The sequence below is a fragment of the Halobacteriovorax sp. YZS-3-1 genome, from assembly GCF_047084945.1.
Taxonomy (GTDB): Bacteria; Bdellovibrionota; Bacteriovoracia; order Bacteriovoracales; family Bacteriovoracaceae; genus Halobacteriovorax_A; species Halobacteriovorax_A vibrionivorans.
Genome location: NZ_JBKIYI010000001.1, coordinates 1,326,461 through 1,384,131 on the forward strand (window position 1 = coordinate 1,326,461; position 57,671 = coordinate 1,384,131).

General features: G+C 37.4%; 49 protein-coding genes (1 of these 49 cut by a window edge). 22 read left to right on the forward strand and 27 right to left on the reverse strand.

The genetic code is table 11. From position 1 onward, the window contains the following. From ACMAZI_RS06425 to ACMAZI_RS06450, 6 genes are all read right to left on the reverse strand, one after another. Positions 1-559, reverse strand: the 5' portion of a protein-coding gene (locus tag ACMAZI_RS06425) for an endonuclease/exonuclease/phosphatase family protein (RefSeq protein WP_412473532.1). The gene continues 356 nt to the left of window position 1, outside the view; only the first 559 of its 915 coding nucleotides appear in the window; its start codon is at positions 557-559; its stop codon lies off the left edge, out of view. After that, positions 560-1,357, reverse strand: a complete 798-nt coding sequence (locus ACMAZI_RS06430; protein WP_412473531.1) for a hypothetical protein — start codon at positions 1,355-1,357, stop codon at positions 560-562. Positions 1,358-1,431: 74 nt separating this feature from the next. After that, positions 1,432-2,496: a hypothetical protein gene (locus ACMAZI_RS06435; RefSeq protein WP_412473530.1), complete on the reverse strand. Its 1,065-nt coding sequence runs from the start codon at positions 2,494-2,496 to the stop codon at positions 1,432-1,434. Between the two features lie 136 nt (positions 2,497-2,632). Next, a complete protein-coding gene (locus ACMAZI_RS06440) occupies positions 2,633-7,726 on the reverse strand; it encodes a hypothetical protein (RefSeq protein ID WP_412473529.1) in 5,094 nt (1,697 codons plus the stop codon). 182 nt (positions 7,727-7,908) lie between these two features. Next, the gene (locus ACMAZI_RS06445) at positions 7,909-10,089 is read right to left on the reverse strand and encodes a hypothetical protein (RefSeq protein ID WP_412473528.1); all 2,181 of its coding nucleotides are present in this window, start codon (positions 10,087-10,089) and stop codon (positions 7,909-7,911) included. Positions 10,090-10,185: 96 nt separating this feature from the next. Next, on the reverse strand, positions 10,186-11,271 hold the full coding sequence (locus ACMAZI_RS06450) for a tRNA dihydrouridine synthase (RefSeq protein WP_120405067.1): 1,086 nt from the start codon (positions 11,269-11,271) through the stop codon (positions 10,186-10,188). A gap of 94 nt (positions 11,272-11,365) precedes the next feature. Here ACMAZI_RS06450 and ACMAZI_RS06455 point away from each other — a divergent pair, with 94 nt between their 5' ends. After that, the gene (locus ACMAZI_RS06455) at positions 11,366-12,007 is read left to right on the forward strand and encodes an HAD family hydrolase (RefSeq protein ID WP_158536917.1); all 642 of its coding nucleotides are present in this window, start codon (positions 11,366-11,368) and stop codon (positions 12,005-12,007) included. A 9-nt stretch (positions 12,008-12,016) separates the two neighbouring features. Further along, on the forward strand, positions 12,017-13,453 hold the full coding sequence (gene ffh, locus ACMAZI_RS06460) for a signal recognition particle protein (RefSeq protein ID WP_120405066.1): 1,437 nt from the start codon (positions 12,017-12,019) through the stop codon (positions 13,451-13,453). 374 nt (positions 13,454-13,827) lie between these two features. Here the strand turns inward: ffh and ACMAZI_RS06465 are convergent, their stop codons facing one another. The 3 genes from ACMAZI_RS06465 to ACMAZI_RS06475 form a co-directional block, all read right to left on the reverse strand. Then, complete coding sequence (locus ACMAZI_RS06465; protein WP_412473527.1) at positions 13,828-14,295, reverse strand: hypothetical protein; 468 nt, start codon at positions 14,293-14,295, stop codon at positions 13,828-13,830. 271 nt (positions 14,296-14,566) lie between these two features. Continuing rightward, entirely contained in the window at positions 14,567-15,385 is an 819-nt protein-coding gene (locus ACMAZI_RS06470) for a hypothetical protein (RefSeq protein WP_412473526.1), read from the reverse strand. A gap of 183 nt (positions 15,386-15,568) precedes the next feature. Continuing rightward, positions 15,569-16,111 (reverse strand): YceI family protein, encoded by a 543-nt coding sequence (locus ACMAZI_RS06475; protein ID WP_115363472.1) that lies wholly within the window; start codon positions 16,109-16,111, stop codon positions 15,569-15,571. A gap of 34 nt (positions 16,112-16,145) precedes the next feature. On the opposite strand from ACMAZI_RS06475, the gene ACMAZI_RS06480 reads away from it, so the two are divergent. Continuing rightward, on the forward strand, positions 16,146-16,385 hold the full coding sequence (locus ACMAZI_RS06480; RefSeq protein WP_115363470.1) for a hypothetical protein: 240 nt from the start codon (positions 16,146-16,148) through the stop codon (positions 16,383-16,385). Between the two features lie 489 nt (positions 16,386-16,874). Here ACMAZI_RS06480 and ACMAZI_RS06485 read toward each other — a convergent pair whose 3' ends face one another. Beyond that, the gene (locus ACMAZI_RS06485) at positions 16,875-17,306 is read right to left on the reverse strand and encodes an Rrf2 family transcriptional regulator (protein WP_115363468.1); all 432 of its coding nucleotides are present in this window, start codon (positions 17,304-17,306) and stop codon (positions 16,875-16,877) included. A 146-nt stretch (positions 17,307-17,452) separates the two neighbouring features. Between ACMAZI_RS06485 and hmpA the strand changes: the two genes are divergently transcribed. The 4 genes from hmpA (at position 17,453) to ACMAZI_RS06505 (ending at position 21,855) form a co-directional block, all read left to right on the forward strand. Continuing rightward, entirely contained in the window at positions 17,453-18,622 is a 1,170-nt protein-coding gene (gene hmpA, locus ACMAZI_RS06490; RefSeq protein WP_412473525.1) for an NO-inducible flavohemoprotein, read from the forward strand. Between the two features lie 114 nt (positions 18,623-18,736). After that, complete coding sequence (locus ACMAZI_RS06495) at positions 18,737-20,038, forward strand: cytochrome-c peroxidase (RefSeq protein ID WP_412473524.1); 1,302 nt, start codon at positions 18,737-18,739, stop codon at positions 20,036-20,038. Positions 20,039-20,161: 123 nt separating this feature from the next. Then, the gene (locus ACMAZI_RS06500; RefSeq protein WP_120405057.1) at positions 20,162-21,430 is read left to right on the forward strand and encodes a hypothetical protein; all 1,269 of its coding nucleotides are present in this window, start codon (positions 20,162-20,164) and stop codon (positions 21,428-21,430) included. Next, complete coding sequence (locus tag ACMAZI_RS06505; protein ID WP_412473523.1) at positions 21,427-21,855, forward strand: hypothetical protein; 429 nt, start codon at positions 21,427-21,429, stop codon at positions 21,853-21,855. Before ACMAZI_RS06500 ends, ACMAZI_RS06505 begins: the two co-directional genes overlap by 4 nt. Here the strand turns inward: ACMAZI_RS06505 and ACMAZI_RS06510 are convergent. Next, positions 21,847-22,722 carry an arginase family protein gene (locus ACMAZI_RS06510; RefSeq protein WP_412473522.1) on the reverse strand — a complete coding sequence of 292 codons (876 nt, stop codon included), beginning with the start codon at positions 22,720-22,722 and terminating at the stop codon, positions 21,847-21,849. The genes ACMAZI_RS06505 and ACMAZI_RS06510 overlap by 9 nt on opposite strands. A 23-nt stretch (positions 22,723-22,745) precedes the next feature. Here ACMAZI_RS06510 and ACMAZI_RS06515 point away from each other — a divergent pair, with 23 nt between their 5' ends. Further along, the gene (locus ACMAZI_RS06515) at positions 22,746-24,059 is read left to right on the forward strand and encodes a DUF4339 domain-containing protein (protein WP_412473521.1); all 1,314 of its coding nucleotides are present in this window, start codon (positions 22,746-22,748) and stop codon (positions 24,057-24,059) included. Positions 24,060-24,070: 11 nt separating this feature from the next. Here ACMAZI_RS06515 and ACMAZI_RS06520 read toward each other — a convergent pair whose 3' ends face one another. Next, positions 24,071-24,910, reverse strand: coding sequence for an MBL fold metallo-hydrolase (locus tag ACMAZI_RS06520; protein ID WP_115363455.1), 840 nt, complete (start codon positions 24,908-24,910; stop codon positions 24,071-24,073). A gap of 203 nt (positions 24,911-25,113) precedes the next feature. Here ACMAZI_RS06520 and sucC point away from each other — a divergent pair, with 203 nt between their 5' ends. From sucC to ACMAZI_RS06540, 4 genes are all read left to right on the forward strand, one after another. Further along, on the forward strand, positions 25,114-26,286 hold the full coding sequence (sucC, locus tag ACMAZI_RS06525; protein ID WP_115363454.1) for an ADP-forming succinate--CoA ligase subunit beta: 1,173 nt from the start codon (positions 25,114-25,116) through the stop codon (positions 26,284-26,286). Further along, on the forward strand, positions 26,286-27,161 hold the full coding sequence (gene sucD, locus ACMAZI_RS06530) for a succinate--CoA ligase subunit alpha (RefSeq protein ID WP_115363452.1): 876 nt from the start codon (positions 26,286-26,288) through the stop codon (positions 27,159-27,161). Before sucC ends, sucD begins: the two co-directional genes overlap by 1 nt. A gap of 44 nt (positions 27,162-27,205) precedes the next feature. Then, positions 27,206-27,634 carry a nucleoside-diphosphate kinase gene (gene ndk, locus ACMAZI_RS06535; protein ID WP_115363450.1) on the forward strand — a complete coding sequence of 143 codons (429 nt, stop codon included), beginning with the start codon at positions 27,206-27,208 and terminating at the stop codon, positions 27,632-27,634. 192 nt (positions 27,635-27,826) lie between these two features. Then, positions 27,827-28,300, forward strand: a complete 474-nt coding sequence (locus ACMAZI_RS06540) for a CarD family transcriptional regulator (RefSeq protein WP_233500278.1) — start codon at positions 27,827-27,829, stop codon at positions 28,298-28,300. 113 nt (positions 28,301-28,413) lie between these two features. Here ACMAZI_RS06540 and ACMAZI_RS06545 read toward each other — a convergent pair whose 3' ends face one another. Further along, positions 28,414-29,010, reverse strand: a complete 597-nt coding sequence (locus tag ACMAZI_RS06545) for a TetR/AcrR family transcriptional regulator (RefSeq protein ID WP_120405053.1) — start codon at positions 29,008-29,010, stop codon at positions 28,414-28,416. Positions 29,011-29,114: 104 nt separating this feature from the next. On the opposite strand from ACMAZI_RS06545, the gene uvrB reads away from it, so the two are divergent. Next, positions 29,115-31,112 (forward strand): excinuclease ABC subunit UvrB, encoded by a 1,998-nt coding sequence (gene uvrB / locus ACMAZI_RS06550; protein WP_115363444.1) that lies wholly within the window; start codon positions 29,115-29,117, stop codon positions 31,110-31,112. Here the strand turns inward: uvrB and ACMAZI_RS06555 are convergent. Beyond that, entirely contained in the window at positions 31,075-31,587 is a 513-nt protein-coding gene (locus tag ACMAZI_RS06555) for a hypothetical protein (RefSeq protein ID WP_120405051.1), read from the reverse strand. The genes uvrB and ACMAZI_RS06555 overlap by 38 nt on opposite strands. A 113-nt stretch (positions 31,588-31,700) precedes the next feature. Here ACMAZI_RS06555 and ACMAZI_RS06560 point away from each other — a divergent pair, with 113 nt between their 5' ends. After that, entirely contained in the window at positions 31,701-32,099 is a 399-nt protein-coding gene (locus ACMAZI_RS06560; protein WP_115363440.1) for a hypothetical protein, read from the forward strand. Then, positions 32,077-33,225, forward strand: coding sequence for a metallophosphoesterase (locus ACMAZI_RS06565; RefSeq protein ID WP_115363438.1), 1,149 nt, complete (start codon positions 32,077-32,079; stop codon positions 33,223-33,225). Before ACMAZI_RS06560 ends, ACMAZI_RS06565 begins: the two co-directional genes overlap by 23 nt. Here ACMAZI_RS06565 and ACMAZI_RS06570 read toward each other — a convergent pair. Together ACMAZI_RS06570 and ACMAZI_RS06575 are read right to left on the reverse strand one after the other, a co-directional pair. After that, on the reverse strand, positions 33,222-34,232 hold the full coding sequence (locus tag ACMAZI_RS06570; protein ID WP_334678343.1) for an HD domain-containing phosphohydrolase: 1,011 nt from the start codon (positions 34,230-34,232) through the stop codon (positions 33,222-33,224). The genes ACMAZI_RS06565 and ACMAZI_RS06570 overlap by 4 nt on opposite strands. After that, positions 34,229-36,910 carry a hypothetical protein gene (locus ACMAZI_RS06575; RefSeq protein ID WP_412473520.1) on the reverse strand — a complete coding sequence of 894 codons (2,682 nt, stop codon included), beginning with the start codon at positions 36,908-36,910 and terminating at the stop codon, positions 34,229-34,231. Before ACMAZI_RS06575 ends, ACMAZI_RS06570 begins: the two co-directional genes overlap by 4 nt. A 227-nt stretch (positions 36,911-37,137) precedes the next feature. Between ACMAZI_RS06575 and ACMAZI_RS06580 the strand changes: the two genes are divergently transcribed. Then, a complete protein-coding gene (locus ACMAZI_RS06580; RefSeq protein ID WP_115363432.1) occupies positions 37,138-37,971 on the forward strand; it encodes a flagellin in 834 nt (277 codons plus the stop codon). A 60-nt stretch (positions 37,972-38,031) separates the two neighbouring features. On the opposite strand, the gene ACMAZI_RS06585 is transcribed toward ACMAZI_RS06580, so the two are convergent. Then, positions 38,032-38,376, reverse strand: a complete 345-nt coding sequence (locus ACMAZI_RS06585) for a hypothetical protein (RefSeq protein WP_115363430.1) — start codon at positions 38,374-38,376, stop codon at positions 38,032-38,034. A 94-nt stretch (positions 38,377-38,470) separates the two neighbouring features. Continuing rightward, on the reverse strand, positions 38,471-38,878 hold the full coding sequence (locus tag ACMAZI_RS06590) for a DUF523 domain-containing protein (protein WP_115363429.1): 408 nt from the start codon (positions 38,876-38,878) through the stop codon (positions 38,471-38,473). 134 nt (positions 38,879-39,012) lie between these two features. On the opposite strand from ACMAZI_RS06590, the gene ACMAZI_RS06595 reads away from it, so the two are divergent. Beyond that, positions 39,013-40,200, forward strand: a complete 1,188-nt coding sequence (locus ACMAZI_RS06595; RefSeq protein ID WP_412473519.1) for a hypothetical protein — start codon at positions 39,013-39,015, stop codon at positions 40,198-40,200. A gap of 43 nt (positions 40,201-40,243) precedes the next feature. Here the strand turns inward: ACMAZI_RS06595 and ACMAZI_RS06600 are convergent, their stop codons facing one another. The 8 genes from ACMAZI_RS06600 to ACMAZI_RS06635 are packed head-to-tail and all read right to left on the reverse strand — an operon-like array spanning position 40,244 to position 47,214. Continuing rightward, positions 40,244-41,734 carry an aldehyde dehydrogenase family protein gene (locus tag ACMAZI_RS06600; RefSeq protein ID WP_120405046.1) on the reverse strand — a complete coding sequence of 497 codons (1,491 nt, stop codon included), beginning with the start codon at positions 41,732-41,734 and terminating at the stop codon, positions 40,244-40,246. A 9-nt stretch (positions 41,735-41,743) separates the two neighbouring features. After that, positions 41,744-42,955, reverse strand: coding sequence for a thiolase family protein (locus tag ACMAZI_RS06605; protein ID WP_115363423.1), 1,212 nt, complete (start codon positions 42,953-42,955; stop codon positions 41,744-41,746). Beyond that, positions 42,952-43,614, reverse strand: a complete 663-nt coding sequence (locus ACMAZI_RS06610; RefSeq protein ID WP_412473518.1) for a 3-hydroxyacyl-CoA dehydrogenase family protein — start codon at positions 43,612-43,614, stop codon at positions 42,952-42,954. Before ACMAZI_RS06610 ends, ACMAZI_RS06605 begins: the two co-directional genes overlap by 4 nt. Beyond that, positions 43,607-44,470: a 3-hydroxyacyl-CoA dehydrogenase NAD-binding domain-containing protein gene (locus tag ACMAZI_RS06615; RefSeq protein ID WP_412473517.1), complete on the reverse strand. Its 864-nt coding sequence runs from the start codon at positions 44,468-44,470 to the stop codon at positions 43,607-43,609. Before ACMAZI_RS06615 ends, ACMAZI_RS06610 begins: the two co-directional genes overlap by 8 nt. 6 nt (positions 44,471-44,476) lie before the next feature. Further along, positions 44,477-45,289 (reverse strand): Phenylacetic acid catabolic protein, encoded by an 813-nt coding sequence (locus ACMAZI_RS06620; protein WP_412473516.1) that lies wholly within the window; start codon positions 45,287-45,289, stop codon positions 44,477-44,479. Positions 45,290-45,317: 28 nt separating this feature from the next. Next, positions 45,318-46,106 (reverse strand): enoyl-CoA hydratase/isomerase family protein, encoded by a 789-nt coding sequence (locus ACMAZI_RS06625; RefSeq protein WP_115363414.1) that lies wholly within the window; start codon positions 46,104-46,106, stop codon positions 45,318-45,320. Positions 46,107-46,108: 2 nt separating this feature from the next. Continuing rightward, on the reverse strand, positions 46,109-46,888 hold the full coding sequence (locus ACMAZI_RS06630; RefSeq protein ID WP_120405044.1) for an enoyl-CoA hydratase-related protein: 780 nt from the start codon (positions 46,886-46,888) through the stop codon (positions 46,109-46,111). A 14-nt stretch (positions 46,889-46,902) separates the two neighbouring features. Continuing rightward, a complete protein-coding gene (locus ACMAZI_RS06635) occupies positions 46,903-47,214 on the reverse strand; it encodes an EthD family reductase (RefSeq protein WP_115363410.1) in 312 nt (103 codons plus the stop codon). A gap of 285 nt (positions 47,215-47,499) precedes the next feature. Between ACMAZI_RS06635 and ACMAZI_RS06640 the strand changes: the two genes are divergently transcribed. Continuing rightward, positions 47,500-47,865: a hypothetical protein gene (locus tag ACMAZI_RS06640; RefSeq protein ID WP_120405043.1), complete on the forward strand. Its 366-nt coding sequence runs from the start codon at positions 47,500-47,502 to the stop codon at positions 47,863-47,865. 7 nt (positions 47,866-47,872) lie between these two features. Here the strand turns inward: ACMAZI_RS06640 and hppD are convergent, their stop codons facing one another. Continuing rightward, the gene (gene hppD, locus ACMAZI_RS06645; protein ID WP_158536916.1) at positions 47,873-48,946 is read right to left on the reverse strand and encodes a 4-hydroxyphenylpyruvate dioxygenase; all 1,074 of its coding nucleotides are present in this window, start codon (positions 48,944-48,946) and stop codon (positions 47,873-47,875) included. 102 nt (positions 48,947-49,048) lie between these two features. Here hppD and ACMAZI_RS06650 point away from each other — a divergent pair, with 102 nt between their 5' ends. The 4 genes from ACMAZI_RS06650 to ACMAZI_RS06665 all read left to right on the forward strand — a co-directional run bounded on the left by ACMAZI_RS06650 (position 49,049) and on the right by ACMAZI_RS06665 (position 57,537). Beyond that, positions 49,049-49,564: an energy transducer TonB gene (locus ACMAZI_RS06650; protein WP_412473515.1), complete on the forward strand. Its 516-nt coding sequence runs from the start codon at positions 49,049-49,051 to the stop codon at positions 49,562-49,564. Between the two features lie 83 nt (positions 49,565-49,647). Then, the gene (locus ACMAZI_RS06655; RefSeq protein WP_412473514.1) at positions 49,648-53,076 is read left to right on the forward strand and encodes a thiamine pyrophosphate-dependent enzyme; all 3,429 of its coding nucleotides are present in this window, start codon (positions 49,648-49,650) and stop codon (positions 53,074-53,076) included. Then, on the forward strand, positions 53,073-54,410 hold the full coding sequence (locus tag ACMAZI_RS06660) for an NUDIX domain-containing protein (protein ID WP_412473513.1): 1,338 nt from the start codon (positions 53,073-53,075) through the stop codon (positions 54,408-54,410). The genes ACMAZI_RS06655 and ACMAZI_RS06660 overlap by 4 nt, the downstream gene beginning before the upstream one ends. A 256-nt stretch (positions 54,411-54,666) precedes the next feature. Beyond that, positions 54,667-57,537: a hypothetical protein gene (locus ACMAZI_RS06665; RefSeq protein ID WP_412473512.1), complete on the forward strand. Its 2,871-nt coding sequence runs from the start codon at positions 54,667-54,669 to the stop codon at positions 57,535-57,537. Positions 57,538-57,671 lie beyond the last annotated feature (134 nt).

Below are 57,671 nucleotides of genomic sequence, written 5' to 3' on the forward strand. Positions count from 1 at the left end.
TAGGATATTGCTTCTTCTCTTCTTTATAGACTTTTAATAATAATTCCAGTTCTGCTTGGCGCCTTCTTACTGACCTAAAGTCATGGCCAGTATCATCATCTCTTTGTGACTTTAGATGTACATTAAAGAGGCTAAGCAAATGCTCTCCCTTTTTACTATTTACACGCAAGTGGGAGAAGTCTCTACTTAGAAAGTAGTCATTGTCATCTTCATCGTGAAGTTGAAAGTCGATTTCTTTATTTGTATGGCTTAGATGTTCAAATTCAAATTCAAGGCCTTTTCTTACTAAGAAAGCATTTTCAATTCCGCGATCACTATTGCCTTGTTGATGGAATATTTCATAACTTTCGTTAAGATAAACTTCGTTGAAGTAGACTAAGCTTTCAATTTGGCCAACTTCTGTTAAGGCATAGATATCGGCATCTATTTCTGTGAAAACTTGTTTTAATTGATTTAAGTTTAGTTTTGATTTGAAGTAGTTTATATTTGGAGGGTTATCGAAAGCATCCCTAATAAAGAAGTTCTCAAGATTATAAATACAAATTTCAATTTGTTTCAATTAACAGCTCCAGCCGAAGATATAGCGATGATACTTTTTCTCTTTTGTATCATAGATCATTTTACAATAAGCCGATTGATATATTCCACTCTTATTGATCTTTTTAAACTTATCTACAAGTTCTTTTGAGCAACTCGTATTTAATATTTCTTTATTTGGGAACTTCTTTGTTGCTAAGGATATATACGTTGCTGTTAAGCCCTTATTTGGTGAAAGTTTCATCGCATAATCAACTTCACGAAACTCTTGTCTAAAGAAAAGATCGTCTCCATTTGTAAAAAATGGAATTGTTGATCGAGGAATAAAGTAAGTTTTATCACTACCTTCTTTTATCATTTGGTTTAGTATCACCCCATGAAATGAAGTGATTTCATTAATATTTTTTGTAAAGCGAATCCCTTCATATATCTCTTGGCGCTCTACTAAGACTTTTCCAAATTTATCTTTTTCAGTCTTATGATGTATACAACGTGATTGATAAGTGATGACACTATCTTGTGCGACTGTTGTGGTCCAGAAAGTGAAGGGGAGTCCAAATTCCTTCACAAAACTTTTCTTTTCTTTCAAACTTCCATTTGTAAAGACTTCTTTGAATTTCTCTGAGGTCTTACCTGTCTCTTTTGAACATTTAGAGTTCTCAGGACAGCCTTTTATAAGATGTTCAACCATATGTGGCTTAAAGTTTACTTCTTCAATTACTTGAACAGATGATTGAGTATTTTGCTGCTGTGTCATTGCAATACTTAAAGTCGCAAATATACAGGCGAAGCTATATTTGAATAGATGGGCCAATTTCATAATTAAATTGTACTTGGCAATGGAGTTGGGGTCAAAAAAAAAAGCCTGCATTTGCAGGCCTTTTTAAGGGGGGGTTATTGATTCATCCCACGGTTATTGCCGTCTAGGAGGAAATCAATCTGGGATTGTATTTCATATTTTTCAGTAGTCTGACCTCTTCTTATATCGCTGATTCTTGTGTTATTTGAATCATCGCTGTCACGACTTCCTTTTTGTTTAAGAAAGTTTTGTCTTTCTTGTTCATCAAACTTTACGATAACTTTTTGCTCATCTTCATCACTGTCGATTTCAGCAGAGTTAACTTTCGTTTGTAATGTTGTTTTTGTATCAATATCATCAAGTTTATCTTGCTTATTAACTGGATTACTAACACATTCAATCTTAGAGAATTCAAGAGCTCTAATATCTCCAACAAATGTCGATGGGAGACCTGAGGCTTGTCTAATTTCTAGATCTGCATTGAATTCAATTCTTTCTTTTCTTGATGTTTCAAATTCGTTTGTTACCGTTCCAGCTTCAATATTATCACCACTATTATACCATTTCTTTTGGCCAATAGTGAAAGCTGCTGTTGCTGCATTACTATCAAATCTTGACTCTAATTGCTCTTGAACCGTAACAGGAGTTTCAACTTGTCCCATATGGTCTTTTTCAGCAATTTCTACAAGTGCAGTTTTGGCCTTTGCGTTCTTATCACTTAGCATGTTCTGACAGATTGCATTTGCATCAGACATCTTTTGTAGGTAAATATCCTTGTCTCCATTGTATGCTCTATACTTAAGTGAAGCACGGTAAGCAATAATAGGAGAGTTGTCATAGAAGTCTCTAAGGTCTTCTTTTGAGATTTCAATTGATTCACGATCTTTAATGAAATCCTGATGCTCTTTCTTTTCTTGATTATCTTTCTTTAATTCTCTTTGATAAGCTTCTTCAGCAACCTTGTACTTACCAAGATCACAACGCTCTTTGTATTTTTCGTATCTTTGACGATATTCTTCATCGAAGTCGCTGATCTTTTCAAAGTCCTTGCGATCGAACTTTCTTTCAACGATTGTACAAATGCTTGCATACGATGACAGTGGAATTAGTCCCGTTAGGATAGCAATTTTAATCATAGTTGAGATGTTTTGCTTCTTCATAATAGCCTCTTGTTTTGTGTAAGTTAAGATACTATTAATAAAGCAATTGCTATGCCAAAAAGGATAAAGCCTAAGGTATTGAAAATTTGTTTTAATTGCTAAGAAGGCCGTCTAAATATTGAACACTGTGTGAAATTTAATCACAATAGAAGTGGCGATTCCAGCGCTTACCAGAAATGAATTCTGTGTAGTTTGCTGACGTGGCCGTTAGATCATCCATCGAGTCTACAATTGTATTATAGCTTGTTAGTTGAGTGTCTTCTGTAAAGTACCCAGCTGCTGGTTGAGGGTAGAAGTTATCAAAAGCAGAACCATTGCTCACAGTACCTAATTGACAGAATCTTTCACCAATTTGTTGAATCTTTGATCTTACAGTCTCACTTGAGTGATCTGGATAACCAGTTTCAAGGTTATAATGTGTTTCGTCTGGAGTAAGAGACATATTCTCATTATCAGTCACAATACCTTCTGACGAAATAAAGAGGTTTAGATATAAGTTTAGGTCTGTTCCACTAGGGAGGCGACACTCGTAAGTATTATCACTATTTAATACTCCAAAACCTGAACAGCACATATTACTAGGATCGGTTACATTTGAGCCTAATTTAGAACAGCATTTGAATTCATCCGCAGAGAAAATCTGTGGTAGTGAAATCGTTGAGCCATCTGTCTTATAATAAACCTTAGACTCAACACCAGCTGGAGTACCTGGAATAGCATCTGCTGTAAATGGATCTGGTCCAGCATCATTATATACACCTTCAATCAAGCGACCAACATTTGATGTCCCATCTGCCGGATTAGCTTTTTCATCGTTACAACGAATTGCTTCGTAAGCAATTTGAGGAACGCCAAGAAGTTCGTATTTCTCAAAGATATCTTCGTAATAGGCTTGATTTCCTGGAATCGTACCAAAGATCTCATCTTTCAAATCATATTCAAAAGAGAACCAACCTTTTTGGAAACCATTTAGCGTGGCCTGATTTCCTACGTAGAAGAATAAGTAGTTAAAGTTGTCCTGAATAATACAGTAACTAGGCTCTCCAGTATTTCCATCAGAGTCGATATCATTACTATCAGTAAAGAGAAGGTCGTTTGCTGCAGTACTCACAGAAGAACACGTTACTTCATCACCATAGTTTTCTGGTGCTGGAGCTGTTGCAGAAGGTGGCCCTCTTAGCATATCGCTACTAAAGTTAATATCTGAAAAGTCAGCAGCATCAGTATCGTCTGTATAGTGGAGTAGGACATTGCGAATAGAAGCTATATTCACATAGTCTGGAATATAAATTGCTAGATAAAGGTTGTCTGGTGCAAATCCATTATCACTACTTGGAGCACTAACAAGTGGAGCTTGAGGATTATTAAATCCTGACGGCTTTAAAATAACAGGAGGGTAAGGAGCATTGTAAGTGTCACTAACACCTAATTGCTCATACATACCATAAACTGTTTTTGCTGCTAGACTAATTTGTCCTTCGGCATCGACAGGGCTTAGGCTTATGCGTCCAGATAGGCCAGTTGCCGGTATTTCTGTTGGAGCTTGTGGCGTTTCTGAGTCATTTTGAATATTTGCTTGTACGGCACCTACAGGGTCTCCAGGACGTAGCCAGTCAAAAAGGTTCGTTGGAGAGTCTGGGTAAGTTCTATAGCCTCCAAGTGAGCTCATATATGAGTATTCCATTAGCCAATTATTTTGATTAGTTGGATCAAATCCTTTTTCCCATGATCTCATTGAGTAGTTTAGACAAGCTAACTTAGAAGGTGAAATATTTAGGCGATTACCAACTGTCCAATTATTTGTCCCATCTTCAAACTTTCTTATAAATCCACCACCACAACAATTTGCACGACCTGTTTCATTGATAACTTTTGTATCATTTGCTGAAGGTAGGCCAAAAGATGGAATGGATGGATTTGTCGAGTATGACTCAGCTGCCAAGTATCTTGAGTAGCGTCCGGTCTTATCATTATCTGAAATTGAATCTCTAAGTGGGTTTAAGGCCACGTTATCGACGTTGTAACCAGGTAAGTCTGAGCGTGCGCCAACTGCGGTATACATTGTAAAAGTCTTACTTACTTCACGACAGCATCGATTCTTAGACATGTCATAATTATAATAATTTGCTCCAAGAATCGTATTAAGAAGTGGCTCTTCTTGGCTTTGTCCACAAACAAGCTCTTCTTCCCAGAACTTCTGCTCGGCCATCGTTCCTCCAAAGCTTGAAGGGGATAGTCCTCTGGCTACATCTGCATGTAAACGGTTAGGTCCACAATCTAAGTTAGTATGACAAATTGCTCCTGCTCGTCTTAAACAGGCGTTAGCAGCAAGGGTTTCACTTTGTACATTTAATACGTAGCTTAAGTTTCCAGCTTCTATTGACTTGAATGTTGACTCAGTTGTCACAGGGTCAATAGAGGATGCACTACACATATTTTGTCTAACCGCTAGAGGGTTTCTTATTGGTGTCTCATCATTAAGATAATTACCATCTTCATCAAATACTGGACAGCTTCTAACTTTGCCTGTTTGGTATGCTGTCTCATCACAGGCAGCGATTTGAGAAATATAGTCTGTTCTATTATCGTTATCTTGTTTTTCGTGTCTTAGCTCAAATGCTTCAACACCTGTATTTCCTGTATCAGCTGATCTTCCTGGGATACAAAGCCCAACTTCTGAAGGTTCGTAGCTTCCAGTTGCAGCGTAAATTGATAAGTTTTGTGCAATTGCATTTTGTACTTCTTGTGGTAACTCGTCAGCTCGATTTGTATAAGATATCGGTCTACCAAGAATGCTTGCAGCTTGTCCAAATAGAATCGAAGTTGGCTCATTAGGGGAGCGAATAAGTTCTTTTGAAAAACTTGCTGAGTCAAGGGCCGCACAATAGAAGTTAGGAGCACAAGTTAGTAGCTTTGACTGACTTGTCTTCTTCACATTTTCATTTGGATTAAGCTTACAAGGAGAACCTGCTCCGCGGTAAACACAGCGGTTATTTTGTCCGCCACTAATATTTCCTGCAAGTATTGCTGAAAGTGAAATGGCCTCACGACTGTAGTCATTTTTTTCAAAGGCATCAATATCAAATTTAGGCCAATTTGTTTTTACGTCTGTGATTTGTCCACATGCATATTCCCATCCTAGCTTTGCAACACAATCGCTATCAGTGTTACAAGAGTGCATATACTGGCAACTCGCTCCAAAGTTTTGAGCAGCGCTATCTGGGTCTAGAGAAAAGTCGTAGTCGTGATCAGCTGCTGTTTGACCACCAAGGTCTTCTACAACTGAGACTGTAAAATTACTGTTTTGAGTAAGGTCAGCAAATGGTGCGTTGATTGCTAAGAAGAGCTTATTTGTTGTCGATCTTACTCGTCTTCCTGCACCGACTGCAAACCAAGAAACACCATCAAAAGAACCAATTAGAGCTCCTTGATTAAAGCCATACCAATCTCTTTGGTAACCATTAACATACATTGCTGCTTGAGTCGTAAGACGGTTTCTTCTTTGAACTCCAGCATTTGAGTAGCTAATATGTGAGCTTGCAAGCATCGTTGGTGGAACCCAGCAGGCCCTTCCAAAAATAGTGTCTTCATAATTACCAAATGTTGTATTACTTCCAATAGCTGTACGATCTGTCGTGTAACCACGCCATGTTAATCCATATCCTTTAGAAGACTCAGGATGAGAACTTAAAACTTTTTGCCAAGCATCTTGTTGACAGTATGGGCATGGAGTTGAATATCCACTTGTAGCCGAAATGATATAAACTTGATCAACATCAACTTCAACAACCTTAGCTGGTTGAGCTTGTTGGAGATCAAGAGTCATCGGGCCAAGGACTGCATTCATTGAATAAGTTGTTTCAATTGGACCTGCTTTATTTGCATCATCAAGATAGAAGAAATAATCTCCTTCCTGATTTGTCCCTTCAGGAACTTCTGATAAATTATCGTAAGGCACTCCCGCTAAAGAGAAGAAGCGGTGAGGTGCACTTTTGGCCGATACTAAAACTGATAAGTTTTGAAATGGAGCATCGTCATTTTCGTTTACTGGAATATCACAAGTGATATTTAGGATATTGCCATTAGCATCCTTGCCGGCCTTTAAACCGTAATCAATACAGCGGGCATCTAATTGCAGCTCTCCACCAGCATAAGTTGGCTCATGTGGACATCCACACTTTTCCCATATCTTTACTCTTACAGAGTCGAGATCTGGTGAACACTCAGCTGTTTCTCCTAATAAACACTTATAGTCTTTTATATCTGCTTGTAGCTGTTGATTTGCATTATCTAGTTCATCTTCCGTGTCAGTCTCATCATCTTCACTTGGATCAGTGTTGATTGGACACACATAGAAAAGGTTAGGGTAGCTCTTAAATGCATTTGGATTTTCTAGCATTTCATTTAATGCTGTTTGGTATTCAAGACTGTCTTCATCAATATTAGGTCTTGTTGCACCGTCGTTAACACATTGGCCGTTAAGACAGCAGTTATATCCTTGTAGCTGGCACGAAGAGTTTGTACAGCTATTTGTATCTGGATTAGTGGTTGTGTTTTTAACATCAATATTTAGGTTTAAGTTATCAATACCAATTGAGCCAAGAGTAGGTACACTATTTACTGTACCGTACACTGATTCATGAAATCTTAGGTTAAGAGCAGGGAAGCTAGAGTTACATGTAGGACATACATCATTTAAGCTATAAGCTGCTAAAGAACCTGATATTTTATTATTTAGATATGTAGTATGAGTTGTTGAACCTGTATATCCAATAATTCCGTCTCCACAGAAGGCTTGACTATCAATTGCATTTGCAATTTCGATTCGCATACTTACTTCTTGTGATTTACTAGATTTAATAGGAATTGCCTTTAGGCGAACTTGAGGTTTTTTTACAACACTTCCTGAAACAACTTCCCCGGCACCATCGAAATCAGCAACAAGACAAAAAGCTGAATTTACTTTTTCTGAAGATACAATTGAATTATTAACAACACCACCGACCAGATAAATGGACTCAGTGTCTGTTGAGTTAATGGTAATTGGACCTTGGATATATTGATTCTTTGCATACCATGAGGCATCAGTTGGATTTTCGATAATATTATTCGTTGATTCTTGTTCTGAATCTTCACCATCGACAGAGAGTCGATTATTGGCCGCTTGCATACAAGAGGTTAGTAGCAAGATTGCGGCAAGGAATGTTAGTAAAGGTGCACGTAATTTCATTAATTTTCACTTTCCTATCTCTTAACTTTTCGCCCTTTTACGCCGGTAACTTTATAATAACTTATTGATATTAAAAGAAAGGTAAGAAATACCTAATGATGGGTTAAGTGCTTAGAATTACTGGTTAGGTGAGTAGGTCAGTTAAATGTGCGAGTTTTTCAGTCGACAATTATTTGTGTGTTTTACCAGCCATAGCCGAAATCGATCTGTCCAACGGAGTTATTTGAGTAAAAAGGTCCACCCCAAAATCCGAACATATTGGCATCACTTAGATCTAGTTTTTCCATATACCAGTCATAGTATTGTTCTCGATAGGCTATTTGTTGTTCCTGATACATTCCAGTGTATATAGCACTCGGTAGTTGTGCTCTTAATTGTTGGGTAGCAATCATTGGTCCCATAAATTTATAAGATTGTTCAGCTGCATACATTGCAACTCCAGGCCAAAAGCTCTGTTGATGACGTCTAACGACAGAACGTTCTGAAATTGGATCCCAGTCAACATATTCATTATCATCAAGTTTAAAGCTATCTTTTGAGAGTGATAAGCTTTGTTGGTTACAACTTCTTACTTGTAAATATTGGCAAGCTTTCGGAAATTCATCAGGATCAGTTACATCACCATTTCTAACTTCATTTCCATTACAATTGATTTTATCTGATTGTGGACAATACTTTTCTAAGTAACGATTAGAAGTTTGGTAGTCATTTGTATCTTTAGCTCCATAATAATATCGAGAATAATCTTCAACAATAAGCTCTTCTTCTAAATTGTCACCAATAATAGACAAGGTCTTAATACTCTCATTAACACCTTGAAGAGGTGGTAGACAACGGAATTCATGAATCTGTGGATCTTCACATATATTCTTATAACTTCTCGTAAGAATTGATTTTATAATCTCCAGGTCCTTCATTGGTTGGCTTATAAATAAATCACTAATGGCCTTTTCTGCCTTTGCTAATTCTTCTTCTTGTTTACTAATCAGCTCATCAAGAGAGGAGTCGTCAAGTTCGTCTTGAAGGCATTTAAATACCTTATCTGAAATTTCATTATTAGAGATAAGTCTATCTGTCGTAGAAACGCTTTGCGGACAAAGCTGACTTAGTTTACTAGCAACTTCACCGTTAAAGTCAGTTTTAGTACCTGTTGTTTTATTATAGGCTTCAGTTTCTGCTAGTCCCTTTTTTAGGATATCGTGAAGCTTATTCTTCGTTTCTTGTCGTCTACCATTAGCAAAAATTGTGACGTTTGAAACACTATTGCCACTTCCTATACTTTCGTTTGCTGAGTTAATAGCTCTTGCAAGTTTTCCTGTATCAATAGACTCGTCACAATCTACGAGTTTACCTTTACACTTTTTTAATTCATTTAAAGCGGAAGAAATGTCATTGAATGATTGGTCTTCAATTGAGTTTGTAAAAAACTGAGTAGCAAAACTACTTTCAGGAGAACTAAATATATTCTTGTCTGAATTATGCTCTTTATTTAAGTCATAGAGTTTTACAATTGTATTTTGATAATAGTTCTTTAGTTCATCGCTCTCACTAAGCAGTGAAAGTGTATTATTTGGCTTACTGATGGATAGAGATGGACTTCCATCTTCTGCCTTGTCTAATGAAACATTGTATTGATCGGTCTTAAGTGCATTTAAATGCTCTTTAAAGAAAGATGTTGCATCTTCTTGTGTCGCCACACCAGCATAAATCTTCTTCAAAATCTGACCATAATTATTAATAGTATTCTTGGCCATCTCTTCGTGGCCATCACCAAGTTTGAAGTTTTCAGTAAAGTCATTAAAGACTGAACATTCCTGTTTTACGTCCTCACTAGCATCATCACAAGCTGAGCGCATATAGGAGTAGAGGTTCTTACCGTCACCATTTTTAATATGGTTGAAGATTTTTACAAAAGGATTATCTTCCGTTGAGTTTTGAGCAATACTGTCGGCTTGCTTTTTTGCAAGTGCTGCTACTGTTGAATGGATAACTGCATACTTTGTTACGGCCTGTGTATGCTCCTCAAGAGCAAATAAGGCCTCTAAGGTATTGTCATCAAATAACTCGGCCACATCAAGGCTTTGAGATTCTTCTTTGAATTTAAGATATTCATCGCGAACGTTCTTAAGCGATCTTAGCGCAATGACTTGGGCCATTTGAGCGTCTCGAGCACCTTTTAAATCTGCCAAGGTTGGAGAGTTTGGCTTGTTTTCATCTGCCTTCATTCCATTTTGCTTGTCGTGAACCGACTTAATTTCCATTTCCAGTTCACTACAGTATTCAGCAAATACATTGAGAGAGAGGGAACTAAGTGATGTTCCAATAATTAAAGCTCGAATGAATTCTTTAAATGGTTTTCTCATCTGATTTCTAAAGTTTAAGTTTAAACTATTCTCCCTCAAAGAGACTTATCGTTATAAACATAAGAAAACTTTAGTAAGCCTAGAGAAATTAGAGACTTAGCCGTGACCACCGGCCATGAAGACTTGATTATGGTCGATCTTCTTGTGGCCATCTTTAATGGCATCGAAATATTCACGAGTTACGTTCATTGTTTCTTCAATATCTGGCGTCTGAAACATTGCATTTCTAAAGTGAGTTACATTTGGAAAACCAGCGGCCATCCATACGATATTCTTTCTAAGAGTTATCAGAACAGTTCTTTCACGATCTGTGTACTCTTCAAGATAATCGCGGAATCTTTCAATAACTTCCAAGTAGTCACTAGGAGTAAATTGAATATCGTCGTCTTCTTTTAGAAAACTTTCTAAGAAGATGAATGGATTTCTAAGAGGCCCTCGGCCAAGCATTAGGGCCTGACAGCGAGTTGCCATAAGTCTCTTTTGTGTCATTTGCCAAGAGTGAAGATCCCCGTTTCCAATAATTGGTAGAGGAGAAGTCTGGGCAATACTTTCTAGAAGATCCCAATTTGCAAGGCCCTTATAGGCCTGTGTACGTGTTCGCCCATGAATAGCAACAAATTCGACACCTTCTTCTTTTGCGATATGAATAACTTCTTGGGCGTTGATAGAATCATCATCCCAACCAGTTCTGATTTTAATTGTTAGAGGAACTTCAATGGCCGACTTCATTTGATTAAAGTACTTACCAAGTTTAGAAGTATCTTTCATAAGGGCAGAGCCACCGCCTTTAGAAACAACCTTTCTAACTGGACACCCCATGTTAATATCGATGAACTTTGGCTCGCGCTCTTGTGCGACTTTGGCCGCTTCTGCCATGGCCGTGCCGTCTTCACCAAAGAGTTGAAGACCGATATTCTTCTCTCTTGGGTGGATTTCTAGCATTTTAACAGTCTTTTCATTCTTATAATTGATGCCGTGACATGAAACGAGCTCACTAACTGTTCCACCAGCACCCAGCTCTTCCATCAATAAACGATATGGAGCGGTACAAATACTACTCATTGGAGCAAGTAGAAGTGGTGAATCAAAAGAAATATCCCCAAGTTTGACTTTTGGGCGTCGTGACATCAAGGTGTCAATCTTAGCTTGAAGAGATGGTGAAAAAGTGCGATTATTGGCCATGCGATTATTTAGCAAGTAGCTAGAATTAGGTCAACATTTTTCGATAATTTGGAAATAATTACTGATGTTTTTTGAAAATCCAAGAGGATATATTGTGTTTGATTGTGATGGGACTCTCGTTTCATCAAAAGAGGCCGTCATTAGTGCTGTCGCGGAAGTTATGAGTATTATTCTTCAGCGTGACGTAAGTATTGAAGAGGCCCGTAAAAAGTATGGCCCTGATATGGTATATACTGCAAATCAATTTGGACTCGACCCAGTGGGAAGTGAAATTCAAAGAAATAAGCTTATGAGCACTTGGAAAGAAGTTACTTCTAAGCAAAGTAATGATTATAAGTTGTTTGCAGGAATGAAGAAGCTAATCTTGGATCTACTAAATCAAGAGTTTCAGCTCTACGTATGGACGGCACGTGATCGTAGGTCGACTCTTAGAATTTTAGATGATCAGGATGTGTTGCAGCACTTCTTGGAGCTTCGTTGTCTAGATGATACAACTCCTAAACCTCATCCACAGGGACTTATCGAAATGCTTGAAGACGCACCTAAAGATAAGATTATGCTAATAGGTGATAGTTTCTCAGATACACAAGGGGCCAAGAGCTTTGGTGTAAAGTCCATCGGTGCTCTTTGGGAGAGTGGGATTACAAAAGATGGATTTGGTGAGCACACTGCCGATTATTGGGCAACTCATCCAAGTGAATGTTTAGAAATAATTTTGAATAATATAAATAAATAGGGAATTAGAATGTTTGATAATTTAAGTGATAAGTTTTCAGAAGCGTTTAAGAATATTTCAGGTAAGGGAAAGATCTCTGAAAGTAATATTGAAGAAACATTAAAGCTTGTTAAGACAGCTCTTTTAGAAGCAGATGTTAATTTTAAAGTCGTAAAGAACTTCATTAATAATGTTAAAGAAGAAGCTCTTGGTGAAAAAGTTATCAAAGGTGTTAATCCAGAAGAACAATTTGTTAAGATCGTTCACGACGAACTTGCAAAGACAATGGGTGATAAGAACACTGAGCTTAATTATGTAGAAGGTGGAATCACTCCTATTTTAGTCGTTGGTTTAAACGGTCAAGGTAAAACAACTTTTTCTGGGAAGCTTTCACTTTTCCTATCAAAGAAAGAGAAGAAGAACGTTCTTCTTGTTCCTGCCGATACATTTAGACCTGCTGCCAAAGATCAGCTAATTACTCTTGCAAAATCAATGAATATGGATTGGTTTGATTCAGACCTTTCAAAACACCCTAAAGATATCGCAGCTGATGCCATGGCATTTGCCAAAGAAAACGGTAAGGATATCGTTATTATCGATACGGCCGGACGTCTTCATGTTGATGAAGAATTAATGGGGCAAATTAAAGAAGTACGCCAAGGACTTGAAGGGCTAAATCCTGAAGTTCTAATGGTTGCAGATGCCATGACTGGGCAAGAAGCAGTAAATGTTGCAAAGAGCTTCCATGAAGCTGTAGGGCTTACTGGTGTTGTTCTTTCAAAAATGGACTCTGATGCTCGTGGTGGTGCCGCGCTTTCAATTAAGCACGTAACAGGAGTTCCAATTAAATTCATCTCAACTGGTGAGAAGATGAAAGACCTTGAACTCTTTCACCCGGATCGTCTTGCGGGACGAATCCTTGATATGGGTGATGTTCTAACGCTAGTTGAAAAAGCTGAAGCTGCTATTGATAAAGATGATGCTGAAGGCATGATGAAGCGTTTAGAGAAAGGGAAGTTTTCTGTAAATGATTTCATGAAGCAAATGGATATGATGAAGAACTTAGGTTCAATGGCATCAATCATGAAAATGATCCCTGGTATGGGTGGCATGCTTAAGCAAGTAGGGGATCTGACTCCTGCTGAAAATGAAATGAAGAGAATGCGCGTTATCATCAACTCGATGACGAAGAAAGAGCGCGACAATTATAAGATCATGAAAGACTCTCACATCAAGCGAATTGCAAAAGGTTCAGGAAATACTGAAGCTCAGGTTCGTGACTTCATTGCTAAATTTAAGCAAATGGAGCAGATGATGGGTGGACTATCAAAGATGATGAAAGGTGGAGCGATGCCGGGGATGCCTGGTATGCCAGGAATGGACGGGATGCCTGGAATGCCTGGACTTGGTGGTAAGAAAAAGAAACCACGCAAGAAAGGCGGAAAATGGGGCGGTGGCTTCTTCTAAGCGCTCCGCAAAATTGGCCGCCCAAAGGCGGGCTATTGTTTGCGGCGCTAGCTCCCCAATCTTTAGCTAAAAATCTATTTCAACAAGCCGGGTTCAAGCCCGGCTTTGTTGTCTCTGGAGCAATGGGTAAGTTGTCGAATTGAGCAAGACGTCTGCTGCGCCTGACTTCGGTTATGTCCACGATGGACAGTATGTCCGCGAAGGCAGGAGCCGAGAGCGGACCGGCGTAGCAAACTACGCCTTCCCTTGTCTTGCGCTAGCATCCACAGCAAGCTTTAACGAATCAGTTACTTCAATTCAATTTCAGATTAAGTTTTTTACGGATTCGTCCATCGCAAAAAAAACGGCCACTTTGGGCCGCTTTCATATGGGAATTATTTTTGTGAGTAAGGAAACTCTAAAACTAGTGTTCTGTCGTGACACTGATCCCAAGAGTAGCTGTGGTAGAGAGAAAGTTTTGTTAACTTAAGCTCTTGTGCTCTTGTTTCTTTGTCTTCAGAGATTACCATTTTGTAACGGTAAGAAAATGCTTCGTATTCATCACAAGCACCTCTTGAAAGAACCTTTCCATCAAGTTCACCACCAAGTAGGTAGTTAACTTTTGAACCTGTATAAAGACGATCATTGATTTTAGCAACAAGCTCTCTTTTTTCACCGTTAATTACCGCGCTGATATATGCTTTTCTTTCGTAAATATCGGCATTGTTAAGAGTTAGATTCTCAACAGTGATTTCAGTTAGTGGTTGGTATGAACCGTCAGTCTTTGCTGAAACTGAGTCCGTTAGAACGTAAGTGTTAGCAATTACTGATACTGTCATTAAAATTGCAATTAATGCCTTCATTTTTCTCTCCTAAATTGAATTATGAGTCTTTCTAGCAATGTTTATTGGTAGTGGAAAGTTAGGATTGTGTTAATGTGTAAGTTTTTCTTATTGAGTAAGGAAAATTGGAATCGCGGCAGGTTCAGGGGCCTGCCGCGAGTGTGTACTCTAAACTTTATTACTCTGTGCTGTAAGAAAGAGGAGAGATTTATTGTTCTTTTAAGTTATCTTTCGTGTTGGACATAAAGTATCAACTTATACAGACATAGCAAAGTTGAGATTGTGTTAAGATTTATAAGATATAGTAACCAATATCTAGAGTTAATGATCCATTCTCATGAAAGTCATCAATAATAATACTGTGATCTCCATCTCCTGACTTGGCGGCCGTATAAGTTGCATATAGTTCAACAAAGCCTTTGCCTTTGTTGTATCTTAAATAAGGAAGGTAGAGAACCATGCGATCGTCCCCAATCTTCTTCTTACCATCTCGATGATCAGTATACCATTCACTTCCAAGGCCTAGTCCCCTGTTGTCGTTAAAATTATAATAGGCAAACGTTCCACACATTGTACGCCATGTATTCGTATTTGGGTCTCGTCCATTTCGATTATAGATCTGTGCATACGTATTTAATTCAAATGTGAAATTGTCTGTATTCTTTGAAAGAAAAAAATATCCACGATGATAACTATCATAGCCTCTATTACGATCCTCTCCATCAAAGATATAATTTCGATTTTGGAAGTGGAGGCTAAGCCCGTGTTTATCTTCAGTTAAAATATTATTGATGTAATAACGAAGAGAGCAATAAGCGTATTCGCCTTGGTAAGATTTCTGATTTTTTTGAGAGAAGGTATTTGAGTAAACAGGTACCCAGCGTATGTTTTGATTCTTGGCTATATCGTAACGAAAGTAGACGAGGTGATCCATATAGATAGCGTCTCGATTACGTGCATTCATTTCTGTATAGGTTGAATTAAGATAGAGAATCTTGAAGTTTGAAAGATTAAAAAAAGATGCTTGTGGTTCATCTAATGTAATCTCATTAACCTGAGCATAGGTTAATTGAATAATCAGTGAAAAAATAAGTGTCGTTAATTTTTTCAAATTGCCTCCTGTAAGAAAAATAGCTAACCATCGGTCGTGCTATTATGAGGAGGTTTCGAATTTTAATCAAAATGAGGAATAGAATTATTGATAATGTTCAAAAGTTATCTTGTATTCGATGTAAACTTTCTCGACAATTATGAAGATTAAATTGGGCCAAACCGAAATCTGGCCCAAATATTATTAATTACACTTTGAAAATTTTGATTCAATTTCAATTTGAACATCACTCCAAGTTTTACCTTCGTGAAGTGCATAGCAGGCCTTGTTGATTGCCGCTAGGTTTTCTCCAAGGGCGAAGTCAAGAACATCAATGATTCCTTCAGCTTCAAGCTCACCATCTTCAATGTCATACTTCATAGGAACTTTCATTGTTTTTCCAGCAAGAGTCATATCCACATATAAGTAATTGCTATCGATTTTATTAACAACACCTGAGATTTTCATATCTTTAAAGAAGAATCTTTCAATCTTAGCATCACGTGATGCATCTTTTGTGTGAACAGAGTTTACATCGATTGTGAAACGAGCACCTTTAACTAGCTCTTTTATTGAACCTTGCTTCTTTTGAGTTTTAATTTCAAACTTTTTGAAGGCCCCACCAACACCGGCTTTTTTGGCCGTTTTATATGCCGTCCATTTTACTGCTGTATTTGAATTATTGTATTCATAACAGTTTGCAAACGTCATGCTAGAAAATAGTAATCCAGCAACTATGAATTTCATTGTCTTTCTCCTTTGAATTGTTTAAATCAAGTATATGAAACAATATGACTATCCGAAAGAATTTTATGTAACTTTACAAAATAATGACAATCTCCTTGGACAGATTGAAGTTAATAGAACTAACAAAGGTTTCAATGCTGAGATCGCGATAGTGTATAAAGAGACGAAAAAAATATTTAAGTATGTTGATCAAGTCTTTGGTGCCGAAGATGAAACAGAGGCCTGTGATATTGGAATGATGAAATTGTCTCGTTTTTTAAAGTCAATTAAGTAACGCCTTGTCTTCATGCGTCAGTCATAAATATGACACACGCATTCTCTTGTTTTATAAAATTTCAATACCTTTTCTATGCGTCATCGAGATGAAAAAGTTGGCACAGGCCTTGCTTATATATAAGCGTGTGTGTGTTGGAGCAGAAAAAAGGATTTTTTCACTCCGTCAAAATGTCTCTCTTTAAGAAGCCGGATCAATGATCCGGCTTTTTTGTTTGCAGCATTTGCCACGATGGCAAAATAATGCAAAAGCAACGCATGGCCGACCCGGATGGGAGGCCAGGTGAACCAACTTCGAAAACTAAATTATTTCTTTTTGCAATGATGATGCATTCCGCTTCTGATTCAACTTCTCACTGACATACTGATTTAATTTTAAAAAGAGAGGGTTTTATGCAATCTACACAAACTCCTTACGTAAGTACCACCCCAATAGCGACACTTCACGAAGTGAAGTAAGCGATCGTAAACTTCTTCATATAAGTGTTCTTTAGAAAAGCGAAAGTAATTCTTCTCGATTTTCAACGATGTCTTCAAGAGTGTACTTTTCTAAGTTCTGGATAAATAAAGATAAGGACTCATTCATTATGGACTTTAGTTTACAGTGAGGGGTGAGTCGACATGGTGACTTACTTCTGTCGCCAATAAAGCAGTCGACAATATTAAAGTCAGATTCAATTTCTTTAATCAATAGACCAATATTAATTTCTTTTGGTTCTTTTGCTAGTTTTATGCCGCCACTGGCCCCTTTGTAGCTTTCAATAAGGCCTAGGCGTGAGAGCTGGTGAATGATTTTTGCAAGATGGTTTCTTGAGATCATATACGTTTCTGATATCTCGCTAGAGGTACATAAGCGCTCGTGGTTTAGGCTTAAGAATATTAAAACTCTGAGGGAATAGTCAGTATATGAAGTTAATTTCATACTTCTTTATTAGCATATATCTATCTGAAATCTATTGTTTTTTATAAATATATATTAAAAATACATGTTTTTATTGCTAGCTTGTTCTTTGTGTTATAAATATGTATTTGAAATACATATTTAAGCAGAAAAGATTAGGAGTTGGTATGCTATCTACACAAACTATTGAAATTGTAAAATCAACAGCACCTGTATTAGAAGAGAATGGTGTATTGCTAACAAGGCATTTTTATCAAAAGATGTTTGAGAATAACCCAGAGGTCCTTCCCTATTTTAATCGTGCGCATCAGAACAGAGGTAGTCAGCAAGAAGCATTAGCAGGAGCAATTTGTGCGTATGCTAAAAATATTGATAATCTCGAGGCCCTTGGAGATGCAGTATCTTTAATTACAAATAAGCATGCAGCTTTAAAAGTTGAGCCAGAGCACTATCCAATTGTAGGAGTTAATCTTCTTGCATCAATTAAGGATGTGTTAGGAGATGCAGCCACTGATGAAATTATTAATGCATGGAAAGAAGCATATTTCTTTTTGGCCGATATTTTAATAGATGCTGAAAAAGCTATTTATAAAGAACAAGCTTATGAGGGTTTTAAGGAATTTAAGATTGAAAAGAAAGTTAAGGAGAGTGAGGTTATTACTTCATTTTATTTAAAGCCTGTTGATAATACAAAGCTTCCAGGCTTTGTGGCAGGCCAATATATCACAGTAAGAGTTCCATTTGATGGAATAACGACAATGAGAAATTACAGCTTATCAGATTATCCAACTAAAGATCTTCTTCGAATAAGTGTTAAAAAAGAAGAGGGAAATCCTGATGGATATGTGTCCAATTATTTACATTCCAAACTAAGTGTAGGGGATGTGTTAGAAGTTGCAGCTCCTGTTGGAGATTTTACTTATAAGAAGTCTGAGAATGGTAGTGTCTTTCTCGCTGGCGGTATTGGGATTACACCTCTTTTAAGTATGGTAAAAGCTGCTCTTATAGAAGGCGAGCCTAGAGTTGACTTTATTCATGCTAATAAGAGTCGATCGGTTCAGGCATTTAAAAATGAACTATCAGATTTAAGTGAAAAATATGAGTGCTTTGCACCATTGTACTTTTATGAAAATAGCAGTGAAGAGCTGGCCGATAATGAATATGAGGGGTTTATCACCAAAGACTTCCTTGAGAAGAGAAGCTTTGATTTAAGTTCCAATTTCTATATTTGCGGGCCGAGTGCGTTTATGGCCATGATGAAAAAACATCTTCTAGAGCTAGGTGTTGATCCAACTAAGATATTCATCGAATTCTTTGGCCCACTAGAAACTTTATAATCTTTTAGGTACGCGGTCCCTTAAGTCATTTTAGGAACCGCGTACCTAAAAGTGTTTGACTCATCAAACTTTTCTTTCTAATATTTCCCGGCACACAATTTTGGGACACACACAATGAAAGTAATTCTAATCCTCACACTGAGTCTTGTGGCGAGCTTCGGCCATGCAGACCAACTTGATATCAAGCTTAAACGCTACACAGAGCGCTTCTTTTTAAAGGCCGTTGAAAAGCCGACGGGAAAGAAGGTAGAGCTTTATAAATTAGGAAAAGAACTCTTCAATGAGAAAGAGATTTCTGGAAATCGCAATATTACTTGTGCCGATTGCCATATGCCTGAGTTTGGTAGTGGTGATAAATTACCTGTCGGGATAGGTGAAGGTGGAAAGTGGCAAGGTGATCAGCGCTTAATCGGTAAGGGCCATGTGATCCCTCGTAATTCTCAGCCTCTTTATAATCTCGGTGATGAGAATATGGAGCATATGTTTTGGGATGGACGAGTTCATTATCGTAAAGATTGGGATGTTTATACGACTCCTGTTGAAGCCTTAAATGGTGACTACCCTGAAAGATGGGATATTACGGAAAACCTAGGTAGTGCACTGGCCGCACAGGCCCTGTTTCCAATTACTTCACATGAAGAGATGCGTGGAAAGAAAGGAAGTAACGATATTGCCAATGCTCCAAATGAAGAGGCGGTTTGGAAAATTGTCATGCGTAGGCTTTTGGCCATGCCTAAATATCGCAAGCTCTTTAAAGAAGCTTACCCGGCTATTCCAAAAGACGAATTAAATATTGGTCATTTTGCACAGGCCATTGCCCATTTTGAAACCCATGAATTTGCTGTTTACAATACTCCTTGGGATAATTATCTAAGAGGAGATAAGAGTGCATTAAATCAAAAGGCCAAGCGTGGTGCCCTCGTTTTTATGGAATCAGGAAGCTGTGTGGCCTGTCATGTTGGAACTCTTTTGGGGGGGCGTGGATTTGCTGCAGTTGCAACTCCACAAATTGGCCCAGGTAAGAATGATCCACGCAAAAATGATGAGGGAAGGTTTCTCGTTACTGGCCGTGAATATGACCGCTATCGATTTAGAATTCCACCTCTTAGAAATATTGCCTTAACTGCCCCTTATTTTCATTCCGGAGCCTACGGATCCTTAGAAGAAGTTGTTGAGCACTACCGTGCTGGGATTAAGGCCTTAGATCATTACGATAGCTCTTGGGTAATTAATTCATTTAAAAAGAATTTTGATAAAATTCTATTTGTTGAGACAAATCCATATATGCTTTTTAAGAAGAAGGATGCTGCTCATCCAATCTTTAAAAATGGTGATATTCAGATCAGTAACTCTCAAAAAAGCGATTTAGTTTACTTTTTAAAGCATGCTCTAACTGATGGTGAGCAGCTGAAATAGATCTGCTGCCCACTATTTTTGTTAGCAAAACTTCGTAATCCAAGCAATTTTAGCCTCTTTTTCACTCTTTGTACTACATCGTGTTATCATCATTGTTGACGTATTGGTGCGTAGGGGAAGTTGATGAAGAGGTTTTATTTATTTGCGTTATGGTTTGTGCTCGTTAATTCTAATCTTCTAGCAATTGACTTGTCTTCTGAAGATATTTCAGAGATTCAATTTGATGTTGTTCGTTCGTTTGATATTTACGATCCAAGCTCTGGATATTCACATCGTATTGAAGCTCCTAGTAGTAACGATAATAAATCAATAAAAGTTAGAATTGTCGGCCAAAATAGTTGGGCCTATAAAGTTATGCTTGAAGTTGATGGTGTGGAAAATCCAAAAGAGTTCTTAGTAACTAAGAAGTATCTTAAGTCAGCACTTGATACTGCAACTGCTTATAATGCTCTTAAGCTTCAACAAACGATCAGTACGGCAGGAGAGCCTCCTAATGCTCCTTGTGAAGGAGAGGAGAGGGAAGGTGTTAACGCAGGAGACTTCTTTCAAGAACCAAGTACAGCAGTTATTAGTAATCAGGAGTGGAAGCCTGGTTGCGAGGTGTTGGCCAATCGTCAAAGTTTTTCATCTGGTGATGATGTCACAAAATCAAAACTAACACGCTGTATTCGAAGTATTCAAAATTCAATTACTCGCCAAGGCTCTGTTAAGAACAGGGGGCAGGTCTTTAGAAATATGTATCGTTATCTTAGGCCACAAGAGCAGCACTTTGCTGCAATGGTTTTCACCTCTCAAGGTGAGGCCGGAATTCTTGCACGTGATATACAGACTGAAGAAAGTAGCCATCCGGAAGAAATGATGATGATTATGAAAGTGATTGATAACCGTGTTCGTAATGTCATTGAGGATGATGCGAGAAGGGGGAGAATCACCAGAGCCAATGCGCTGGATATTGCTCTGGATCCTTGGCAGTTTTCTATGTACAACCAAGGTGAAGATAATTGGAAACAGATGATGTACCCTGGGCGAAATCAACAATTTGGTTCAGCTATTGATGCTTATATGCAGTTTCAAACAGCTGAGTTTGAACCTGATCCAGAAGTGAACCACGTTTATCATTACCACGCTAATTGGATGCTGCCGAGTGACAGTGCATGGGGCGATGGCTTTAGGGCCAACCAAGATAATTGGGAGTTGAATGTGCAAGTTAATGGAGATTCTCTAAGACAAGCAAATCCAATGTATAACGAGAATAACAGTAGCGATCGCAGAAAAATTGCTCGTCACTGGAAAAGACAGAGGCATATTTTTTATAAACCAATTGATACCGATGGAAGAATCACAGGTGGTGATGATTGGCATTGGACAGTAAGGACGCCGTTTCGCTTATGAGAAAATTAATCATTACACTCACATTCTTAATAAATTGCGCAGCTTTTGCTGATGTAAGTGACTGGTCTATTAAAAACAATAATGGAGACTACTGGCTTCACTATAAGAACTCTAAGAAAATCAAAGCAAAAATTACAAAGAGAACTGGTAAGAGTAAAATTGTCGAGACAAAAGACGTTGGTAAAAATTATGAGCTTGTCATTTATTATACAGGAGCAGCGGGAACATTTAATATTGTAAATATTTACTATGCCGTAATTTTTGATAAGAAAACTATGCAATTTATTGGGGACTATCCTTGGGAGTATAAGTCAGAACAAGGAAAGAAAGTTGCAAGTCCCAAATGGGAAATTACGCAGAAGAAAATCACCATTAAAGATGAACAAACGGCCTTAGATAAAACGATCTCTTTATTTTCAAATTAAGTAATCGTAAATGAGAGAGGCAAGGCTTCTGGCATCTTTTGCAGATAATTCATCAAAGAGTGGATTGTATTCATAAATACCCATTATCTGTTTTCTATCTTTTGTATATTCTTGGTATTGGCCAACTAGCATTCTTAGAAATTCAAATGGAATACCATCATGGTTTACTGCACTCACACTTTGCATATCACAACCAGCAATAGCGTCAGCATCGATACTAAAAACAATATCGCCATCGTGCTTTTCATAAACTTCATTTAAGAAAGATACGTCTCTAAAGAGATTCGATTTTTGTTTAAGGGTTTTCGTATCGATGACATCCATTTCTATGCCTTGGTAGTTTTGAGAAACGTTAGCATATTCGTGGATACCAATTTGGAGCAGCTTTATTTTGTTTTCATTTGCCAATTGTCTAAAGGGAGTTCCTGAGTGATGGATTTCATCATCTCGTGTATCCAAGTGAGCATCGATATTAATGATTAATGGGTTGTTGAACTTCAGTCCTGAAACAAGAGGATAGATATGGTCGTGTCCTCCACCTAAATGAATAATTTTCTGTGACTTTATTTTGCTGATCTCATTAATTGAGTTCTTTTGCATTTGGTTGAAGTCATCTTCACTTTGATCTGTAATATCAATTAAAGAAATATTTTTTATCTTCTGATGATTTGCGAATTTTTGTAATTGAGAGATTAGAACACGAGGGCCTAAAGCTGCTCCGCGGCGACCACCATTTCTTACGACCCCAAGATCATTTGCACTAATTAGAATTGAATTTTGTGAATCATTGGCCTCTTTAGACATCACATTCGCTATTGATTGTGATTTTCTTTTTGCCAAATTCTCATCTACCTCTTTCCACCCCATGTATCTTCCTTTAAACTACAACTATGCAAAAAAATTGGTATATTAATCAGTCCGGTAAAAATAAAGGACCATTTACAGCTCAAGATATTATCGACTTTTATGATAAAGGTCTAATTAAGTCTTATCAACTTTGTTGGCGCAAAGGGGCAAAGAATTGGAAACCTGTCTTTGCTGTAATTCAATTGGCCCGCCAAGAAGCTCAGTCTTATTATGAAACTCAGGTTCTAAAAGAAGATGGCCAACTTCCTGAGATACCAATAAATGACGTAAAGGCCTCAACTGAAACTCCCGATATTCCTGCCAGAGAGCCAGTGGAGCTAAAAGAAGTGCCAGAGGAAGAATCAGATTTAGCTGATATTGAAATTTTTCCTAGTAAATTTCCGATATACACAACAGTTATTGCCACTTTCTTTATAGCAGTGACACTCATTGCTAGTATTTACTTTGCAGCTGGCTCGACAAAGTTAAAGAAGGTTGAGGTCCAAAATATTTCGGTGACAACTCTAAATGAGATGAAAAGGCCTGTTAAAGATGGCGATGTACACCTCTTTGTTAATAAAGAGATGTCCACTATTTATGCTAGGCTTCCTTTTAAAAAACCAGTGAGTGTTGAATTAATTCTTCATCGCAAACCCGATCTTTTAGATGGATCTGAAATTTTGATTAAGGCCCATAATATTGGAGAGGGTGGGCTTATTGAATTTAAGGACCTTGTCTTTGAAGAGGGCCGTGAATTCACCCCTGGTTCATATAATGTAACGTTCATTTATGAATTCTTATCTGTCACAGACAATATTAAGAATAAATTGGGAATGGGAACGATTCGAGAAGTTCTAGAAAAGAAAGTTTTTCTTGTTCCTGAGTCGAGGCAAGCTTACTTGGAGCAGATTGCAAAAATTGAAAAAAAGCGCAAAACAGCAAAGAGAAAGGCCATAAGTACAATTCGAGAAAAGCTTAGAACACTTGAGTCTCTAATTTCATCGATGTCCATTCATTATCGTCTGTCTTTGAGTCAAAAAAGTGGTTGGCTTGCTCATAAGGAATTTCAACAAAGATATGCTCGAAATATTGGGCCACTTCTACAAAGTATAGTTCTATCTAATTATGAACTTGATAAGACTAAATTAACGAGTACTGAGTTAAAGTTAGAAAATGAAATCCACAATCTTGGTAAGGATATTAGTGCGTGGAGTGCAAAGCTTGTGGAGAAGCTGTCACGTTATGGCTACCTTAATAAGCAGAAACGTCTTCATTTAAGAAAGTTCATGGATGATGATCGAGTGGTGCTTCAATCTGTTAAGAATGAGATTCAAAAACAGATTGAAAGCTTAATGTAGGTCATTTTAGGTCACTGTAGATCTTTACAGATATATTTTCCGCGCTCATTTTGCGTGACTTTTGCACTTGCATACTTCGGGTCGTGCTCAAAGATTACTGTTAGATCCTTTTCAATGATCATCTTTAAGAATTCCATCTTATCCACTGTCGTTTGACCTGGAGCGATATCATAGCCCATTACCCATGGTACATGGACGTGATTTGAAGTTGGGATCAGGTCTGCCAAGTAGATATACTCACTTGTATAAGGATGCACGAGGTGAGGTGTGTGTCCGTAAGAGCATTTAAATCTTAATGTATCATTTGATAGTTTGAGTATCTCACCCTCTTTTCCAGTAAGCCAGTGGACGCGTCCCGCTTTATCAAATTCCTCGATAATATCTTTAAAGTACTTCTTATGAAATGAGCCGCTGTCTCTTAATGTTGGATTAAGGGCATATTGCCAATGTTCTCGATGTAGGTGGATCGTTACATTTGGTAGGACTGGTTTAAAGTTGTCGCCATCTTTATAGACCATACCACCGACATGATCGAAGTGAAGATGCGAGATAACAAGATCTGTTACATCTTCAGGTTTTATCCCTTTGTCTGCTAAGGCCTTTACGAGAGGAGATTGTTCTTGGCGAACATCGAATTGTTGGTCGAACTTCTCTCCGTGGTAATCACCAATACCAGTATCTGTAATAATAATTCTGTCTTGGTCTTTAATGATCCAAAGCCTTAGATCGAGGTCGATGCGATTGTATTCATCTGCAGGGTGAACCTTGTTCCATAATGGTTTTGGGATGATTCCAAACATGGCCCCGCCGTCGAGCCTAAATTTACCTGGGCTTATTAGTATGTTTTCCATGAGCTAATTGTGCGAAAAATCGGAAATTGCTACAAGACGTTAAGCGTTATTTTGTGAATAAGTCCATGAATTGCCCATTAATCAGTTGAATGACAAAAAACTTGGCAAAAATGACACGACTCACCTAGAAAGTTATAGAGATGACCACTATTATAAGCCAGTAAAATCATGAATATTTCATACACGAAAACTTAGGAGTTTTAATGAACGTACATGAGTACCAGGCCAAGGGTTTAATGAGAGACATGGGCCTGAAGGTTCTTAGAGGTGAAGTAGCAAAGACTGTTGATGAGGCTGTTGCTGCGGCAGAAAAATTAGGTGGAAATATTTGGGTAGTAAAAGCTCAAATTCACGCTGGTGGGCGTGGTAAAGCAGGTGGTGTAAAGCTTGCAAAGTCATTAGATGAAGTTCGCTTACACGCTGACGATATTCTAGGTAAGACTCTTGTAACTCACCAAACAGGTCCAGAAGGAAAGAAAGTTCACACTCTTTTCATCGAAGAAGGATGTGACATCGAGCACGAGTACTATGCTGGTGTTGTTCTAGACCGTGCAACTGGTAAAGTTACAATGATGGCCTCTGAAGAAGGTGGAGTTGAGATTGAGGAAGTTGCTCATAAGACTCCTGAAAAAATCATTAAAGTAGCAATTGACCCAGCAGCTGGATTCACTCCATTTGTTGCAAGAAAGCTAGCTTACGGAATTGGTCTTAAGACTAAGGAAGAAGTAAAGGAAGCAGGTCAATTCTTTAAAGGTCTTTACGATCTATATATGAAGTACGATTGCTCAATTGCAGAGATCAACCCATTAGTAAAAACTAAGCAAGGTGATATCTTAGCACTAGATGCAAAGCTTAACTTTGATTCTAATGCTCTTTTCAGACACCCTGAAATTCAAGAGCTAAGAGATCCAACTGAAGAAAGTGAAAAAGAGTTAGCAGCAAGTGAATTTGGTGCAGCTTATATTGAACTTGATGGAAATATTGGTTGTCTAGTAAACGGTGCAGGTCTTGCAATGGGTACAATGGACATCATTAAGCTTCACGGTGGTGAACCAGCTAACTTCCTAGATGTTGGTGGATCAGCGACAAAAGAAACTGTTCAGAAAGCTTTCTCTCTTATCCTTCAAGATGAGAATGTAAAAGCTATTCTAGTTAATATTTTTGGTGGAATTATGAAGTGTGACATCATCGCTGAAGGTGTTGTTGCAGCCGCTAAGGAACTTGATTTAACAGTACCATTAGTTGTTCGTCTTGAAGGGACAAACGTAGCTCTTGGTAAGAAAATTTTAAATGAATCAGATCTTGCAATTATTGCAGCTGAAGATTTAGCAGATGCAGCGAAGAAAGCTGTTGAAGCGACAAAAGGGGAGGCGTAATGGCCATTCTTATTAATCGTGATACAAAATTAATCACTGTTGGTTTTACAGGTAAGCAAGGAACTTTTCACTCACTACAATCAAGAGATTACGGAACTAACTTTGTTGGTGGTGTAACTCCAGGTAAAGGTGGAACAGTTCATGAAGGTTTCCCTGTTTTTAATACTATTAAAGAAGCAATGGATAAGACGGAAGCAAATGCGGCCATGATTATGGTTCCACCTCCGTTTGCAGCTGACTCAATCCTAGAAGCGATTGATGCTGAGATGCCACTTATTATTGCAATTACTGAAGGGATTCCTATCCTTGATATGGTAAAGGTTAAGGCCGCTCTTGAAGGTTCAAAATCAAGACTAATTGGTCCTAACTGTCCAGGTGTTATCACTCCAGGTGAGTGTAAGATCGGAATTATGCCAGGTCACATCCACATGCCAGGTCGTGTTGGTGTTATCTCACGTTCAGGAACTCTTACTTATGAAGCTGTTTATCAGTTAACTCAAAGAGACATCGGACAATCAACTTGTGTTGGTATCGGTGGTGACCCTGTTAACGGAACAAACTTCATTGACGTACTAGAGCTATTTGAAAAAGATCCAGATACTGATGCTGTTATTATGATTGGTGAGATCGGTGGTTCTGCTGAAACAGATGCTGGTCGATGGATTCAAAAGAATATGAGTAAGCCAGTTGTATCATTTATCGCAGGTGCTTCAGCGCCTCCAGGTAAGAGAATGGGGCACGCAGGTGCAATCATCTCTGGTGGTGACGATACTGCAGAAGCTAAGTTTAGAATTCTTGAAGAATGTGGCGTAACAGTTTCACGTTCTCCAGCTGAACTTGGTGAAACAATGGAGAAGGTTTTAAAGAACCTTTAATTAAAAGAATTTAGGGAATTTTTCCGCAAGATAATTTTAAGGAGATTAAAATGGAAAGAACTTTTAGTATCATTAAGCCAAATGCACTACTTGATAACAACATTGGTAACATCATTAAGAGATTTGAAGAAGAAGGTCTAAGAATCGCTGCTCTTAAACTTGCTCACCTTTCAAAAGAGAAAGCTGAAGGTTTCTATATTGAGCACAAAGACAGACCATTCTTTGGTGAACTTGTTGCTTTCATGACTTCTGCACCAGTTGTTCTTATGTGCCTAGAAGGTGAAAATGCAGTTGAAAGAAATAGAGAAATCATGGGTGCGACTAACCCAGCTGAAGCTGCTGAAAACACTCTTAGAAAGCTATATGCTAAATCTATCGGTGAGAACGCTGTTCACGGTTCTGATTCTCTTGCTTCTGCTGAAAGAGAACTTGCTTATTTCTTCGAAAAAGATGAAATTTGCCCACGTTTCTAATTAGTTAACTAATTGAAATTACAGATATATTTATCGAATTAAGCCCCTCTTATTGAGGGGCTTTTTTTTGGCCCGCATTTCTACAACCTTCCGTCTAAAAATCATACCCCATGTGTAAATCTTACAAGCTGCATTGAGAGTCATGGCGCGTCGTAGTATAACTGAGTGAGAGAAATACCCATGGAGGTAGAAATGTTTAACATTGGTGATTACGCAGTTTGCCCAGGACACGGTGTTGGTCAGATTGTGGACATCGAAGAGCGCGAAGTAGGAGAGCACAAGCTTTCGTTCTACATCATTAAGGTTGTAGCAAACGGAATGACTGTCATGGTTCCTACCAATTCTAAAGATGGAATTAGAGTGCTTGTTGACGACAGCGAGATCAATGAAGTTTATCAACTTCTAAATGATCACGATGTAAAAGTTGATAACTCAACTTGGAATCGTCGTTATAGAGACTATATGGAAAAAGTGAAAACTGGTTCACTTTTAGAAATCGCAGATGTCCTAAGATCTTTATTCTTACTTAAGAATAAGAAGAATCTTTCATTTGGTGAGAAGAAAATGCTTGAGCAGTGTAGAGACTTAATTGTTCAAGAGATCTCAATCAAGAATGGTTCTGAGAAAACTGAAATAAAAAATCAAATTGAGAGCTGTTTTGAATAACAGCTTTAAGTTCGAAATTCTTTTTTGAACTTATTCTCTTGTGTTGTGTGTGTGAAATAAGCGTTTGTGGGGTAACTTGCAAACGCTTTATTTATTTTTGGCCTCACAATTGCTTAAGCCTTTAGGCAATCTAATAATTCATTTAATCTAATATCAAATTCTTGAACTTCCTTAGGAAGTAGACAATTTTCATATAGGCAAATTGTTTGCATTAATGAGCCTGTCAAAAATTCGTGTAGTAGTCGTCCCCAAAGCTTAGCATCAACTTTTGGTGAGATGCTACCTTCAGCTTGTCCTTCAACAATTAAGTCCTCTAATCGATTTCTTCCATTGAGGATGACCTTCTCTCCAAATGGTAGAACGACAGAATTAGTGGAAGATTGTTGATATAAGTAGAGGATGATTTTAGCTTCACTGGGCCTATCAATTAGCCAGGTCAGACTAGCTTGGCAGTGCTTGCGTATACGGCCAATACTATCATCAGTTGGTGTGATTAATTGATTTATTAATTCAGTACGTCTTTCAAGAATACTTTCCAAAACCCCAAGAAAGAGCTCGGTCTTATTCTTAAAATAATGAAAGACACCAGACTGGCTAATACCTAGAGTATCGGCAATTTTTTGAAATGAGGTCGCAGCGATGCCTTTTTCAGCGATCTGACCTATGGCAATATCAATGATCTTTGCCCTTTGTAGTTCACCTTTTTTCATTTTTTATCCCTAATTAAAAAATGATCAATTTAGTTAATAATGTAACATATTTATAGCTCAGATAATAATTGTTATCTTTTAATCTAATAGGATACAATCTCGATATGAGTGATAAGACCTTTAATTTACAGTCAAAATTTGAACCTTGTGGGGATCAACCAGAGGCCATCAAGACTATTGTGGAAAAACTCTCTTCTGGAGAAAAAGAGCAAACTCTATTGGGCGTTACCGGTTCTGGTAAAACATTTACCATGGCCAATGTGATTCAAAAGCTTGGAAAAAAGACCTTAATTTTGGCACATAATAAGACACTTGCGGCACAACTTTATGCCGAGTTTAGAGAATTCTTTCCCGATAATGCTGTGGAGTACTTTGTTTCGTATTACGATTACTATCAACCTGAAGCTTATGTTCCGGGAAGTGATACCTATATAGAAAAGGACTCATCTGTTAATGATGAGATCGACAAGCTTCGCCACTCTGCAACTCGCTCTCTCTTAGAAAGAGATGATGTCATCATAATCTCTTCGGTTAGTTGCATTTACGGTATTGGTTCTCCTGATGAGTATGCGAGTATGAGGGAGACTCTCTTTGTTGGTGATGAGAAAGACCGCGATGATTTTCTAAAGTCTTTAGTTGCTATTCAATACGAAAGAAATGATATCGACTTTGTTCGTGGGTGTTTTCGCGTAAGAGGGGATATTGTTGAAGTCTTTCCTGCTCATGAGGATTCGAATGTTGTTCGCATTGAATTCTTTGATGATGAGGTCGAAAGTATAACAATTGTTGACCCACTTAGGGGAACAAAACTTCATAACCTTAGTAAGGTTACAATTTATCCAAAGTCTCACTATGTTGTTGGTGAGGAGAAAATGGATGGTGCTCTTGAGACTATTAAAGTTGAGTTAAGAGAGCGCCTACAAGAGTTAGAGAAACAAAATAAATTAGTTGAAAGGCAACGCCTTGAACAAAGAACTCTACTTGATATTGAAATGCTTGAAGAGATGGGCTTTTGTTCTGGTATTGAGAATTATTCTCGTCATATGACGGGGAGTAAACCAGGTGATCCTCCACCAACACTTATTGATTTCTTTAAGAAAGACTTCTTAATGATTATTGATGAATCACATATAACTATTCCACAAGTCGGTGGGATGTATCGCGGAGATAGGGCCCGTAAAATGAATCTCGTCGATTACGGTTTTCGCCTACCTTCAGCATTAGATAATCGTCCTTTAAATTTTGAGGAGTTTAAAGGAAAGCTCGATGATGTCCTTTATGTTTCTGCTACCCCTGGTAATTACGAATTAGAGCGGACTCATGGAGAGTTTGTTGAGCAAATTATTAGGCCAACAGGACTTCTTGATCCGATTATTGAGGTTAGGGATGCAACTAATCAAGTTGATGACCTCTTAGTTGAGGTAAGGCGCATTATTGAAAAAGGCCAGCGAGTTCTTGTGACAACTCTTACAAAGAAGTTGGCAGAAGAGTTAACTAATTTCTACCATGGTAGTGGAATTAAGGTGAAATACCTTCATAGTGATATTGATACGATTGAAAGAGTAGAGATCATTCGCGATCTTCGCCTTGGTGAGTTTGATGTTCTTGTGGGAATCAATCTCCTAAGAGAAGGTCTTGATATTCCAGAGGTCTCATTAGTGGCCATTTTGGATGCTGATAAGGAAGGCTTCTTGAGATCTGAGCGCTCCCTTGTTCAGACTATTGGACGGGCCGCTAGAAATAGTGATGGTAAAGTTCTTATGTATGCATATCAAACAACGAAGTCTATGGAGCGAGCAATCGGTGAGACGAAACGTCGTCGAGCTATTCAAATGCAATATAATGAAGATCACGGCATAACTCCGCAAACGATTCTTAAGGAAGTTTCAGGTGGAGTAATTGAAACTTTACGTGGTGGTAAAAAGAAGGGGAAAAAGAGCGGTCCTAAAGACGTTACCATGTCTCCTGATGAGATTAAAAAGCGTATTGCTGAGCTTAAAATTGAGATGAAAGAGGCCTCAAAAGACCTCCGCTTTGAAGATGCTGCTAAAATTCGTGATGAAATTAAGTTCTTAAACGAATCATTTCTAGTCTTTGGCTAACTTCATGACTAATAGGCATTTTCATTAAGAAGTTAAATAGACCCTTTCCAAATCCATGTCTAATAGCAAAGTCATCTGCTTCAATTTGCTTTGTCATTTCATTTGCATGTAATCTCATTGTGAAATGACGATAGTAGAGATGTCCTAATTCATGAAATATGATTGCATAGGCTTCTTCATTATCTGCTGTTAGAATTGCTTTTTTTAACTGTGGATAGACAAGTACAAATGTCTTATCTCCATGTGATGGAATAACGCTAGAGTGCATGCCCTGACTTTCTAAAAAGACAAGTTCCCCATAAGTGGCCAAGCTGTCTTTTTCTTCTTCACTCAATTGTGAAATGACGTCCTCAAAGAATCTTTTGATTCTTGGATTCTGATTAATCCAGTGATGGGCCGGGTCTGAGAAGTTGACCTTAAAGCTTGGGTTAGTCTCTTGATTCTTTGTAAATGTTTTCTTTAGTGTACTTATCATGAATATCTTTTCGTCAACATTGAAGTTGGCCCAAGAATTTAGCTTATTCTGAGTGAACTAGGTAAGCTTTGCCAATAAGGACCAACAAATTATTAAATAGTTACAATATAAGTATGACAAAAACTAAATTTCTTAAGTTTTTTACTCTAGCTTTTGCATGTCTGATCTCATGGCATATGAACTCATATGCGCAACAGAGAATGGAAAAGTCTGAGGCTTTTTTAGTAACAGCTATGCCTAGTTATTATAAAGTTATCTCTCCGGTAAAAAAGAGGGGCTCTCGTGTTGCAGTTGTTATTAAAAATCGTACCCTTTCAACAATTAGAGGGAAGTTTGTCGATGACAATGATAAGAATCTAAAATTTGTCACGATTAAGCCAGACGCTGAAATGAGTATTGAGTTTGATTTTAATACAAAGAATAAATTCTACTTTGTTCCACTAGACCCTTCTTTTCAAAGAGTCGTGTTAAATATAGGAAAGTCCGCATATGAGATTCCTTCGCAAGAGTAACTCAAAGAAGACCATAATCATAATCTCTGATGTCCATCTTGGCGCAGGAGAGTATGTAAATGGTATTAGAAATTATCTCGAAGACTTTCACTATGATGAAGAGTTAGTTGATTTTCTCGAATACTTCAGCAGTGATGAGTATGCCAGTAAAGATGTCGAGTTGATTATTAACGGAGACTTTTTTGACCTTTTAGCAGTTCCTTATGTGCAAGTATTTGATGATGAGTTCTGGTCTGAGGAATCATCGAAGAAGAAATTACAGCTGATTCTAGATGCACATAAAGAGGTGATGCAGGCCCTTAACGACTTCTTAAAAGTAAAGAATAAAAAGGTTACATTTATTATTGGTAATCATGATGCGGAGTTAGTTTTTGATTCTTTAAAAGAGATGGTTCTCAATTGTTTTGATAAAGAAGTACGAGATCGCTTTGTCATAAGAGAGCTAAATGATGAATATCGTCCTACTGATCGTGTTGTACTAAGACATGGCCACGAGTACGAAATTGCTCATACTTTTGAAGAGGAAAGTTGCATTATAGAGGATAAGGACGGAAAGAAATACTTTAATCCGCCTTGGGGCTCTTACTATGTAACACGAGTGATAAATAAGTTTAAAGAAGAACGAGATCATGTAAATGCAGTTCGCCCAATTAATAAGTTTCTTATTAATGGACTTATTTATGATACTTTCTTCACTCTGCGATTCATGTTGGCCAATACCATTTACTTTATAATGGTTCGCTCAATCTATCTTTTTAAAATAAGTAATAACTTTGGTGATTGGTTAAAGCTTTTCATGAAAGAATTACACCTCTTTCAGGATTACGAAGAATTAACTTTTGAATATCTACAAGATGCAAAAGATACGGATGTATTGATTGTTGGCCATACACATGAGCCAATTTGTCGCACTTATACTAATGGTAAAACTTTCATAAATACTGGAACCTGGACTAGAATGTACAATCTAGACTTTGGTAAAGGTGGAGGGAATACCCAACTTACTTTTGCAAAAATTGAAGTCTTAGATCCAAAGAATAATAAAGATGAGCACTTGCCAAAAGTTCAAGCAAACTTGCATACGTGGGAAGGGCGAAATACATTGCCGTATGGTAGTTTCAATTAAAGGCTTAGTACGCTAGTGATGTGAGGCTTTATCTTGTCACTGTAGTTTGTATTGAGACCACCAACTCCAGCTTGAGCATCAACCATATATACAACGCTGCTTAGAGGTGATTTTTCTCCGTTAATTAATCCTGTGCTAAACTCTAGAATATGAGAAATAAATTCTAGGATTTCACTTTCAAGGCTAAGTCCAGCTTGAGAAATTTGTCCAGGCATTCCGCTACCATCATGTTTTTCATGATGGTGATCAATAATTGCCTTACACTCTTCTGATAATTGAACACCTGATTTTTCTATAAGCATACGAGATACTTTCACATGCTTATAATATTGTTCTCGTTGATCGCTTGTTACTTCTTCAAAGCTCTCATGGATGATATTTGGAGAGATACTTGTAAGTCCAATATTTGCTAGAAAAGAAGCACAGATTAAATCGGCTTGCTTTTTATAGTCTTCAATTCCAAGTTTCTTTGCAAAGAAGAAGCTCAGTGCCACAATTCGATTTGTAAGATTGTCCTTATCAAGATGGGTCATGGCAAAGTGTCTTGCAAGAGAGATAGTATGAGATAAGTTTACAGGAAATGTTGATATCTCTTTTTGCGCCCTTAAGATAATTGGTAGGAAGTCGTCCTGATCGATTGCTTTTGTTAAGACACTGCGAAGAGGTAGTCTTGATCTTGCTTCTTTTTGATTTGTTTCAACCGCTTTTTCATGCTCTTTTAAGATGTTGATCTTTTCACGAATTTGATTTGCCTCTTGTGGAGTATACTCACTTAATTCTCCAACTGTTGCAAGATAAGTCATTCGTTGTGAAAGCTTGATTGCGATTTTTCCTGTCTTGTTATCTTCAATATACTTTAATAGGTTATAACTATCTTGAGTTAAAGGTGTGTTTGCTTTTAAGTATTCTGTGTAAAGATTCTCTTTCTCTTTATAGACATAGAGAGTAAAAGGGAAAGTGCGAATGTCTTTAAGCGATTTAAGCTTTATATAGAAATAGGCAATCATGTTCGTCCTTTACCAAATATTCCTTTAAAGAGGCTTCCTACTGAGTTTTTTAAACTTGATGCAGCAGACTTATTAGATGAAGCTATCTTCGTTGTCATACGATCTTCACCACTTTTATAACTTCCTTTTAAGGCCTCAAGACAAATCTCTATCCTTTTAGGGGTATCTTCTGATTTTTCGATCTCTTCTCTTGTGGTGAAAAATACTGTGAAGTAACTATAATTTGTATTCTCAATAATAGGGCAGTGATAGTAAAGTGTTTCAGCTTGGAATGTGTCATCATTCCAACTTGGTTTTCTCTTTATTTTTAATATATTCTTCACTGCTTCAAAATTATCTGGCCCCTGTTCACTACCCATAATACATTCATTTTGCAGGTTATAAACAATGAGGGTTCCATCACAGAATTCATTAATATAATCTGAGGTCATCTGTTTTATCTCATCACCATCAATGAGCATATCTGTGGCACGAATGAGAAAGTCCATATCCTTTGGTTCAGGAATAATTATGGAGTTAAGGGCCTCTTCTAACTCTTTTTGATCTTTTGCTTCTTCAATGGCCGACTCGGAGTCAGCGGCTTGCTGATCTTCTTTTGTATTACTTGAGTATTGATTAACTTTTAGTTGATGATCTTGATTATTTGCATTGTTATTATTTGATGGCCTTTTGCTATAATCATAACCTGGAGCTTGATCCTGTTCTTGAAGTTTTTTTAATGCATTACTTAGGTCGTAATCAATTTCTTCTTCACTCTTTTGGTCATAGCCTTGGTCTTTTTCTTTGTTATTTTGCTCAGGGGCATCTGTTACTTTTATTTCTAATTTTTCTTTCGTTCCACCACTGTATTCTGGCTGTTTATCAAGGTTGCGATAATCGATAGTCTGTTCACCTAGATCACCCTTTTTCTCATATTGAATCGAGCCGCCTTCTGCTTGGTCTTCATCTTGATTATCATCCTCTCCATCATCAGACTTTTTCTTTTGCTTTTCATCTCTTTGAACAGGTTTTCTCTTCCCATGTTGTGCTAATGATTCAAAGAGGTCTTCATCTCTTTGCTTGGCATCGTTATTTTCGGCAAGATCTCTTTCAAGGCCCTTTTCGTTATCAATCATTTCATTGTCAGGACTGCCTTGACTTGGTCTTTTTGATGATGCTCCCTTCTTGTGTGCATCCAAAGAAGCAAATAGGTCTTCTTCATCATCATTTTCTTCATTTATATCGTCTATTTCTGGACCAATATCGCCCTGATAATGACCACCAAGATCATTTTCTTTTCTTTTAGCTCCACTTTTTACGGCATCCAATGATGCAAAGAGGTCTTCTTCTTTGTCTTCTTCTTCAATCTCATCCATCGTTGGAGTAGTTTGGCCTTTATAATGTCCGCCCTGATCCTTTTGCTGTGTTTGCTTGCCTTTTGAGACTGAGTCTAGTGCAGCAAAGAGATCTTCTTCATCTTCTTCATCTTCGATATCGTCTAGGCCACTTGAAGTTTGTCCCTTATAATGTCCACCTTGATCTTGATTGCTTGAGGAAGACTTTTTTGAAGCTGAATCAAGAGCTGCAAAGAGATCCTCTTCATCTTCTTCATTTATATCATCAATTCCATTAGTGGTATTACCTTTGTAATGTCCACCTTGATCTTGATTGCTAGAGGAAGACTTTTTTGTCGCCGAGTCAAGAGCTGCAAAGAGATCTTCTTCGTCCTCTTGATCTCTTGAATCTTCCATTGTAGGTGAGACATCTCCACGAAGTGCGCCACCTTTATCCTCTTCTTTATAAGAGCTTTTTCTAACACCTTCTAAGCTTTTAAAAAGATCCTCATCAAATTCATCATCATCTTCTTCTGATGCCTCAGATTCTGATCCTAGCTTGCCTTGAAGGTTACCACCTAGTTGGTCGGCCTTATTTGTTGCATTCTTTTTATCTTGGTCTTGTCCATAAAGATCATCATCAAATTGAATATCATCTTTATTGGAATGTTGCTTTTCATTGTGAATTTCGCCCTCTAGCCTGCCTGCTGTTTTTGAATTAATGGCCTGCTCAGCGCTATATTCTTTTGAGTTCTTATATGGATCTTCTTGTGTCTCTTCCCATTGTGAACCAACATTTCTATCATCATCAAAAACATCTTTACCATCTTTGAGGTGATTGTTTTTGTTAACTTTACCTTTTAGGTGGCCAGCATCACCAAATTTTTGGGCATCGGCTTTATCTTCATATTGATCATCATCGCTAAATGTTTTCTTCTCTTCCTTAGAATGGTATTCCATTTCATCGCCATCATCTTGCTTCTTAAGGGAGCGCAGGATTAAGTTGATTTTATAAAGAAGAGTCTTAGGTGGAACAGGCTCTTGGATATACTCTGTAAGACCAATCTTTCTAAACTTATCAAGGGTCTTTGGTGGAATATTCTTACTATTAATAAGGAGTATCTTTACATTATTCTTAAATATGAACCTTTTTAAAGGTTGAATACATTGAGCACATTTCTTCGGTTGGCAGGCGATCGTGAGGGATTGGCCAATAGTAGGGACGAGTTGATTATATTCCTCTGGATTTTCGACATCATAGATTTCAATACCGTCATTTTCGGCATTTTGCTCGATTGTCTCTTTAAGTGCCTGCACACTCTTAGTTAAAGGATGCAGAAAGATTAGTGGTTTTCCCTCTTCCATGGTTTCTATTATCGGCTATTTATGAATTTTATTTATGAACATATATGTAAAATATTTTAAATTATTTTTAATTTTTTCTAAAGCTTTAGTTTTTACCTCCGAGAAGCTTTATGTTAGGTCAAATGACTTAATTGAAATTTAATAATTCACAAGAGCAGTATGCTCATTGTTCCAATGGTCGGGACAACCCTGAGTACGGGGAGTATGTAGATCACGGAGGTATCACAATGGGTATGCGTATTAACACAAATGTATCGTCTCTATCAGCTCAAAGAGCGTTAGGTCAATCGAATTCAACTCAACAAAAATCTTTAGAAAAGCTTTCATCTGGTACAAGAATTGTACGTTCAGCAGACGATGCTGCAGGTTTAGCAATTTCTGAGAAATTAAAGAGTCAGGTTAGATCTAGTAAACAAGCTGAGAGAAACGCAAATGACGGTATTTCAATGATTCAGATTGCAGAAGGTGGTCTGAATGAAGTATCAAACATCTTAGTAAGACTAAGAGAACTATCTGTTCAATCAGCGTCGGACACAGTAGGTGACACTGAGAGACAATTTACTGATCTTGAGTATCAAAACCTTAAGCAAGAGATCCAAAGAATTTCTGAAGTTACTGAATTTAACGGAAAGAAACTTCTAACTGGAAACGGTGATAAGTATGATATCCAAATCGGTATTAATAATGATGATTTCCAAGATAGAATTCAGTTCGATACAAACGTACTAAGTTCTGGTCTTGAAGCGCTAGGTGTAGCTGATTTAGAAGTTGGTTCAAAAGAAGGTGCTCAAGCAGCTTTAGCAAATCTTGACTCTGCAATTGAAAATATCGCAGGACAAAGAGCAGAGCTAGGTGCTAAGCAGAACAGACTAAACTCTACAATCAACAACCTACAAATTAGTACTGAGAACTTAAGTGCAGCAAACTCACGTATCAGAGATACTGACTATGCAGCAGAAACAGCTAAGAAAGCAAAGAGTGACATCCTTGTTAACGCTGGTACTTCAGTTCTTGCTCAGTCTAATTCTCAAGGTGCTGCAGCTCTAAAACTAATTGGTTAATTAAACCAACCACAATAAATACTGCAAAAGGATAGCCCCGCGAATGCGGGGCATATTTATTTAATGAGCAAAATTTACTTGAGTAGGGTTATTAATCAAAATCTCTGGCCCATATGCATCTAGGGCCTTTAAAACTTCATCAAATTGTTCTCGAATTATATCAATTGTTTCATTACAGAATTCATCATTTAGTTGATTTTGAAGTAGGGCCATATAATGGGCCGCTTTTTCACTACCAAGAGTAATGGAGTCATTGATTACATGATTAATTTTCATATTAATAATTTCTTTAAAATCTGACCATTGTTCAGGGTAGTCTTTTAAGTGAATTAGTTGGTCAGTGATATGCTTCATTCTTCCTTGTAGATTCTTTGCTAATAATAGCTTCATTTCAAGATCATTCATTTCTACTCCTTAGAAATTATTTTTCGAGCGCTATATTTATACCGAATTAAAGCAGTTGAAGTTAGATTTTTTGAGTAGGTGTGAAAAGATGAAATTAGTTACAGGACTTAACTTGAACGCCATTTTCTTTTAAGAGCTTTGTGAATTCACCGTCACCATCTGTTAATTGACCCTTAAATGATCCGTCATAGATTTTTCCAAGGCCACACATTGGAGATTTCGACTTTAATAAAGCCTGCGTGCATGAGTTTTCAAGTGCGATCTCTAGTGCCATTTGTGCTCCCTTCTCATAATTTAAGGTGACATCTTTTCCATCAATTGTGATGAGTTTACCGTCTACATTCTCAGCAGGTGGCCTAGGCGTAGGTAGTCCTCCTAGCTCTTCTGGACATACCGCAATGGCCTTGCCCTGAGCAACGAGTTCTGTAACATCTTGAATTTCCTTGTGCTCTCCATCGTATCGACATTTCTTGCCGGCCAAGCACGCACTAACAATAATCATATTTAACAAGAATAAGTTAATTTCGTCGAAAATGCCACGTTGAGTCGAGGATTCTTGAATAATTTACAATACTATATTTGATAAGAACTATTATGCTATTACGTAGTGTTAAATAAAGTTTTTGGAGAGAGACTTTGCTTAAGAACGCAACACTTGTATTGGCCCTTGTTTTTCTAGTGATCTCATGTGGAGCTCCTAAAGGCGAGAGTCAATCAAAACCAAATATTCAAAAACAAGAATCGAGGCTAGAGGCTTCGACGAAAGTTAATTTCACTTGCTTTGAAGATGGCCAGTGTTCGGACTCGTTCGTACTCTCTATTAATAGCGCATCTGACTTTCCTCTATATTGTACAGGGTATCTAGCAAATAAGAACCATATGATTGTACCAAGTCACTGTCTTGCTAAGGCGAGTTGTGAGCAGATTGCTGCAAAGACTATCTCTGGTGAGATCCTTAAGTGTAAGAGCATTGAAGATCACAATACGAAAATTGATAAGAAGAAAACATTTAACGGTGAATTCTCAGTTGTAGAGTTAACTCCTTCTTTAGAAGGTGAGCTTACACCAGTATCAGATAGTAAGATGAGAGACTTTCATTATTATCAGCTTTGGTATGTTAGAAAGAATCTTGGAAACTCAGGTTATCAGCTTCGACGTATGAGATACAATTGTCGTAAGACGACCGATAATGTCATTTTCCCTGGAAATAATTATGATTCTTCAGTTGTAGCAATGAAGAATTGTAACTTAAAGAATGAGGCAATGGGGGCAGCTGTTGTGGATACTCGCTCAGGTGAAGTCCTAGGCTTAGTTCACGATGCTATTTCAGAAGATAAGACTTATCGTCGATTTATGCATGGAAGGCGTGGAACATCATTGACCTTGGCAACTCCTATTAATTGTATTCTTAAGGAGTTCAATATGGAGACAAAGTCATATGATGACTCTCTAAAATATTGCAACCGTCCTGTTTACCGTCCTGGTACTGAAAACTTCTCAAAACAATTAAAATCTCTTTTCACTTTTTCTTCAACACGTTCAATTAAAAATGTATTTACTAGACTTACAAGTGATGAACTTACAGGTGAAGTGAAGCGAGAGTTCTTTGCAATGGAATATGAAGTATTACCTTATCGATATCCAAGAGTTAAGGTATGTCGTTTTAACCCATATTTAGATCGTAATTATGAAGTATATGGTGGTGATTATACTTTGGGTTGTTATGATGAAAAACTAAATGTTGTCTATAAAGAAACCCAAATGGAGAATTCATTTTCTATTTACGATGACTTTGGAAACCTTGCTATTAAAGTACATTATTAATAAAAAAAAAGAGCGCTTTAAGCGCTCTTTTTTATTTTAGATTTTAAAATATAGCATCAAGCCACATTTTTCCTTCACGAGTATTGCAATCAGACTCCCAAAGGTGTTTCACTTCAAGGTAGGCCTTGATTCCTTCTTCACCCATTTCACGTCCAATCCCTGATTGCTTGTAGCCACCAAATGGCATTCCTGGATTGAGTAGGTGATACTCATTAATCCACACGGTACCAGCTTCAATCTCTTTTGCTATCTTAAGTGCACGGTCTTCATTCTTAGACCATACTGCTCCAGCAAGTCCGTAGATTGAGTTATTTGCCATGTTGATTGCATCATCTTCAGTTTTAAACTTTGTAATTCCAACAACTGGCCCAAAGATCTCTTCATGCCAGATTGTATTGTCTGGAGTGATCTCAAATGCCGTTGGCTTAATGTAGAAACCTTTATCAAGACCATTCTCTAGTTCTTGCTCTCCACCGTAGATAAGCTTGGCACCTTCTTCTTTTGTTTTATTGATATAGTTCATCACACTATCAAATTGCTTTTTACTTACAACTGGCCCAAGCCCCGTTGTTTTTTCTTGTGTTGGCCCTAGTGGAACCTGAGCAATTCTTTCTTTAAACTTTGTCATAAATTCATCATAGATCCCTTCTTGAACAAGAAGGCGAGTACCAGAAGTACATGCTTGTCCAGAGTGATAGAGAAATGCGTAAAGTGCCGCATCCACAGCAATATCAAGATCAGCATCATCAAGGATGATATTTGGAGACTTCCCACCAAGCTCTAGTGTCGCATTTTTTACTTCATTAGCAGCTTGCTTTAGGATCTCTCTTCCAATCTCAGTTGAACCAGTAAAGGCAACTTTTGAGATATCTTTGTGATTTACTAAGAATGCACCTTCTTTTGCTCCACCAGTCACGATATTAACAACACCTTTAGGAACACCTGCATCGATCAAAACTTCAGCAAGCATCATTGCTGTCATTGGCGTTTCAACAGCTGACTTTAAAACTGTTGTACAACCTGTCGCTAGAATCGGTCCGATTTTCCATGCGGCCATTTGTAGCGGAAGATTCCATGGGATAATTTGAGCACAAACACCAATTGGCTCAAAACGGCGAGTGTTCTTAGAGAATCCGGCACGAGTTGCTTTCTCATCAACTTCTTCAAATTTAAATCCTGCAGTAACCTTACTCATGATCTTAAAGAAGCTTGCACTATTATGGATATCTGCAGCGGCCTTTCTAAAGGTTGAACCACTATCTTTAATTTCTGCAGCGATGAAATCACGCTTTCTTTCTTTGATAAGTTCTGAAACCTTAAGAAGGATCTCTGAACGTTTTACCTGATCCATATCGCGCCATTCTTTGCTGTAGAATGCTGTTTTTGCTGATTGTACAGCTTCTTCTAAGTCCTGAGTGGAAGGGATATGTACCTTTGATACAAGCTCCCCATTTGATGGGTCTATTGAGTCCACCATTTCACCACTTGAAGAAGGTCTAATTTCACCATTGATATATAATTTTACTTCATCCATACTTTTCTCCTATTTACAGTTTTCTACGCTTAGTGAGACTCCTTGACCGACACCAACACACATTGAAGCCAAGCCTTGTTTAAGACTCGCATTATCTTTCATGATATGAGTTAGTGTTGTCACAATTCTTGCCCCAGAACATCCAAGAGGATGGCCTAGTGAGATTGCTCCACCACGTAAGTTTATTTTTGATTCATCAAGGCCAAGCTCTCTAATACAACCAAGTGATTGAGATGCGAATGCCTCATTTAATTCCACAACATCAAAGTCTGAAACTTTCTTGCCAAACTTATCCATTAGCCTCTTTGTCGCTTCAACTGGGCCTAGTCCCATAATATTTGGGTGAATTCCTCGAACACCGGCCCCTGTTAATTTAACAAGTGGTGTAAGATTATGTCTTCTTAAGAAGTCTTCACTTACTAGTGCAACACAAGCAGCGCCATCATTCATCATTGAAGAGTTTCCGGCCGTTACACTTCCATCTTTTTTAAAGACAGCACGAAGGCCAGAGAGAGCTTCCATCGTTGTTGATGGCCTTGGTCCCTCATCTTTAGATACTGTTAATGTTTCTTTTCTAAGCGCAATTTCAACTGGTAGAACTTCATCGTTAAAGTCTCCATTCTCCCATGCCTTACAAGCTTTTTGATGTGAGGCAAGAGCGAAGGCATCTTGATCTTCTCGAGAGATTCCAAGTTTTGCTACAACTTCTTCTGCTGTTTGACCCATTCCAAGAAGTGGAAACATCTCTTCCATTTTCTTATTTGGAAAACGCCAACCAAAAGTCGTATCAAACATTTTTGAGTCTCTACCAAATGGTGTTGATCCTTTTGAAATAACTAAAGGTGCACGAGTCATACTCTCAGCTCCACCAATTAGGAGGCAATCGGCCATTCCAAGATTAATTCGTGACCAACCGTCAATAATTGCATCTAGTGAAGATGCACATAGGCGGTTTAATGTTACACCTGGTACTTCGTAGGGAAGTCCTGCCAGAAGTGCTGACATTCGTGCTACATTTCGATTATCTTCACCTGCCTGATTTGCACAGCCGACTATGACATCATCAATTTCTTTCATATCAAAGTCGAAATTTTGTGAAAAATCTTTGAAAAGATTGGCCAGCATATCATCGACTCTTAAGTGAGATAAGCTTCCTCCAAGTTTTCCAATAGGGGTACGTTTTGCATAAACGATATATGCATCTTTATATTGTATTGTCATAAATTCATCCTAAGTAAGCGGGAAGGTCGATATCTAGTATCACCAGTAACTTCCCTTAGTTCTTCAAGAAGCATGATTACTTTTTCTACTCCAATCTTTTCACACCATTCAAAAGGTCCATGAGGATAATTAACTCCATAGCACATGGCCTTATCGATATCTGCTTGAGTTGCTAGATTCTCTTCTTTAGCAAAGAAGGCCTCATTGATTATCTGTGAAATAACACGTGGGTAAGTAAATCCAATTCCTACATGATTGACGATTTCAAGATCATATCCCAAGTCTTTGAAGACTTTAAAAGTTGTCTCTTCATACTCATTATCTTTTTGATAAAGTTCAAAGCATTTTTTTGGAGAATAGAATGCTGAAGCAACAGCTCCTACAACATTCTCATATTGTGTTATGAGGTATTCACCCCAATTTATTGTTAAGTCTGAAATAATTGGGCCATCATAAACATTATCTAAATGTTCGTAGAGGTCCATTTTAGAATTTCGATCAAAACAAGTTAGATCAATGATTAAAGATGTCTCATCAAAGTCAACGCCATCGAGGGTGTTGATATTGAATGGATCAACAGTAATAGAAGGGTAGTCACATCCGTGAACACTTTTAAGAAGAGGGTGATTGTCACTTATTAATATAGTTACCTTATTCATAACGATAAAATCCTTCTTTTACTTTGCGTCCAATACGTCCACTATCAACCATTTCTCTTTGAATCTTATGTGGTCTAAAACGAGGTTCATAGTAATATGATGCCCAAACAGATTGGGTAACATCATAGTTTACATCAATTCCTATTAGATCCATTAATTCAAATGGTCCCATTCTAAAGCCACCCACATTCTTCATTACGCGATCAATCTCTTCTACTTGATCCTTGTCGTAATTCTCTAGACGGTGAAATGATTCACCGTAAAAGTTTCGGGCCACACGATTAACAATAAAACCAGGTGAGTCTTTGCAAAGGGCCGGTTTCTTTCCGTATCTTTCAAACCAATCATAAAGTCCGTGAGCAATATCTTTCTTACTCCAAGGAGTTTCAATAATTTCTACTAGCTTCATAATCGTAGCTGGATTGAAGAAGTGTAGTCCTAAGAAGTTTTCTCTTCTTGTCTTTGATAAGTCCTTGGCCATCTTAGTTATTGGAATTGAAGAAGTATTAGAAGCAAAGATAGTGCTTTCTTTCATGACCTCATCAAGTCGGTTAAAGACTTGGCATTTGATATTTAAGTTTTCAACGATGGCCTCAATCACAAGATCGTGATCTATTTGGTGTTCCATCATATCTACGATTCTAAGGTTCTTTTTAAAGGCCTTAATCTCATCCGCATCAAATTTTGCTTTGGAATGTAGTTTATCCCATGAGCTATGAATTAGATCGCCGCTTGCTTGGGCCATTTCTAAATGTTGGTCGACCAGTTCAACTCTTACACCGTGTTGACAGAACCATTGAGCGATTCCTCGCCCCATGGTTCCTGCACCAATAACTAAAACACTATTGATATTCATATAAGCTTATTGCCTTTGAGGCTGTTCTTCTTCCTTATACTCAGGAAGAACTAGACCAGCTTCTTTACATAATTTTTCTACTTCATCGACAAAAACGTCGCGAACAACAGCATTTGTTCTCTTTTTAAGACCTAACTTAACGTAGAGATCATTTGAGCGTCCCTTAGTTGAACCAAATACATTCATAACTCTTGGCCACCATACGTTTAATCTTTCTTGAAGGAATTCTTTGTTATCACCTTCAGATAGAATCTTGATCCACTTGTCACCGTGTGCAAGGTGCATGATCTCTTCTTTATAGATTCCTTCAATTCCTTTTTTCCACGGTAGGTAGCTTGAATCAAGAGTATCTTCTAGTTGGTGACCTGCCGCTCTATCCATTAAGAAGTTAAATAGAATAAAGTCTTCCCAGTAATTAATACCGTAGTAGAAGATATTAACTCGGTAATCTTTTTTCATTCTTTGAAAACCTATCTGAGCTAGATCTTCTTCCATTTTAAAACCTAGTTCTGATTCTTGAATGTGAGTATCAACATCTTCACCTAGACCTTTAAGTAGACGGTAGCAAACTGAAGCGTGTCTCATTTCATCTTTTACAATTTGAGCAACAACAACCTTTTCTTGCATTGTTGGAGCTTTTTCAATCCATGGAGCATAACCAAGAGCACCTGAATACTCAGAATCATGTTGCATCCAAAGTAGATTTCTTAACGCTTTCTTATATAGGGGAGGAAGTTCATCACCCTTATCAAATTTCTTTCCATTTTTAATGTCTTCAAAAAGTTGAAGTTCTTCTTGAGTGTATTCTCTTGCTGCCATATGGCCTCCTTATTATTAATTCGTCTTTTTATTTACCTAAAAATTTTGCTTGTCTCTTTTCAAAGAAGGCATTTAATCCTTCTTTATAATCTTCACTATTTCCTAGAAATCTTTGATAAGAAGTTTCTCGATCCATTGATTCTTGAAATGTTGAGTCTGTGGCCACTTTAATATTCTCTTTAATCGCTTTTAGCGATAAAGGGGCCATGGCATTAATTTGATCGGCCCACTTCTTAGCATCTTCAAATGCTTCTTCACTAACCTTATTGATTAGACCAGCTCTCTCCATTTCTTCTGAAAGTAGTGGTTGATTGAAGAGGAAGAATTCCATGGCCTTCTTTTGACCTAAAGCTCTTGTAAATGTGAACGTTGATCCTGCATCTGGACAAAGACCTAGTTTTGAAAATCCAGAGACAAATTTGATACCTGGTTTTGCAATAACAAGATCACAAGCTAAGGCCACAGATACACCCGCACCAGCAACAACACCTTCAATTGCTGCAATAACGAGTTTTTTAGAGTTAGAAATTGCATTTACAAGTGGATTCCATTCTGTTTCTAAGGTAACACCTAAATCAACAGGCTTTTCTCCTGCTTGAACAGTTCGATCATTTAAGTCTTGTCCTGTACAGAAGCCTTTTCCTTTCGATGCTAGAATGAGACATCCAACCTCATCGTCTCTATTTAGAGTTCTTATGGCCTGAATGATTTCTAACTTTGCTTCCTTAGAGAGAGCGCCATAAACTTCTTCACGATCAATAGTGATAATTCCAGTAAATGACTTCTTTTCTACTATAATGTTTTTATATTCACTCATGATTAATTACCTTTATATTCTGGGTCGCGTTTTTCTAAGAATGCTCGCATACCTTCTTTTTGATCACTACTTGAAAAAGTAAGATAGAAGTTACGTCGTTCAAAGTCGACACCGTCACTTAGGCTCATTTCAAAGGCCTTGTTAACAGACTCTTTTATAAGCTTAATTGCAACAGGGGCCTTGTTTGCGATATTCTTTGCTGTCTCATATGTTTCTTGCATTAGTGTCGTACTAGGTACAACTTTGGCAACGAGTCCCCAGTCAAGTGCTTGCTTGGCCTCAATCATCTCTCCAGTCATTGCAAGCATCATGGCCTTTGATTTTCCAATGGCGCGAGTAAGGCGTTGAGTTCCACCAGCTCCTGGAGTTGTCCCAATCTTAATTTCTGGTTGGCCAAATTTTGCGCTGTCACCGGCAATGATAAAGTCACAATGCATGGCCAATTCACATCCACCACCAAGAGCGTAACCATTTACGGCCGCAATAATTGGCTTTGTAATTTGAGCGAGTTGTTGCCATGAGCGGAAGCGATTATCATTGATTTGATCAATTGGTGTTGCTTCAACCATTTGTGCAATGTCTGCTCCAGCAGCAAAAGCTCGATCGTTACCTGTTAGAATAATGACTCTGACTTCAGGGTTGTCATCCAGTTCAAAAAGCTTGTCTACTAACTCTCGCATTAAGTCTGTAGAGAGCGCATTTAGAACTTTTGGGCGATTAAGTTTCACAAGGGCAATATGCTTGTGATCGTTATATGGAAATTCACATAAAATATTACTCATTGAGTTTTCCTTAATTAAAGTGAGATCACTTCTTCTTTAGCAAAGTGAACAGAAACAATTTCCTTTGCGAAATTGAATAAGTCTTTTCCACAGGCCATATTCTCTTCTGAGCTCATTCCTGTTTTAAAGTCATCTTTATTTTCAAATACCAATTCTGCAATAACATGAAGGTCACTTGCTCCACGTGGTGTACCTGTAATGCGATTGAGACGGATTTCTTTGAGGCTTGGAACTTTCTTAACTAGGGGAGTATGAACTTCTGAGTAGTGCTTTTCCCAAGCATCAATATCATTTGGTATTTTATAAATAGCGATTAACTTATACATAAGCGTCCTTTCTTCATGAGTGTCAAAATTTTAGTTAATTAAAGCAATATTGTAGGAATAGAAGACCCTTTTTGAATAGGCTTGTTGAGTCATTTCTTGACGTGTTTTCAATGATTTAGACAGTAGAATAATTAGATATTAGGATAAACTAATATCAGCTATGAGATTTTTATAACGCACGGTGAAATTTGTTCAAAATAACCCCTTGCGTTGTTGATTTCGTTTATATTCTTCACAGTTAATAAATTTTGAAACAAATGATTATGCCTTAGGGCGGAGTAAAATATGAAAAACTTAATGAGAGCAATATTCGCAATTTTTCTTGTTAAAGCAGCACTAGCAACTTGTGTTGCACCTAGAGATCTACAAGTTTATGTAGTTGAGTCATTCCTTCCATTTCACAACACTCACGTTGTTGTTAGTATGGATCGTGAAGATTTAATTATTTCAAAAGATGTTGTTTGTACTAATTTTGAATTTGATTGTGCAGACAAGTCTGATTACGAAGTTTTAGAAAGCTTTGTTCAGGAACTAATCCAGATTCGTAAGGTTGCTTATGAGTCTTGGCAAGATATAACAGTAGACAAGAAATGCTTTGTTCCTACATCAGTAAGAAAGCAAAGCATTTCAGATTGTCTTAAAAGAATTTAATTATTTCTTAGTCCAGGTATCCTCTTGCGATTTGATCCCTTTCAATAGCATCAAAGAGGGCTTGGAAGTTTCCTTCACCAAATCCATTGTGATTCTTTCTTTGAATAAATTCAAAAAATAGTGGGCCAACGTAAGTTTGAGTAAAGTTTTGGATGAGGTAGCCTTCCTCATCACCATCTACAAGTAGTTGACGATCTTCAAGCTCACTTAGATCTTCAGTTACAGTGAAGTTTCTTTTTGGAATATCTTCATAGTATGTATGAGGAATATCTAGGAACTTAATATCTCTTTGTCTTAAATCTTTTACAGTTGAAAGAATATCACCACAAGTTAGAGCAATGTGCTGAACGCCTGCTCCTTTATGTAGATCGAGGAACTCTTGAATTTGGTCTTTTCCACCAGCTTCTTTTGGCTCGTTAATTGGTATAATCACTTCACCTTTAGGTAGCTGGACAACTTCTGAGTTAAGCCCTGTTTTTGATCCTTTGATGTCAAAATAACGAGTTACCTTAAATCCATAAACACGGTCATAGAATTCAACCCATTTCTTCATTTCACCCTTTGGAACATTATTTGTTAGGTGATCAATTCTGGCCACTCTTGAAGCAAGAGGCTGGGCCTTTGGGTCTTCTTCTAGTTTTTTGAAGTCTGGACGAAAGTAAGCTTTTGGTCTTTCTATAAATTCATTGGCGACATCTCCGAAGCCCTTGATTCTGGCACTCTTATAAACACCGTGTTCACTTTCTGTTGTGATTACTTCTTGTAAGGATTCAGCACCACGCTCAAGAGCTGTCTTGTATGCATATTCACAATCTTCAACTAAGAAAGAAATTGTCGAAACACCTTCACCATGAGCATTTAAATACTCTCTTGCGTGTCCAGACTCGTTTGCTGTTAAAAGGAAGCGAACTTGGCCTTGAGAGAACAGCTCCTTCTTTTCTTCTTGGTTTTCATATGTTTTAGAAAAACCAAAAGTATAGAATAGGTCCTTAGTCTTAGTTTCTAGTGAGTCACATGTGAACTCGAGGTGATCAATTGCTAAAACCCCTAATGGATTTTCTGGAGAGATTTTTGAACTCATAAAACTTTCCTTGCTGTATAATTTAATATTGTTGATTCTCTTAATATGGAGCAGATAGTAACGATTTTTCCCATATGGTGCAAGATGCATTATGATAGGCCTATGAAACATCGATTTTGGTTCTTCTTTTTTGCAATAAGTCTTTTGGTGCATGCTGTTATTTTCTTCACAAATCTACGTGAAGGTAGAAAGCTAATGCAGCGAGAGCGTATGGGGATTGATATTCAGATTAAGGCCCACTCAATAAAAAAAGAAGATTTTAAGGAACCTGTAGAAAAAGATAAACAAAATCAAAAGAAAATTGTCGAAGAAAAGTTATATAAGAAATCTCAAAAGAGACAACAAGAAGTGGTTACAGCTAAGACTTTTGATAATCAAATTCTACAATTTGTTGCTCCTTTATACCCTCGAAGTGCAAGACGTATTGGCGCAAGTGGCATTGTAGAGGTCCTGATAAAGGTTAATCCAAGTGGGAAGGTCGAGTCAGTAGAGCTTGTTAAAGGTGCCAGTTATGACGCATTTAATACTGCTGTTTTAAAAGTGGCATCTAACTGGAAGTTTAAGCCTCAGAAGCTTACCACGACATTTAAGAAGAAGATTGTGTTTACAATCGATTAAAAATTATAAAAAGTGACGCGCTGGTACGTCAAAAAACACGATTAAATCACTATACTCATTTCTCAATTAAATTTAGAGGACATATGGCAGAATATCGAATTCTTAACGGGAATGAATTAATCATTCAAGGTGCACTTGAAGCAGGTTTTAATCTATATACTGGTTATCCAGGATCACCTTTAGCAGATTACTTTAATATCTTATATAAGAAGAAAAATGAGATGCATGAAAAAGGTATTCGTGTAGTTATTGCTAACTCTGAAGCAAATGCAGCGGCCATGGCAAGTGGTGTAAAGCAAGCAGGTCGAGACTGTTTAGTTGCAATGAAGTCTATGGGGCTTCATGTGGCAAGTGATGCTCTTAGTGTTGGTAATTTTGCTAATCCTGCTAAACCAGAAATAATAGATGGCCGTGAAATTTATCCAGCAACTGTCATTTGTGTTGGTGATGACCCATGGTCAATGTCAACTTCAACAGCTGCTGATTCAAGATATTTATTTAAGCATCTACATATGTCATTTCTTGAACCTTCAAATCCAACAGAGTTGAAGGATTGGATCGCCAAAGCAAAAGAGATCTCATCAAAAACGAGTCTCTATCAAGGACTTCTATTAAGCACATTCTTAGCTGAAGGTGGAGGACGAGTTGAGTGTTTTGAGGAAGCAAAGATTGATGGTGAGTTAATTGACGTTGATCCTTCAACATTTGATCTTCAAAAAAACGTTATGGTTCCACCAAACTCTCTATTTGCAGATATTTCTATGATCAAAGAACGCTTTCCAAAAGTGAAAGAAGTTCTAAAAGAAATGAAACTTGATGCAAGGTTTGGAAATGAGAATTCAAAAATTGGATTTATCTCAAGCGGTGTTATTTTTGAAACCCTGAAGCAGTGCTTAGAAGAAGGGGATTATCTAGAACACTTCTCTTTATATAAAGTCGCTTCTTCTTTTCCTCTTGTGGATGATTTATTAATTCCTTATTTAAAGGGATTAAAAAAACTTGTTGTGGTGGAAGAAAAACGAGGATTCTTAGAAGGTGAAGTACGATCGCTTTGTCAAAAACACGGTATTGAAATTGAGATCTTAGGTAAGGAGTTTGGCGAAAATGAAGGCTTTCCTGCTTATGGAGGTTTAAGCTTCGAAATCATCAGTGAGAAACTAGAGGCACTTAAGGACTTTCTTGAAATTGGGCAATGTAAAAGCCTAGCATTTGAAGAACGTAACTTTGGTGAAATCTTACCTAAGAGACTTCCTACTTTTTGTCCAGGATGTCCACATAGAGAAACTCTCTCATTATTAAAAGACTTACGTCGCTGGCTAAAGGCTCAAGATATTGATCTCATTACTCACGGTGATGTTGGTTGTTATTCTTTATCATTTCTACCGCCGTTTGGAGAAATGCATAATCTTTCGGCCATGGGACAAGGTGGTGCCCTCGGTGCTGGTATGGACTTATTTACTAAGAATCCATCAGTAGTCCTTATGGGAGATTCGACTTTCTTCCATTCTGGGATAACAGATATTTCAAATTCAGTACAAGCTGATCACGATATAACTTATATACTTCTTGATAATGACAATACAGCAATGACAGGGCACCAGATGACCCCTGCATCACAAATTAATGTAGAAGGTAGCAAGAGACCTAAGCAGGATATGCTTAATATTGTACAAAATTTAGGAGTAAAGACTGCTAAAGAAGTTCATCCAAGTGATCGTTATTTTTACAAGAATCTCATGCGAGATTTTGTGACACAAAAAGGTGTTAAGGTCATTATTTCTAATAAAGAGTGTTCTCTTACATATCAGGCCAAGGTTAGGGCCAGTGAAAGAAATACGATGAAAAATAGTGGAGTATTAAAAGAGAAGACTTTCTATCAAATTAATACTTCTGCATGTGAAGATTGTCGTGTTTGTATTGAAGAAACAGGATGTCCTGGACTGACACAAGTATTTGATGCCTATGGAACAAAGATGGGAATTGACCCTACAATTTGTGTAGCAGATAGCTATTGTACTAAGTTTAAGGTCTGTCCAAGTTTTGAGAAAGTAACAGTTAAAAACTTTCATCCTACAAAGTATCGTCCAAGTGACTTTTCACATTTAGATTTTGATTTAAAAGATGTTGAGACAAAGAAAACTTTTGACGATATTGCTCAAGGTGATACTTGGCGTATGGTCGTCACAGGAGTCGGTGGATCAGGAATTACAACCATATCTAAAATTATTGCAAACGCAAGTATTAAGATGGCAGGCCGTGACGATCTGGACTTCAAGTTCATGGATCAAAAGGGTCTTGCTCAAAGAAATGGTAATGTGACGGGTCATATGTCGATTTGTCATAAAACTAAGTCAATGGGGGCCGTAACTCCTCGAGGAGCTTCTGATGTACTTTTAAGTCCAGACCTACTTGATGGAATTGGACAATTAGGCTTCCTTCATAGTGAAAACGGAGTTGCTGTTTTTGATGACTCTTATCAAGTTCCACTCTCTATTATGTTAGATAAAGGACTATCTGAAGAAAGTCTTACAAAACAAAAACTTATTGAGAAAGTTAAGTCTCGTAATGATGAGAGAATCATTATGGTTCCGCTTAAGAAGTGGTGTAATCTATTCTTTGGAAAAGCTGTCTATGCATCGAGTATGATTTTAGGCTACGCCTATCAATTGGGACTTGTTCCATTCAGTGATCAAGACTTATTAGACGCTCTTGGAAACTCAATTAAGAAAAGTGAAGTCGATAATAATATTGCAGCTTTTAGACTTGGACAAGAAATGGCATCTCTAGGTGTCGAAGAGTTTGAAAGAAAGCATAATGATTTAAAAGTTAAAGAAGAGACAACTCTAAACTTAGCTATTGAGTCTTTAAAAGATTCTCTTCTTCCATGGCATAATACAAATTATTTTATTTCTAAGTTTAAAGAAAACTTAGATAAAGCGATTGTTGATATTCCTTGGATGAAAAAAAGACATCTAATACAAATTCTACATGATCAATTTATTTATAATAGAGGAAAGGATACAACTGAATTTATATCAGGAGCTCGTGCCATCAGCACTATTGTAAGTGAAGAGAACCGTGTCTTAGCAACTCAAGTTCTAGCAAAGACATATTTTGTAAAAGATGAAGTTATGGTAGCTCACTTAATGCTTTCTCCTTTCTTAAAACAAATGGAAGACAAGACTTATGGTGCACTTGGTACAGGTATTGTAAAACAACGAATTAATCGTCCTTCATTTGATATTTTAAATAAGAAAATTGAATTTGATATCTCACCAAAAAATTGGCAATTAAAATTAATGCGACACTTTAGGGTTCTTAGAACTCTTCTTCCATCATGGCATCATAAGGAAAGAGCAATAGCTAAAACAACACGTAACTTCTTATTTAATGGCCTACAAAAGGTCGATAATGAGTATCATGCTTTAAAGTTACTTGATAATATTAAAGGTTATCGTGATGTACGTTATGAAAAAGCGAAAAATGCATTTAATGAATTGGGAATAAATTGAAACAGTCAGTATCAGCTATATTTATATGCGGTGAAAAAGTTCTCTTTATGAAGAGACAAAATTATCTAAGGGCCTTTCCTGGGTATACCTCTTTTCCTGGTGGTAAAGTTGATAAAGAAGATATTTCAGAAGGCGGGGATAATTATCTTGAATACGCTCTAAAAAGAGAAATCAAAGAAGAGTTAAATATTGACCTAGATGATCTCCAAGTATCTGGGCATATTATTGATATCGCAAAATATTCACTGGCCGTAACACCTGACTTTAACCCACATCGCTTTGAAAATTATTACTTTAAGATCTTTATAAAAGATGAAGCCCATCTTGATGATATTAAATTTGAATTCGATCAAGGTGAAATTGCATATACGAAATGGTTTAATTGCCACGAAGCTTTTGAATCATACAAACAAGGGCAAATGCTTGTTGTCCCTCCAATGATTACAATTTTAGAAGACCTAGATCGAGATATAGCAAGCCTTGATTTTTTAGATGCAAATCTAAAGTATGATTCAAAAAAGTGTGTTCCTATGATTGAGCCTCTCTTTGGTTTACGTCAATATATGCCACTTTCTAATACATTTCCTCCAGCAAATCGCACAAATTGTTTTGTTCTTGGTGATGACGGGCACAAGAAAATTATCATCGATCCTTCTCCTAAAAATAGTGATGAATATGAAAAACTTCTTAACTCTATTGGTGAACATGACATTTCAGAAGTCTTTCTAACTCATCATCATCCTGATCATCATGAATACAGCAGAAGACTGGCAAAAGAGCTCGGTATTTCATTTTCAATGTCTAAAGGAACTTATGATCATCTATTAGAAGACTTCGATAAAGATTACTTCAACGAGTTTGATGTTAAGTTTTATCAAGATGGTGATATCGTTGTTAAGTCTTGTGGGGTGGATGTGAAGTTGATTACAACTGGCGGTCATGCTTTTGGGCAAAGTTCTCTATACCGAGTCGATGGTGCTTGGATGATCGTTTCAGATCTTATCCAAACTGTTGGTACCGTAACAATTGGTGGCAAGGGCTCTTGTATGAGAGAGTACTTTCAATCCTTACAAAATGTTATCGATATAGATCCTCAAGTTATTATGCCTTCTCATGGTATTTGTCTTGGTGGAACTCTTAAGATAAAGAAGACACTTGAGCATCGTTTAGAAAGAGAAGAGCAAGTAAGGAAATGTGTTAGTGAAGGCAAGGAAATCGAAGAGATTTTTAACGAAATCTACCCTGATTTACCAGAGCGTCTTAAGTCATATGCCATGGCAACAATTACTTCTCATCTGGAAAAGCTAAGGGACTTTGGCCCTGGAATTTGCTAATTGTGTCTATTTATTGGCAGAAAATAATGTCCAAATTTTGATGACTATTTCTTAGACTCATTATCGAAACTCAATAATTTTAAAGTGTTATTGGGCATAAAAAAATTATCTTTAAGATAATGGCCTGAATTCATTTATTCCACCTCAATTTCAAGTGAAAATAATAGTAGGGAGAAACTTACTGTAGTGATCAGTTACTCAAGAAATCTTAATAAATAACCGATAAATTAAGAAGAGTTATATTGTGAGGAAGGAAATGAGAGCTTTAAATTCAATATTGATTTTGATCTTTGCCACTCAGACAACATTTGCGAATGATATTCGTTTAGATTCGTCTCAAGTCGTGCAAGCATCTCCAGCCAGTCTTGATGGTGCTGCGGGGAATATTTCACTAGAAGCTAGCGCCTCTCGAGCTCAGCAGGGGATGATTGAATATAAAGCTCAAGAGTACAATGCTATGAGTGAATTTGATAAGCCAGATAACTCAATCCTTGCAATTACTGAATTTAGTGAATCAGGATCAGTTGACCAGTACTTAATGAGTCCTGCATATAATACTGATCTTTCTTATAGTAGAGATATAAAACTAGAATATAATAATGAGCCTAAAATAAATATCTATAGTCCAAAGTTTAATTTTAATTATCGATTCGATGACGATTCATCGCAGCCGTGTGGTTCTTTAGATGGATTTTCTTCTAATGAAAGTATATTTAAGAGCTTTTTAAGCTTTGGAAGTGATTACCAAGTCTTTTCATCTGTATGTAAGGATTATCTTGAAGAGTTTGATTCTTCAGAGGGTCTGACAACTAAATTAAATTCTCAAAGCTATTGTGGCTGTGTAGGTGACTTAGCATCAGAAGAAAGTCACGCAGATTTATCAGATGATGATGTTTTAAATGATTTCCAAAAAAGCTTTTATCAAAATATTATTGCTAATCGAGTAACTGACTTTCTTCAAACATTGAGAAAGAATGCACACCGATATCAGGATTTAGATAGAGCTGAAGATCTTTACGATTTTGAAGCAGGTGACTTTGGATGTACTGAAGAAGATATTGATTCGATGGCCAAAGAGCTAAATCAGTGTTTTGAGGGGCCTGCAGCTGCTCTAATTGATGAGAAGAATGGATTAAAAGATGAATTTCTATTCTTAAATAGTAAGGCCAATAATAGAATTTCTCAAATCTTTAAGAAAGCAAATGAAGAAATTAAAGATTTAAGAGAAGACCATATTGGTCAAGGTTCTAGTCGTAATAGAAAATTTATGAGAGATGGTGGCGATGATGAGCGTGTTAAACGAGCAAGTCAAAAATTCTCTGATTTAATAATTGTGGGCTTTGCTAAAAATAATGATGGCACAGGAAGATTTCCTGATGAGTACTTAGGTCAAGTAAGAGACTTCTTAAATAAGAACCCTCTTTTAAGACAAGAATTCCAGGCTCACAAGCAGCGTTATGTGGACATGTACAATGTTAAAAAGCGCACCGATCTGAGAAGTCAAGGGATTGCTATGTCTCCTGTTGAGAAAACAATTTATGATATATCTGATGAACATGAAAAGCACTTTGCTGGTATGTTTGCTCAACTTTTATTCGATAAAACGATGATGAGTTTGGGGAACAGACCTGAGTTTAAGAACAATACAAATTATAAAAATGACATCATTGAAGGCATCACTCAAGGAAACCCTGAAACATTTGCAAGTATAAGAACTTCGATGGCAGACTATTTAGCGTCTAGTTATGAGGAAAATATGGGCTCTTGTTCTCAAAAGATACAAAAGCTAAAAGAGTCTTGTGATCCTGCTAATGCAAAACAAGTAATGACAAATGTTAGTGCTCAAGAGTTTATCGATGCAAATAGTGAATTAGATAATGATTCAAGTGTTAAAAATTCTAAACTATATTGTGAAGTACTAAATCGTGAATTAATTGATACGACAGTAGCAAACTCTAGAGCTGGAGAGGTTGAAACATTAACACCACAGCAAGTTTACGCTGAAGTTAAAGAATCAGAAAAACAAAAAGTTTTCTCAGATAGTCCAGACTCTACAGATACTGCTTCTGGAACAGAAACAATTGTTAATACAACAGGACGTGGAGATCAGATCCTTGATAATAGTGGACCAGAAATCGATGATGCTGTTGCAACTTCAACGAGTACTCAAACCACTACTACTGAAGAAAACTACAATTTCTCGGAGGCAGCGAACTTATTAGATAATATGAACTCGTCTAATAATATACCAGATTCAAACGTGATAGATGGTAATACAATGCAAGCTATTGTATCAAATCCAAATACATCAGTTGAAGAGATTGAGTCAGTTAAAGATCGTATTGAAAGAGAAGCTCAAAATATTGAAGAAGAGTTAGAAAAGAGTGAAGAGTCAGTATCTGCTGCTCAAGTTGATGAAAATAACGCTCTTAAAAAAGAGTTAGATGCCCTTAGGGCACAGATCTCTGAGTTAAACTCTGCAATTGCAAGTCGTGATAAGAAATCAGAAGAAGAAAACGAAGATAATCTAAACGAAGAGGAAAAAGTTGTAGAAAAACCTCAGCCAACTTCAAATAACTTTGCTGGTTTCGGATCGGGGAATAATGTACGTAGAGACAATGCTTTTGCTCCACAACAAGCGAGCCGTGCCACAACTGGTAGTGCCGCTGTTCCAACAGCTCCGGCAGCGACATCATCATCTTCATTCTCTTCGGCCGGACAAGGACTTTCTGCAATAAATAAATTAGGTGCAACCGGAGGCCTAGGATTATCTGGAAACTCTGGATCTTCTAGAGCTGTTAGCGGTACTGTTTCTAATTCAAATATAGCTAAAAGCGATCAAAGACTTGTTGCAGAGGCAATATCAAATGGAAGCACTAGCGTTGTTCTAACAGATGGACGCGTATACTATATTGGTCAAGATGAAGAAGGAAACGTTATTTTATCTGAGACTGCCGAAGAGGTGATGGCCGGTGTAATGGGGCCAGAACAAGAGGGGCCACAATTACCAAAGCCTAAGGCAGAAGATGGGCCTAAGCGAGAAATTGCATCAGAAAAAGATGAGGCAGCAGCACAAGAAGAAAGTATTTATTCTAAATTTTTAGATGCTGCAGAAATATCAGAGTAGTAAACACTTAATATATTTATAATATATAAAGGCCATCTTAGGATGGCCTTTTTTTATATTTATTTTAAACATATTCCACACTTTATTGGCGCAAAGAGTTTTTATTCATTAAATGCCATTTATTTTTTATTTCA

Bases quoted from the DNA above. Each gene is read 5' to 3' on its own strand.
- ACMAZI_RS06430 (WP_412473531.1), bottom strand. From the start codon at position 1,357: ATGAAATTGGCCCATCTATTCAAATATAGCTTCGCCTGTATATTTGCG.
- ACMAZI_RS06435 (WP_412473530.1), bottom strand. From the start codon at position 2,496: ATGAAGAAGCAAAACATCTCAACTATGATTAAAATTGCTATCCTAACG.
- ACMAZI_RS06440 (WP_412473529.1), bottom strand. From the start codon at position 7,726: ATGAAATTACGTGCACCTTTACTAACATTCCTTGCCGCAATCTTGCTA.
- ACMAZI_RS06445 (WP_412473528.1), bottom strand. From the start codon at position 10,089: ATGAGAAAACCATTTAAAGAATTCATTCGAGCTTTAATTATTGGAACA.
- ACMAZI_RS06450 (WP_120405067.1), bottom strand. From the start codon at position 11,271: ATGGCCAATAATCGCACTTTTTCACCATCTCTTCAAGCTAAGATTGAC.
- ffh (WP_120405066.1), top strand. From the start codon at position 12,017: ATGTTTGATAATTTAAGTGATAAGTTTTCAGAAGCGTTTAAGAATATT.
- ACMAZI_RS06465 (WP_412473527.1), bottom strand. From the start codon at position 14,295: ATGAAGGCATTAATTGCAATTTTAATGACAGTATCAGTAATTGCTAAC.
- ACMAZI_RS06475 (WP_115363472.1), bottom strand. From the start codon at position 16,111: ATGAAATTCATAGTTGCTGGATTACTATTTTCTAGCATGACGTTTGCA.
- ACMAZI_RS06480 (WP_115363470.1), top strand. From the start codon at position 16,146: ATGAAACAATATGACTATCCGAAAGAATTTTATGTAACTTTACAAAAT.
- ACMAZI_RS06485 (WP_115363468.1), bottom strand. From the start codon at position 17,306: ATGAAATTAACTTCATATACTGACTATTCCCTCAGAGTTTTAATATTC.
- hmpA (WP_412473525.1), top strand. From the start codon at position 17,453: ATGCTATCTACACAAACTATTGAAATTGTAAAATCAACAGCACCTGTA.
- ACMAZI_RS06495 (WP_412473524.1), top strand. From the start codon at position 18,737: ATGAAAGTAATTCTAATCCTCACACTGAGTCTTGTGGCGAGCTTCGGC.
- ACMAZI_RS06500 (WP_120405057.1), top strand. From the start codon at position 20,162: ATGAAGAGGTTTTATTTATTTGCGTTATGGTTTGTGCTCGTTAATTCT.
- ACMAZI_RS06505 (WP_412473523.1), top strand. From the start codon at position 21,427: ATGAGAAAATTAATCATTACACTCACATTCTTAATAAATTGCGCAGCT.
- ACMAZI_RS06510 (WP_412473522.1), bottom strand. From the start codon at position 22,722: ATGGGGTGGAAAGAGGTAGATGAGAATTTGGCAAAAAGAAAATCACAA.
- ACMAZI_RS06515 (WP_412473521.1), top strand. From the start codon at position 22,746: ATGCAAAAAAATTGGTATATTAATCAGTCCGGTAAAAATAAAGGACCA.
- ACMAZI_RS06520 (WP_115363455.1), bottom strand. From the start codon at position 24,910: ATGGAAAACATACTAATAAGCCCAGGTAAATTTAGGCTCGACGGCGGG.
- sucC (WP_115363454.1), top strand. From the start codon at position 25,114: ATGAACGTACATGAGTACCAGGCCAAGGGTTTAATGAGAGACATGGGC.
- sucD (WP_115363452.1), top strand. From the start codon at position 26,286: ATGGCCATTCTTATTAATCGTGATACAAAATTAATCACTGTTGGTTTT.
- ACMAZI_RS06540 (WP_233500278.1), top strand. From the start codon at position 27,827: ATGTTTAACATTGGTGATTACGCAGTTTGCCCAGGACACGGTGTTGGT.
- ACMAZI_RS06545 (WP_120405053.1), bottom strand. From the start codon at position 29,010: ATGAAAAAAGGTGAACTACAAAGGGCAAAGATCATTGATATTGCCATA.
- uvrB (WP_115363444.1), top strand. From the start codon at position 29,115: ATGAGTGATAAGACCTTTAATTTACAGTCAAAATTTGAACCTTGTGGG.
- ACMAZI_RS06555 (WP_120405051.1), bottom strand. From the start codon at position 31,587: ATGATAAGTACACTAAAGAAAACATTTACAAAGAATCAAGAGACTAAC.
- ACMAZI_RS06560 (WP_115363440.1), top strand. From the start codon at position 31,701: ATGACAAAAACTAAATTTCTTAAGTTTTTTACTCTAGCTTTTGCATGT.
- ACMAZI_RS06565 (WP_115363438.1), top strand. From the start codon at position 32,077: ATGAGATTCCTTCGCAAGAGTAACTCAAAGAAGACCATAATCATAATC.
- ACMAZI_RS06570 (WP_334678343.1), bottom strand. From the start codon at position 34,232: ATGATTGCCTATTTCTATATAAAGCTTAAATCGCTTAAAGACATTCGC.
- ACMAZI_RS06575 (WP_412473520.1), bottom strand. From the start codon at position 36,910: ATGGAAGAGGGAAAACCACTAATCTTTCTGCATCCTTTAACTAAGAGT.
- ACMAZI_RS06580 (WP_115363432.1), top strand. From the start codon at position 37,138: ATGGGTATGCGTATTAACACAAATGTATCGTCTCTATCAGCTCAAAGA.
- ACMAZI_RS06585 (WP_115363430.1), bottom strand. From the start codon at position 38,376: ATGAATGATCTTGAAATGAAGCTATTATTAGCAAAGAATCTACAAGGA.
- ACMAZI_RS06590 (WP_115363429.1), bottom strand. From the start codon at position 38,878: ATGATTATTGTTAGTGCGTGCTTGGCCGGCAAGAAATGTCGATACGAT.
- ACMAZI_RS06600 (WP_120405046.1), bottom strand. From the start codon at position 41,734: ATGGATGAAGTAAAATTATATATCAATGGTGAAATTAGACCTTCTTCA.
- ACMAZI_RS06605 (WP_115363423.1), bottom strand. From the start codon at position 42,955: ATGACAATACAATATAAAGATGCATATATCGTTTATGCAAAACGTACC.
- ACMAZI_RS06610 (WP_412473518.1), bottom strand. From the start codon at position 43,614: ATGAATAAGGTAACTATATTAATAAGTGACAATCACCCTCTTCTTAAA.
- ACMAZI_RS06615 (WP_412473517.1), bottom strand. From the start codon at position 44,470: ATGAATATCAATAGTGTTTTAGTTATTGGTGCAGGAACCATGGGGCGA.
- ACMAZI_RS06620 (WP_412473516.1), bottom strand. From the start codon at position 45,289: ATGGCAGCAAGAGAATACACTCAAGAAGAACTTCAACTTTTTGAAGAC.
- ACMAZI_RS06625 (WP_115363414.1), bottom strand. From the start codon at position 46,106: ATGAGTGAATATAAAAACATTATAGTAGAAAAGAAGTCATTTACTGGA.
- ACMAZI_RS06630 (WP_120405044.1), bottom strand. From the start codon at position 46,888: ATGAGTAATATTTTATGTGAATTTCCATATAACGATCACAAGCATATT.
- ACMAZI_RS06635 (WP_115363410.1), bottom strand. From the start codon at position 47,214: ATGTATAAGTTAATCGCTATTTATAAAATACCAAATGATATTGATGCT.
- ACMAZI_RS06640 (WP_120405043.1), top strand. From the start codon at position 47,500: ATGAAAAACTTAATGAGAGCAATATTCGCAATTTTTCTTGTTAAAGCA.
- hppD (WP_158536916.1), bottom strand. From the start codon at position 48,946: ATGAGTTCAAAAATCTCTCCAGAAAATCCATTAGGGGTTTTAGCAATT.
- ACMAZI_RS06650 (WP_412473515.1), top strand. From the start codon at position 49,049: ATGAAACATCGATTTTGGTTCTTCTTTTTTGCAATAAGTCTTTTGGTG.
- ACMAZI_RS06655 (WP_412473514.1), top strand. From the start codon at position 49,648: ATGGCAGAATATCGAATTCTTAACGGGAATGAATTAATCATTCAAGGT.
- ACMAZI_RS06665 (WP_412473512.1), top strand. From the start codon at position 54,667: ATGAGAGCTTTAAATTCAATATTGATTTTGATCTTTGCCACTCAGACA.